This window comes from Comamonas sp. MYb69 (assembly GCF_037479315.1).
Lineage (GTDB): Bacteria > Pseudomonadota > Gammaproteobacteria > Burkholderiales > Burkholderiaceae_C > Comamonas.
On sequence record NZ_JBBGZG010000005.1, the window covers coordinates 231,622 to 289,292 of the forward strand.

Sequence of the window (57,671 nt, forward strand, 5' to 3'; positions counted from 1 at the left end):
GGAGCGGTGGGATTCGAACTCACGACCCTCTGCTCCCAAAGCAGATGCGCTACCAGGCTGCGCTACGCTCCGACTAAGCATCTATTGTAACCCGATTTTTGAGCGCGTTTGGAGAAATCAGAACTGATCTTCTCGTCGCGCTGCACAAGCTGGGTGTCATGCCGTGCGATTTGCGCCACAGGCCCCAGCCGCGCTGCGGCAACGCAGCCCGGCTGCTGGCCGGTGGCGACAGCCGCTTAGCCTGCTGCCTTGGCGCTGGCCGCGCCGTTCGCAGCCAGTGGCGCGCTGTCCCAGCTGCCGCCCAGTGCGCGAATCAGCGCAATGGTGGCCGTGTACTGGGCGGTGCGTACCTGCAGCGCCTGGCGGCGGTTGCGCAGTTCGTTGCGGCGGGCGTCCAGCAGCTCCAGCTGGCTGACCAGGCCGTTGCGGTAGCGCACATCGGAGAGGTGGGTGGCACGCTCGGCCGACTGCACCGCCTGGCCCAGCACGCTGGCCTGGCCTTGCAGCAGGCGCAGGCTGCTCAGCTGGTCTTCCACCTCGCGAAAGGCACCCAGCACCTGGCCGCGTTGGGCGGCCACTGCGGCTTCCAGCCGGGCCTTGGCGCCCTCTTCCTGCGCTTCGCGCTGGCCGCCGTCAAACAGCGGCAGCGACAGCAGTGCGCCCAGGCCCCAGGAGCGGGCCGACCACTTGAACAGGTCGCCCAGGTCGGGCGATGCAAAGCCGCCATTGCCGGTCAGGGTGATGGCCGGGAACCAGGCCGCTTGCGCCACGCCCACGCGGGCCTGGGCCGCCAGCACGCTGGCTTGCGCGGCAGACACATCGGGCCGGCGTGCCAGCACGGTGCCGGGAACGCCAGCCGGGATCACCGGCAGACGCACCTCGCCCTGGGCGGCGGGCAGCTTAAAGCCGGTAGCCACCTCGCCGACCAGCACCGCCAGCGCATTGCTCAAAGTCGCCTGCTGGCGTTCCAGGGCCAGGGCCTCGGATTCGGTCGCGGACACCTCGCTTTGCATGCGCACCACCTCCAGCTCGGCGGCATCGCCGGCGTCAAAGCGGCGCTGGATCAACCGCAAGGTGTCGCGGTAGGCAGACAGGCTTTGCTGCACCAGCTGCTGCTCGGTTTGCAGCGCGCGCAGCTGCAGATAGGTCTGCGCCACATCGGACTGCACCATCAGCCGCGTGCTTTGCAGCAAGGCGGCGCGCGCCTCGGCATCCAGCTGCGCGGCCTGGCTGGCCTGCGACAGGCGGCCAAACAGATCGACCTCGTAGGACAGGTTGAGGCCAGCCGTCACCAAGGTGGCAGGCTGCAGGCCGTTGCTGGTGTTGGCACCGGCCTGGCGCGCCGCTCCGCCAGAGACACCGACCTGCGGCATGCGCTGGGCATCGGCCGAGCGCAGCAGCGCCCGCGCCTCTGCCAGGCGGGCTGCGGCCGTCTGCACATCGGTGTTGGCGTCCGCTGCGCGCTCGACCAGTTGGGTCAGCTCTGCATCGCCAAAGGCGAGCCACCAGGCGCCACGGGGCTGGGCCTCGGCCGGGGCAGCCGTGGTCCAGGAGGCCTGGTCCTGCGGTGTGCTGAAGGCGGCGGGCACCGGCACGCCAGCGTTTTGCACCGCCGGTGGCAGCGCGGTGGCGCAACCGGCCAGCAGCAGGGCCGCTGCCAGCGGCGTAAGCAGTTTCAAGCGCAGCGGGGCCAGTGCGCGGCGCAGGCTTTGGCCCACCGGGCCACGCCCGGCGTTGGCATGGGTAAACATGGTCATTTTTTGCATGTTGTTCTTCTCTTATTCGTCATGTCCGCGCGCCGCGGCCAAGATGGGTTGGCCCGAGCCTGCGCCATGCACGGGGGCTGGCACGGGCGCCGTGATCGGGGCCACATGGGCGCCGTGTTGCTTGAGCGGGCGGTTGCCTGCCAGCTTGCGCAGCAGCACATAGAACACGGGGGTCAGGAAGAGACCAAAGGCGGTCACACCAATCATCCCGGCAAACACCGCCACACCCATGGCGCTGCGCATCTCGGCGCCGGCACCCTTGGACAGAACGAGGGGCAGCACGCCCATGATGAAGGCCATCGAGGTCATCAGGATGGGGCGCAGACGCAGTCGGCTGGCCTCGATCGCCGCTTGGATCGGTGAACGCCCGGCAAACTCCAACTCACGGGCAAACTCCACAATCAAGATGGCGTTCTTCGCCGATAGGCCCACCAGCACCACCAAGCCGATCTGGGTGAACACATTGTTGTCACCATGCGAGAGCCAGACGCCGGTCATTGCAGCGAGCAGCCCCATCGGCACGATCAGCACAATGGCCAATGGCAGGGTCAGGCTTTCATACTGCGCAGCGAGCACCAGGAACACCAGCAAGATCGCCAACGGGAAGACGAGCGCTGCCGAATTGCCTGCCAGGATTTCCTGGTAGGTCAGCTCCGTCCATTCAAAACCAATGCCCTGGGGCAAAGTCTCGCGAGCAATGCGCTCTACCGCTTCGCGCGCCTGGCCCGATGAGAAACCGGGGGCTGGGCCGCCATTGACGTCGGCCGACAGGAAGCCGTTGTAGCGCATCGCACGCTCAGGGCCAAAGCTGGGCTCGAGCTTCATCAGCGCCGACAGCGGCACCATCTCACCGGTGGTCGAGCGCACCTTCAAGGCGCCCACATCTTCGGCACGGGCACGGAAGCCCGCATCCGCCTGCACCCGCACGCTGTAGGTGCGGCCAAACTGGTTGAAGTCATTGGCGTACAGGCTGCCCAGGTAGATCTGCAGCGTCTCGAAGATGTCGGTCACCGGCACACCGAGCTGGCGCGCCTTGGTGCGGTCGATATCGGCATAGAGCTGGGGCACATTGACCTGCCAGCTCGAGAAGATGCCGGTCAGTTCCGGCGTCTGGTAGGCCTTGGCCATGAAAGCCTTGACCGCGCCGTCCATCGCTTCGTAGCCGAGCGAGGCCCGGTCCTCGATCTGCAGCTTGAAGCCGCCCGTGGTGCCCAGGCCCGACACCGGTGGCGGCGGGAACATGGCGATAAAGGCGTCCTGGATCTGGCCAAAGGCCTGGTTCAGCTGGCCGGCCACGGCGCCACCGCTTTGGTCGGCGCGGGTGCGCTCGGCAAAGGGCTTGAGCGAGACAAACACGATGCCGGAGTTCGAGCTGTTGGTGAAACCATTGATCGACAGACCGGGGAAGGCGATGGCGTCCTGCACATTGGGGTTCTCTTTGACGATATCGCCCATGCGCTTGATCACGTCTTCGGTGCGGTCCAGGGTTGCGCCATCGGGCAACTGGGCAAAACCGACCAGGTACTGCTTGTCCTGCGCGGGCACAAAGCCGCCGGGCACCATATGGAACAGGCCCCAGGTGGCACCGACCAGCGCCAGGTAGACCACAAACATGCCAGCCTTGTGGCCAATCACGCGGCGCACGCCGCCACTGTAGGCTTCCGAGCCCCGGTGGAACACGGCATTGAAGCGGCGGAAGAAGCCACCGAGCACGCGGTCCATGCCACGGGTGAGCGCATCCTTGGGCTCGTCATGGCCCTTGAGCAGCAAGGCAGCCAGCGCGGGCGACAGGGTCAGCGAGTTGATGGCCGAGATCACCGTGGAGATGGCAATCGTCACCGCAAACTGCTTGTAGAACTGGCCGGTCAGACCACTGATAAAGGCCAGCGGCACAAACACCGCCACCAGCACCAGCGCAATCGCAATGATGGGGCCCGAGACTTCGCGCATCGCCTGGTAGGTGGCTTCGCGCGGGCTCAGCCCCGCTTCAATGTTGCGCTCCACGTTTTCGACCACGACGATCGCATCATCAACAACGATACCGATGGCCAGCACCAAGCCAAAGAGGCTGAGCGCATTGATCGAGAAGCCCAGCAGATGCAGCACCGCAAACGTACCCACGACCGACACCGGCACGGCCAGCAGCGGAATGATGGACGCGCGCCAGGTTTGCAGGAACACAATCACCACCACCACGACCAGCGCAATGGCTTCGAGCAGGGTGTGGATCACCGAGTCGATGGAGGCGCGCACAAACTGGGTTGGGTCATAGGCAATGCGGAATTCCACGCCTTCAGGCATGTTCTTTTGCAGCTCGGCCATGGTGTTGCGCACGTTTTCCGAGATCTCGAGCGCATTGGAGCCCGGAGCCTGGAACACGCCCATACCGACGGCCGGTTCGTTGTTCAGCAGCGAGCGCAGCGAGTAATCTGCCGCACCCAGCTCCAGGCGGGCAATGTCGCGCAGGCGCGTCACCGCACCGTCCGAGCCGGTCTTGACGATGATGTCGCCAAACTCTTCAGTGCTGGACAGGCGCCCCTGGGCATTGATCGACAGCTGGGTGTCCACGCCAGGCAGGCCGGGCGATGCACCGACGACGCCGGCAGCGGCTTGCACGTTCTGGCCACGGATGGCGGCCACCACATCGCTGGCCGACAGGCCGCGTTGGGCCACCTTTTGTGGGTCCAGCCAGGCACGCATCGAGTAATCGCCACCGCCAAAGATCTGCACCTGGCCTACGCCCTGGATGCGCGCGAGGCGGTCCTTGACGTTGAGCACGGCGTAGTTGCGCAGGTAGTCGATGTCATAGCGGCCATTGGGCGAAACCATATGGACCACCATGGTGATGTCCGGCGAGCTCTTGACCGTGGTCACGCCCAGGCGGCGCACTTCTTCGGGCAGGCGCGGCTCGGCTTGCGAGACGCGGTTTTGCACCAGCTGCTGCGCCTTGTCCGGGTCGGTGCCCAGCTTGAAGGTCACGGTCAGGGTCATCACGCCATCGGTGGTGGCCTGGCTGCCCATGTAGAGCATGCCTTCCACACCGTTGATGGATTCTTCCAGTGGCGTGGCCACGGTTTCGGCGATCACCTTGGGGTTGGCGCCGGGGTACTGGGCGCGCACCACCACCGAGGGCGGCACCACCTCGGGGTACTCCGAGATGGGCAAGGCCCGCATGGCGATCAGCCCTGCCAGAAAGATCAGCAGCGACAGCACACCCGCAAAGATCGGGCGGTCGATGAAAAATCGGGATAAATTCATACGCTTGGTTTTTTTGTTATCGGTTTAGGCGGCGGGCTTGGAGCCATCGTTGGCTGCCTGCTGCGCATCGTTCTTGAGCTCGGACTTGCTGGACATGGGCACATCCTGCGGGGCCACCACGGCGCCGGGCCGCACGCGCTGCAAGCCGTTGACCACAATGCGCTCGCCGGCCTTGAGGCCCGAGGTCACCAGGCGCAGGCCTTCAAACGGCGCGCCCAGCTGCACTTCGCGGTACTCGGCCTTGTTGCCCTCGCCCACCACCAGTACAAACTTCTTGCTCTGGTCCGTGCCCACGGCGCGCTCGTTGATCAGCAGCGCCTGCTGGCTGTGGGGCTGGCCCATGCGCACGCGGGCAAACTGGCCGGCCATCAGCGCGCCATCGGCGTTGTCAAACACCGCACGTACCCGCACGGTGCCGCTGCGCGCATCGACCTGGTTGTCAATCAGCTGCAGGTGGCCGTTGTAAGGGGTGGCGCCGCTGGTGCCCACCCCCATCTGCACGGGAATGCTCTCGATCAGCGCACGGGCGCTCTTGCCCTGGCGCAGGCCTTGCAGCGCATTGGTCACGATCTGCTCGTCGGCATCAAAGCTGGCGTACATGGGGTTGACGGAGACCAAGGTCGTCAGCACTGGCGCGCCGGCACCGGCGCTGACCAGGTTGCCCACGGTCACATCGATGCGGCCCATGCGACCGGCCACCGGCGCGCGCACCTGGGTGTAGCCCAGGTTGAGCTTGGCCGTCTGCAGTGCGGCCTGGGCGGCGCGCAGGTTGGCATCTGCTTCGCGGCGGGCGTTGCTGCGCTCGTCCAGTTCCTTTTGCGCAATCGCGCGCTCTTCCCACAGGCGGGCAGCACGTTCTGCCTCGCTTTGCGAATAGCCCATGCGCGCCTTGGCCGCCACCACCTGGGCTTCGGCGCGATCTACTTCGGCGGCATAAGGGGCTGGGTCCACTGTGAAGAGCAGATCACCTGCCTTGACCAGGGCGCCTTCCTTGAAGTGCACCGCCTGCAGCGCGCCGGCCACACGGGGGCGCACATCGACGCGCTGCACGGCTTCGAGCCGGCCGGAGAATTCATCCCAGAGCTGCACGTCCTGCTGCAGCACCTGGGCGACGGAGACCGGCATTGCGGGCGGCGCTGCGGCCTCTGCCGGGGCGTTGGCGTGCGAGCTTTGCAAGCCCAGCGCGGTGCCGCCTGCTGCCACCACGGCGGCTGCCAGTCCGATGGCCGTCCACCAGCGGCGTTGAGGGGAAGTCGAAGTTTTGTTGTTGCTCATGGCCAAGTCCTGATGTGTGCGTGAATCGTTTTTGAGGTTTCTTGCGGCAACGGCATGCCCCTGCGGCTACAAAAGCCGACAGAAAATCCTTGCCCATCCGGCAATGCGTTGCGAGAAAGCGTTTTTAAGGGTGGTGAAGGCGCAGCCGCCCGCCGCCGCTCCCCGGGCTTTACCGGAGAGTGGCGCAGCTCTTGCTTTGCGCTTCGTTCAGGGGATCAGGCTTGCGCCCGACATCGGGATGTCTCGAAGAAAAGTGCCAGTTGTTCCAGCACGGCCCCGGCACAGGGACAGGGCTCGGGAGCACGGGGCTCGAGCAATGCATCGGGCCACTGTTGCGCGACCTTGAATACATGCTGCTGCACCAGATGACCGGCTGCCTGCAGGCGGCTGGCATAAGCCAGTGCCTCGTCGTGCATCGGGTCTTCATCGCCCACCATGATGAGCGTTGCCGGCAGCCCAGCCAGGCGCTGTGCCATCGCAGGCACGGCGTAGGGATGGATGCCGTCATAGGTGCAGCCCAGGAACTTGCTCCAGCCCTCGGCCCATTTGCATTCCGTCGCATCGCCATTGGCAGCGCGAAGCGATGCCGTGCCGGCGCAGGGATTGAGCATGGGTGAGAGCAGGATCTGCCCTGCCAGCGGCGGATGGCGTTGATCACGCGCCATCAAGCACACGCCGGCAGCCAGGTTGGCGCCCGCCTCCTCACCAGCCACATACATCGGCGCACCTTTGCCGGCAAGGCGTGTGCGATGTTTGTAGCTCCACTGGAGCATTTCATATCCGATCTCCAATGGACGCGGAAATGGATGCTCAGGCGAGAGCGGGTACGCCACCGACACCACACGGGCACCTGCTGAGGCCAGCAGACCCGCCACGGTGCAGCCACTGTCCAGATCGCCTTCGACAAAAGCGCCGCCATGAAAATGCAGCACCAAGGGCGAAGGCTCGCCCGACTTGCCCTTGCTACCGTACAGGCGCACGGCCACCGACTCGCCTGACGCCGTCGGAGCGACGGTGTCGATGAAGTCAGGAGCCGGTGAACGGGTTTTTACGGTGGTGTCAGACATAAGCTAGCCCGGTGGAAAGTAGGCATGGGGTAAATGTAGTTGCGTTGCTGCAACCGATCAATCCGCAAATTATGGCCGCACTATTTCCAAATCAGGAACAATGGCATGATCTTTGGCGTGTGAGAATCCACCTACTTTGTTTGGCGCGCGCGTGCGCGACAGTGCAAGCACAGTGCAAGGAGAGGCAGATGGATCAGATACAGGCAATGCGGGTGTTCGCGCGGGTCGTGGAGTCGGGCACGTTCACGCTTGCGGCCTCGTCGCTGCAGCTGCCCAAGGCCAGTGTGACCAAGCATGTGCAGGCGCTGGAAGACCGGCTGCGGGTGAAACTGCTCAACCGCACCACCCGCCGCGTGACCGTCACCACCGATGGCGCCGCCTACTACGACCGTGCCGTGCGGCTGCTGAGCGATTTTGACGAGCTCGAAGCCAGCATGAGCCAGGTGCGGGCCACACCGCGCGGGCGCCTGCGTGTCGATGTCGGCACCTCGATCGCCCGGCTTTTGATCATTCCGCAGCTGGCGTCCTTCCAGGCGCGCTACCCCGATATCCAGATCGACCTGGGCGTGACCGACCGCACCGTGGACCTGATTGCCGACAATGTGGACTGCGTGATCCGGGGCGGCGAGTTGCGCGACCAGTCACTGGTGGCGCGCCGCGTGGGCAATTTGGAGTTTTCGACGGTGGCCTCGCCCGCCTATCTGCAGCAGCACGGCACGCCCCAGCACCCGCGCGATCTGGAAAGCGGCCACAACAGTGTGATTTATTTCTCGCCAGTGACCCAGCGCCGCTATCCGCTGGAGTTTCAGCACAACGGCGAGGTCATCGAGATGACCAACCCCTCAACCTTGGCCGTGAACGAAGCCAATGCCTATACCACCAGCCTGCTCAGCGGCCAGGGCGTGGGACAGATCACCAGCTACCAGGCGCGTGAATACCTGAAAAGCGGTGAGCTGGTACAGATCCTGCCGGAGTGGACCCAGCCCCTGCTGCCGGTCTATGTGGTCTACCCGCCCAACTCGCACCTGAGCGCCAAGGTCCGTGCCTTTGTCGACTGGGTGGTGGAGATTTTTGCGGCCGATCCGCTGCTGCAGTGCAAATAGCGCACTGCGCTCATTGGTCTGGATCGTTGTCGGGCGGAGGCAGGCGGAGCGTATGCACCCGGTGCGCCGCACAGGCCTCGCTGCCTTCGATATGACTTTTGAGCACCGGCACCAGGCTGTCTTCATCGAGGTTGCCGTACCAGACGCCTTCGGGATAGACAATCATCAGCGGCCCCTGGTTGCAGGGGTACTGGCAACTGGTCTGCAGCAGCTGCAACTGTTGTTTGAGGGGCGCACTGGCCTGCACCGCCTGGCTCAGCCGAGGCCATAACGCTGCAGCCCCTTTGGCCACGCAGCGCGGCCCCATGCACCACAGCACATGGCGCTGGTGCGCGGGCACCGTACTCCAGGCCACCGGGTCGGTTTGCCAGCCCTCTTCGCCCTCCTCGGCCACCACATCGGGCTGTGCGGTGGCGAGCGCCAGGTGGTTCAGCAAGGCAGGCACCAGGCCATCCCACTGCAGCAGCGGCGGCGCAAATACCAGCTGGGGCCGGGCATGCTCAGGCTGGCTGGCCAGCCAGCGCCTGGCGACCTTTTGCAGCCAGCGCCGCAGCGCGGGCTCATCGGGCACCATGGTCGGCTGGATGACGATGGTCTGCTGCGCCAGATCGGCCGGCGCAAGCGCGGCGCGCAGGCTGTCCAGCGCCTCGGGCAAGGCTGGCTGGTTGCGGTCCACAAACGCCAGCTGCATCGGCAGGTCCGGGTCTGCCTGCTGGCAGGCCTGCAGCAAAGCCTGCAATTCGTTCTTGGCGGCCGACCCCAGGCCGCCCCGGCCCAGCAGCAACAAGGCATCGGGTTGGTTAGCCATGGGGTTTGTCCATCCAGTAGCTGACACGGGCTTTGTCCAGGCGCGGATGGCGGTCCACCAGCGCCTCGACCTGGAACACGCGTGCAATGGTTGCAGGCGTCAGCACCTGCTCGGGTGTGCCTTCGGCTTCGATGGCGCCGGCCTGCATCACATAGATGCGGTCGCAGAACTGCGCGGCCAGGTTCAGGTCATGCACCACGATCAGCACGGTGCAGCCCGAGGCGCGCACCAGGCTGAGCAGCTCCAGCTGGAACTGGATGTCCAGGTGGTTGGTGGGCTCGTCCAGAAACAGCAGCTGCGGCTGCTGGGCCAGCGCACGGGCCAGCAGCACCCTTTGGCGCTCGCCGCCCGAGAGCGATGACAGCGGATGGTCAGCCAGGTTGCGGGCCCGCACCTGCGCCAGGCAGGCGCTGACAACGGCCTTGTCCTGGGCGCTGTCCCTCGCCCAGCGCGACTGGTGCGGGTAGCGGCCCATCATCACCAGCTCCTGCACCGTGCAGTCAAAGCCCAGGCCAGTCTCCTGGCCCAGTACGGCAGTCTGCTGCGCAAACTGCCGGGCGCTCATCTGCCAGATGTCGCGGCCTTGCATTTCTATGCGGCCACCGGCCTGGGGCTGCAGCACACGGTAGAGCATGCGCATCAAGGTCGATTTGCCGCAGCCATTGGGGCCCACCAGGCCGACACATTCGCCCTGCGCCACCTGCAGGCTGGCCTGGCGCACGATCTGCGTGGCCTGGGCGCCGTGGCCGGCGGTCCAGGACAGGTTGCTGGCCGTCAGCATCATGCGCTGCCTCCCGGCATCGCACTGGTGCGGCGCCACAGCATCCAGATAAAGAAGGGCCCGCCTATCAGCGAGGTGATGACGCCCACCGGCAGCTCGCTGGGCGAAAACCAGGTGCGTGCGGCCAGATCGACCAGCACCAGAAAGCTCGCACCCATCAATGCGCTGACGGGTAGCACGCGGCGGTGGTCACTGCCCACCAGCATGCGCGTGATATGGGGAATGACCAAGCCGACAAAGCCGATGGCACCGCTCACCGCCACCATGGTGCCCGTCAGCAAGGACACCACCACGAACAATTGCAGGCGCAGGCTGGCGGTGTTTAGCCCCAAGGTGGCAGCGCCCTCGTCGCCGATCAGCAAGGCGTTGAGCTGGCGGGCACAAAGCAAAAGCCACACCAAGCCCAGGCCCAGCACGGCAGCGGGCAGGCCCAGTGCGCTCCACTGGGTGGCGGCCAGGCTGCCCAGGGTCCAGGTCAACAGCGCATTGGCCAGCTCGCGCTGGCCAGCGGTCAAGGTGATCAGGCTGGTCAGCCCCATCAGCATGTAGCCAATGGCCACACCGCTCAGGATCAGCCGGGTCGCATGCAGGCGCCCCTGCTGCTGGGCCAGCGCATAGACCAGGGCCGTGGCCAGCAACGCGCCAATAAAGGCGCCTGCGGTGATCGCATAAATGCCGGCCATGGCCAGGCTGCCATAGGCCAGCACCGAGACGGCGCCCACTGATGCGCCAGAGGACACACCCAACATATAAGGATCGGCCAGCGGGTTGCGCACCATCGCCTGCATCACCACGCCGACTACGGCCAAGCCGGCGCCCACCAGCGCTGCCAGCAGCACCCGGGGCATGCGCACCATCCAGACAATCTGGTAATGCTGCTGGCTGATGCCGCCCTGCCCTGCATCGGCCTGCCAGCCGCCGCCCAGCAATTGCTGGCTGACGACGGACCACACCGTTGACGCGTGCAGCGATACCGAGCCCCAGGTGATGGCGGCCAGCGCGCTGGCCAGCAGCAGCGCCAAGAGCAGCATCAGGCACAGCGCCAAGGACCAGGGCGCGCGCCGCTGGCGTTCATGCAGGCCGTCGCAGCCCGGCGCATGGCTCACGGCTTGGGCTCCGCTGCAGGCAGCCAGGGGACGGGGTCCACGGTGATCAGGCGATCCGGGTGCAAGGCGGCCGCCAGGCGCTGCGCGACGTTCACATTGCGCGGCCCTGGCGTGGCTTCGGCATAGCTGATGACAAAAAAGCGCTGCTCGCGGATCGCAGACACCCCTGCCAGCTCTGGCTTGGCGCGCAGAAAATCGATCTTGCCCTGGGCGCTGGGCCGGCCGTAGTCGATGATGATGATCCACTCGGGGTCGCGGGTGATCACATCCTCCCAGTTGCCCTTGGGCCAGTTGCTGGCGATGTCGGCAAAGATATTGCTGCCGCCGGCCGCATCGATCATGGCCTGGGGCATGCCAAAGCCGCCCACCGTGGTGGGAATCTTCTCGCCACTGTCAAACACAAAGACGCGCGGGTGCTGGGTGTTGCCTTGCATCTGCGCAGCCAGCTGGTCGATTGAGGCCTGCAGCTTGGCGATCTGCGGCTGCGCCTGGGGCTCAATGTCAAAGATGCGCGCCACATTGCGCAGGTCCGCCAAGGTGTCGCCCAGCGCCACACGCTCGCGCTTTTGCACATGGATGCAGGACTCGGACAGCACATAGCTGGCCACGCCATGCTGGGCCAGCAGCTCGGGCGTGACCCCGCCCGGCCGAAAGCCATAGCTCCAGCCGCCAAAGACGAAGTCGGCGCGGGCCTCCAGCATGTTTTCCAGGTTCATGTCCTGCGACGACAGCTTGGGCACCTTGGCCAGCTGGGTCATCAGCTCGGGGCTGATTTCCTTGCGCGACGGTATGCCCGAGTAGCCGACCAGCCTGGGCCCCAGGCCCAGAAACAGGAACATCTCGGTGATGTTCACATCGTGCGTGATGGCGCGCTGGGGCACCCGGTCATAGCGCTGGGGCTGGCCGCAGACATCGATCACGAGAGGGGTGGCCCGCAGGCCTGGATCGGCCGCAGGCGCAGCAGCCACCGTGGCCGGTGCTGTGCCGCCGGTGGCGCCCTGCCCAGCGGGCTGGTCACAACCCAGCAGCGCGACGGCGGCCGCCGCCGCCAACGCATGCTGAAAGTACCTAAACGCGCGTGGTGTCATGCCTGGGCCTTGCTCAGAAACGCAGATGGGCCATCAGCTCAAAGCTGCGGCCGTTACCCATCAGCCATTGCGAGCCGTAGGACGATGCAGCATAGCGCTTGTTGGTCAGGTTACGGCCAACCAGGTTCAAGGTGGTGCTGCGGTTCAGGTTCCAGCCCAGTACCGCATCGGCCACCGTGTAGGCGGGCAGCTGCGCGGTATTGGCATTGCTGGTGTAGCGGCTGGCCACATGGCGCAGGCCCAGCGAGGCGCGCCAATCGCCCGTCTGGTAATGGGCCCAGGCATTGGCCGTGTAGCGCGGTACATTGGCGGGCTGGTTGCCAGCGCGGTCAATGGCCGTGGCGCCTTCGAGCAGCTCGTCGAACTGGGCATCCACATAGGCCAGGTTACCCTCGAAGCGCCAGGCCTTGGTGGCCCGCCAGCTGCCTGCCAGCTCGATCCCCTTGGACGACTGCTTGCCGCCCTGGATCGACAGCGCTGGCCGGTCCGGATCACGCGTGATGATGTCCTTCTTCTGGATATCGAAGACCGCCAGGGTCCATTCGCCCTGGCCATTGGGCAGCTGCTGCTTGATGCCCACTTCCACCTGGCGGCCTTTGCTCAATGTAAAGCCGGTTTGCGACTGGGTCAGCGACAGCAGGCTGTTGACTGGGTCATGGCCGGTGCTGACCTGGGCATAGATGCTGGTGTTCTGGTCCAGCTTGTGCGTGAGGCCCAGGCGCCAGGAGGTGCCGCCCAAGGTCTTGTCAAAGCGGGCCTGGCTCAGCAGGTCCATGCGGTCAAAGTCATACAGGTCACGGCGCAGGCCGGCCATCAGCAGCCACTGCTCGCCCAGCTTCCAGGCGTCTTCCAGGTAGAAGGCGTTTTGGCGGATGCGCGAGGTCATGCGCGGCTTGTAAGGGTCCGGGCTGTCCCAGTAGCCACTGGTGCCGCCAGTCAGCGGCACATCGGATTCACCGGTATAGGGCGAGCTGTTGAGGGCGGTGAACTTGGCCTGCGATACATCCCAGCCCATCGCAATCTCATGCTGGCCGGGCTTGAACACGGTGCCCAGGCGGTTGCCGCTTTGTTCCAGGTCGTGGCCGATCTCCAGGTAGTCGTAGCGGTGAACCATGCGCGTGCTGGCATCGTAGTCATAGCCTTCGATGTTCTTCCAGTGGCGGTCGGCCTTCATGTGGTAGGTCTCGTTGCGCAGCACCAGCGCCTCGCTGACGTTCCACTCGGCCTTCAATTTGTAGCGCTGGTCCTTGTAGTGGATGTCGCTGTCAAGAAAGTTGAAATTGCGGTCGCGCAGCGCCGCCACCGGCTTGCCATCGACCACCGGGGTGCCAAAGTAGCGCTCGGGCCGCTGGTCGCTGACATCGGCCGTCAGGTCCAGGCGCAGATCGCTGCTCGCCTGCCAGCGGATGGCGCTCATGATCTTCTTGCTGTCGCTGTTGCCCAGTTGGCGTTCGCCATCGCTGCGATCACCGTAGACATCCAGGCGGTAGCTCAGGCTGTCGCTCAGCGCGCCGGTGCTGCCCAGGCCTGCACGGGCGGTGCCGTGGGAGCCGGCGCCCAGCAAGACTTCGGACGAGGTAGTGCGGCTGGGTTCCTTGCGCACCGCGTTCACCGTGGCGCCCATGGTGCCGCTGCCGTACATCAGCGATGCGGGGCCGCGCAGCACATCAAAGCGCTCATAGCCCCAGCTGGAATTGGGATAGGCCACGGTGCCGGCTGCAACCCCCAGGCTCAGCCCGTCTTCGGCCACACCCACCGAGTTGACACCGGTAAAGCCCCGGCTGGAGAACGACAGCCCGCCATTGCCAGGGGTGCCATTGGCGCTCAGGCCCACGCTGCGGCCCACGGCATCGACCACCTCATAGTCGGCGCGCTCCTGGATCTGCACGGCCGAGACCGAGCTGACGCTGGCCGGCAGGTCCTGCAGCGGTACGGCCAGCTTGCTGGCCGAGGTGGAAGGCAGCTGGAGCGCATTGGGCTCGCTGCTCTTGTCGGTCACCACCACTTCGGGCAGTGAGGCATCTTGGGCATGGGCCACTGCGATGCCCAAGGCGGGCAGGCACAGAACACAGGAGCTGCCAACGAGGCGCAGGGAGGAAGAGAGCCGCTGGGCAGCCAGGAGCCGGTTTTTCGGAAAAGGAACTGCAGTCATTTGAACAAAAGGCGCTAACTGCCTGATGCGGGGGCTGCACTGCACGCGGTCACCCCCCAAGACGGGGTCGCGCGAAGAACCGCCGTCCACACCCCGCAGACAGTTGAGAGAGCACGTGCTGGCCAGAGGCACAGCGCGCACTGCGACTAGGAACAGGCCGGTCTCCGGGCTTACAGGCGGTGCAGCGCAGGCGCTGACCCGGTAGCCGGTCTTCCCAGGGTGCGGGCGTCTTGTTGCCTGGCAGGCGTGGACACTCTTTCAACCCCAGTGACTGGGCCCGCGTGGGAGCGGGCCGCATCGGCTACGTTTCCTGTCTACCGTTGCGGGGGCAGCCAAGGCTTGGGGGAGCGCACTCCCGACCTTGTTCCCGTTTCACTTGTGCAATACAAGCACCTGTAGATAGGCTTTTTTCAAAGCGCAGCCAGTGTACCAGCCGCAGGCCCGGGCAGCGCCTTTTCGTCCAGGCCGGTGTCAGCTGGGCGATACAGCGCATGCCCCAGTGGCTGTATCAGCCCTGCGGCAGCCGCGTCGCATAGCCGATAAAGTCAGTGCTGCGCAGCTGGCCCAGCAGCCACTGCCGAAAGCTCGCCTGGATCGGGCGCTCTCCCCCACCCCGGCGGGTGTAGAGGTGGAACTTGGGCGTTCTGTCCATCGGCAGCTGGCGCAGCAGCTCGGCCCCAAAGGGAGCCAGCAGCTTGCCGCTGTGGATATAGCTGAGCGCATCGACATAGGACAGCAGGCCCACGCCCTGCCCGCTGAGCACCGCTTGCAGCATCGCATCGTGCGTGTGCAGCAGCATGGGGCTGACATGCTTGCCGCCAGGATCCAGGCCCAGCATCGCATAAATGTCCTGCCACAGGCTGTTGTGCGTCAGCGGCGATATCAGCCGGTGGTGCGGCAAATCCTGCGCGCTCTCCACCGGGTGCTGGGCCAGCAGCTGGGGCGTGGCGACGATGACCTTGAGGTCTTCGAGCAGCGGCGTTTCATCGAGATGGTCCACACCGCCGTAGCCCCAGACAATGGCTGCGTCCAGATCACTGCTATCGAACGAAGGCAGCTCCACACCGATGGAGATGCGCAGGTCGAGCTCCGGGTAATCCTTGGTGAACGAGGGCAGCGAGCGGATCAGGTACTGGGTTGCAAAATACGGGCTGACCTGGATATGGAACTGCGCATCCTTGTGGTGGGAACGCACTGCTTCCAGCCCCTGGCTCAGCGCATCAAGCCCCTGCTCCACATAGTGGTACAAGGTCTGCGCCTCGGCGCTGGCCGCCAGGCCCCGCGCGCCGCGCTCGAACAGCTGCACATCCAGCGCACTCTCCAGTTGCTTGAGTTGCTGGCTGGCGGCCTGCGGCGTCAGGCACAGCTCATCGGCCGCCTTGCGGATGGAGCCATGGCGGTAGACGGACTCGAACACGCGCAGTGGCTGCAGGGGCGGTAGCTTGTATTTCATGGAGGGGCGCCGGGCAGGAGGGAGGAACGCCCGGGCTGCCGATGATTATAGGTCGCAGCCCGGCGGCCAGCGGGCCGGCACGCCAGCGTTCTTGCCCGCTGCGCCCTGCCCCGCTGATGCATAAAAAAAACGCATCCAGAAGGGATGCGTTCGGGCTGGCGCAGCGCTCAGCAGCGCATGGCCTTACTGCACCGGATCACCATGCATCGGCAGACCGGTGCGGTCCCGGCTGCTGACCAGCGCCACGAGGCCGATGATTGCCGCGCCGATCAGGTAGTAGGCGGGCACGACCGGGTTGCCGGTCTGGGCAATCAGCCAGGAGTTGATCATCGGCGCGGTGCCGGCAAACATCGCCACGGCCACGTTGTAGCTCAGCGCCATGCCCTTGAAGCGCACGCTGGTGTGGAACATCGAAGGAATGATCGAGTAGATGCTGCCCAGCAGCATGGCCAGACAGAAGTTCAGCATCATCAAGGACGAGATCTTGGCGGCGGTGCTGCCTTCGAGCAGCAGGTGAAAGCAAGGCACGGCCAGTACCGCAATCGCCAGGCTCGCAGCGATCATCATCGTCTTGCGGCTGAATTTGTCGGCCAGCAGGCCCATGATGGGGATCATCACCACCAAAAAGAGCTGCGGGCCCAGCGAGAGCTTGAGGCCGGTGGCCACATCGACATGCAGGGCGCTGACAAAGTAGGTCGGAATATAGGTGACGACGGTGAACAAGGTGACATTGGTCACGATGATGATGCCGGCCGACTGGAACAGCTCCTTCTTGTGCGTCGCGAACAGCACCTTCCAGCTCGCCTGGGCCAGTGCGTCATGCTGCTGCTTCATGGCCATGAAGGTGGGGGTCTCTTCCAGGTACTTGCGGATATAGAGGCCAATAGCGCCCAGCGGCAGCGCAATCAGAAACGGAATGCGCCAGGCCCAGTCCAGAATCTGGTCGGCGCTGAAAAACACCGTCAGGATGGCCGAGACCGAGGCGCCGAAGAAAAAGCCCGCCATGCAGCCTACCTCCACCCAGCTGGTGAGCAAGGTACGGTTGCGGTCGCGGCAGTACTCGGCCACAAAGATGGCCGCGCCACTGGCCTCGCCCCCGGCCGACAGCCCCTGCATCAGGCGCAGCACGATCAGCAGCAGCGGCGCGGCAATGCCGATGCTCGCATAGCCGGGCAGCACGCCGATCAAAAAGGTGGAGATCGCCATCATGATGATGGTGATGGTCAGCACCCGCTTTCTGCCGTACTTGTCGCCCAGCGAGCCAAAGAAGATGCCGCCAATGGGGCGGGCAAAAAAGGCAATCGCAAAGGCCGCCCAGGATGCCGTGATCTGCATCGTCGGCGAGCTGGTGGCAAAAAACACCTTGCCCAGCACTGCTGCCAGGTAGCCGTAGACCGAGAACTCGAACCACTCGACAAAGCTGCCCACCACCGAGGCCAGCACCACGCGGTTGAGCTCCTTGGACTGCACCGCGCGCGGCGCCACCGCCGCTTGAGGAGACGACCAGTCCGAAAGGCTTGCACTTGGGGCGGCAAAGCCATCTGCCATGGGATTGTGTGTGCGCATCGAGCTACCTTGAAGTCCTGCAGTGAGAGAAAAAGTGGGGAACGGGCCAGCGGCTGGGCCGCTGGCCATCGTCATGCGATCAGGCCGGCGTCAGCCGCTTGGCATGGGCGTAGTCCGCCTCTGCCTGCTCGGCGCTGATGTAACCGTAGTCCACATCGCGCTGCACCAAGGCTGGCGGGCGCTGGGCCGCATCGCCGTTGCCGCCGCCGCCGGGCAAGTCCAGAATCAAACGGCGCCCAGCCGGGATCTGCTGCTTGCCCTTGCCGCGCAAGGCGGTGCCGTCGTCCAGCGACACCTTGCCCAGTGCGCCGCTTTGGCCGCCGTTGTGGCCGCGCGCTGCAAAATGCACGCGGTCGAACATGGCGTTCAGGTCAAACTCAAAGCCCTCGGCCGAGCCCACCTCGATGCGCTGGCCCAGGCCACCCCGCCAGCGGCCGGCGCCGCCCGAGTTGGGGCGCAGCTCCTTGCGCCAGATGATGATGGGGCCGATGCTCTCGGTCACCTCGACCGACATGGCCTGCACGCCGCTGGGGAAGGCGGTGGCGCTGAGGCCATCGCTCGAGGGGCGCGCGCCGGTGCCGCCGGTGTTGAACATCAGGATTTCGTGCTGCTGGTTGCGTGTGGCCTGGGTGATGCCCTTGAAGCGCATCTGGAGGTTCCACAGCGAGCTGGCCCCTTCGGCCGGAATCTCACCCTGGCAAATGGGCTGCAACGCGCCCAGCACCACATCGGGGATCAGATGGCCGATGACATGGCGCACCGAGACCGGGCGCGGGCGGTGGGCATTGAGGATGCAGTCCTCCGGCGCGCTGATCTCAAAAGGCTCCAGCGAGCCCCAGTTGTTGGGGATCTCTGGCGCAATCGCACATTTGAGCGCATAGGAGGCATAGGCCTTGGTGTAGGTCAGTGGCACATTGATGCCGTAGCGGCTGGGGTCCGAGGTGCCGGCAAAGTCGGCGCGCAGCTTGTCGGCCGCAATCTCCACCGCCACCACCAGCTCGATGGGCTTTTCATAGCCATCGACGGTCATCGCATAGCGCTGCGTGCCATCGGGCAAGGCGGCGATGCGCTCGCGGGTGGCGCGCTGGCTGTTCTCAAAGATGAAGCCAGCCAGGTCTTCCAGGTCGCGCAGTTCAAACTCGGCCAGCATGCCCTTGAGGCGGCGCATGCCGGTGGCATTGCAGACGGCCAGCGAATGGAAGTCGCCAATCACTTGGTCGCGTTCGCGCACGTTGTTGCGCAGGATCTCGATCAGGTCCTCATTGAGTGCGCCGGCGCGGAAGAACTTCATCGGCGGAATGCACAGGCCCTCCTCGTAGACATCGCTGCCGTCCGGGCCAAAGCCGCGCCCGCCGATGTCCACCACATGGGCGGTGGCGGCAAAGTAGCCGATATGGTCGCTGTGGCCATCGCGGCCATAAAACACCGGGGTGACGACGGTGATGTCGTGCAGGTGGCCGGTGCCCAGCCAGGGGTCGTTGGTCACCAGCACATCGCCATCTTGCAAGGTGCTGCGCTCAAAGCGCTTGGCGAAATGCGCGACCGACTCAGCCATGGAATTCACATGGCCGGGCGTGCCGGTGACGGCCTGGGCCATCATGCGGCCCTGCTTGTCGAACACGCCGGCCGACAAATCGCCCGCCTCCCGCACGCTGGTACAAAAGGCGGTGCGGATCAAGGTGACCGCCTGCTCTTCGACCACCGAGATCAGGCGGTTCCACATGATTTGGTAATGAACGTCTGTATTGTTTGCCATGATCACACTCCGCTGTCCATGCGCTCGACCAGCATGCAGTCATCTGCCTGCAGCACCACCTTGAAGCCCGGGCTCACATAGGTCGAGGTTTCCTTCTCCACAATCACCACCGGGCCGGGCACGGCCTGCCCCCTTGGCAAGCCCAGGCGCTCATAGATATCGCAGGCGTAAAACTGCCCGAGCTTGCCGTCAAACACCTCGCGGCGGTCCAGCACCGTCCCGGCACCCTTTTGGGGCGTGCCGCCCTGCTGCAGCTCGGCCTTGGCCGGCGGCAAGGTCTTGGAACGCAAGGACAGTGCCCAACTCACCACCTCGATATCGAGCCCGTCGATCGCGTGGCCAAACAAGGCCACATAGTTCTGCACAAAGGCCGCGTTGAGCGCGGGCACGCTGTCCGGGCCAAAGTGCTGCACAGGCACCGACACAGGGATCTCCCAACCCTGGCCGCAGTAGCGCATAAAGGCGCGCAGCTCCTTGACGGTCTCGCCGTCGTAGCCGGTGTCGTGCAAAAAGGCGCTCACCTCGACCTCCATCTCGCGCAGCATGGCATTGACGGCCTCGCCATCAAACTGGCTCATGCGCATCACCGAGCTGCGCAGCGACTCATAGGCAAAGGGCGCGCGCAAAAAGCCAATGGCCGAGCCGACGCCGGCACCCGTCGGGATCAGCAGGCGATGGATGCCCAGCTTTTCACACAGCCGCACCGCATGCAACGGCGCTGCGCCACCGTAGGCGATCATCGTGTAGGCCTCCAGGTCCTGGCCGGACTCCACGGCATGCATGCGCGCGGCATTGGCCATGTTCTCGTCCACCACTTCGGCCACGGCGTAGGCCGCACGCACCGCGTCCAGGCCTTGCGCCTGGCCGACATGGGTGGCCATCGCATCTTGCGCGGCAGGCATGTTCAGCCGCATGCTGCCGCCGGCAAAGCGTGCCGGGTCCAGCTTGTGCAGCAGCAAGTCGGCATCGGTCACCGTGGGGCGCGTGCCGCCCCGGCCGTAACTGGCCGGCCCGGGCTCGGAGCCTGCGCTCTCCGGCCCCACGCGCACCTGGCGCATATCGTCCACATGGGCGATGGAGCCACCACCCGCGCCGATCTCGATCATCTCGATGACGGGGATGGAGATCGGCATGCCGCTGCCCTTTTTGAAGCGGTAGCTGCGCGCCACTTCAAACACCCGAGCGGTCTTGGGCACATGCTGGTCGATGAGGCAGATCTTGGCGGTGGTGCCGCCCATGTCAAAAGACACCACCTTGTCCTGGCCGTACTTGGCCGCAAAATCGCTGGCGTAGATGGCGCCACCGGCCGGGCCGGATTCGAGCAGGCGCACCGGGAACTCGGCCGCATTGGCCAGCGACATCAGCCCGCCGCCCGAGTGGATCAGGTAGAGCGGGCAATGCATGCCCTCTTCCACCAAGGCCTGGGCCAGGCGCTGCAGGTAGGAGGACATCAGCGGCTTCACATAGGCATTGGCGCAGACGGTGTTGAAGCGCTCGAACTCGCGGATCTGCGGCGAGACCTCGCTGGAGATGGACACCGACAGCTGGGGCAGCGCCTCTACAATCAGCGCGCGCACCCGCTTTTCATGGGCCGGGTTCTTGTAGCTGTGCATCAAGCCCACGGCCACGCTTTCATACTCGCCCCGGCGCAGCTGGGCAATCACGTCCTGCACCTCTGCCTCATCGAGCGGCTGCAGCTCCCGGCCCTTGGCATCGAGCCGGCCTTGCACGGTATAGCGGTGGTTGCGGGCAATCAGCGGCGCGGGCAGCTGGATGGCCAGGTCGTACTGCTCAAAGCGGCCTTCGTTGCGCATCTCGATCACATCGCGAAAACCTTCGCTGGTGATGAAGGCGGTCCTGGCGCCGCGCCGCTCAATCAGCGAATTGGTGGCCAAGGTGGTGCCGTGGATCACCGTGCCGATCTGCGATGGCGCAATCCCGGCCTGGGCCGCTGCCTGTTTGAGGCCGGTGACAATGGCGCGCTCGGGTTTTTCATAGTCCGTCAGGACCTTCTCGCTGAACAGGACGCCATCGACCTCGAGCGCGATATCTGTGAAAGTGCCGCCGATGTCTGCCCCGGCGCGTATGACTTGGCTTGTTGCCATCTGGTATCTCCGAATCATGCAAGCTGTGTGGATCAGAAGCTCTGATCTGGCAGCGATGATCAAGTGATCGCCCAGTCGGCGCAAACAAGAAATTCGAGGGCGGGCACAAGCTGTGCTTCGCGGGTAAAAACCATTACGCGCTAACCCGGTGGCTATGCACGGCAGCAGCGCAGCAATGCCTGGTTTTGGGTGGCTGATGCACCAGGCCAGCGCGCTGCTGCACCATGCGGCGGCAGCTTGCACCAATCAGGGCGGACAGGTGCTGTAAAACCGCCAAGAGATGCTTGTGTAAAGCTTGGAAGGACAGCAAAAAATGCGCGGCTATAGGCGCGCCAGGCCTTAGCGATAGACCGCCTTCAGGCACCGGATTCAGCCATAAAAAAAGCCCCAAGCAAAGCTTGGGGCCTGTGCGCAGAACGGCAGCCGACTACAAATCCAGGGCCAGCTGGCTCTTATCGTCAGCGCTGGTTTCCACTTGCCGAAGGCTGCATTCCACCTTGATGGGGGTCTTGACCACGCAGCAGCAGGGAACCACCTCATTGGGCCCGACAAAGGCCAGCGGCTCCTGGGTGTAGACGACTTCGCCCTCCACCAAGGTGAGGCGGCAGCTGCCGCAATAGCCACCACGGCACTGGTACTCCACATCGTGGCCCGTGCGCTCCAGCGCTTCGAGCAGGGTCTCCCCTGGCAGCACGCGTATGAGGGTGTCCGTGGTGCTGACCGTGGTCACAACTCGATTCCGCTCAGGTCATCGAGCGAGACTTCGGCGTTGATCTGGCCCACCAGGTAAGAGCTCAGCTCCACCTCTTGCGGGGCCACCTGCACGGTGTCGGACGACAGCCAGGTGTTGATCCAGGGGATCGGGTTGCTCTTGGCGTTCTCGAACGCGGGCTTGAGGCCGATCGCCGACATGCGGATATTGGTGATGTACTCCACGTACTGGCTCAGGATGTCCTTGTTGAGGCCAATCATCGAGCCGTCGCGGAACAGGTACTCGGCCCACTGCTTTTCCTGCATCGCCGCCGTCTTGAACATCTCAAAGCATTCCTGCTCGGTCTCCTTGGCGATCTTGGCAAAGTCCGGATCGTCCTGGCCCGAGCGCATGATGTTGAGCAAGTGCTGGGTGCCGGTCAGGTGCAGCGCTTCATCACGGGCAATCAGGCGGATGATCTTGGCATTGCCCTCCATCAGCTTGCGCTCGGCAAACGCGAAAGAGCAGGCAAAGCTCACATAAAAGCGGATGGCCTCCAGAATGTTCACATTCATCAGGCACAGGTACATCTTCTTCTTGAGCTGGTACACATCAATCTGGTGCACCACGCCATTGATCGTGTGGCTGCCTGCACCCAACTGGGCGTGCAGCATCGCATCACGGATCAGATCGTCATAGTAGGACGAGATATCGCCCGCGCGCAGCTTGATGCTCTCGTTGCGCATGATGTCGTCAAAGATCACCGAAGGATCGTTGACGATGTTGCGCAGGATGTGCGTGTACGAGCGCGAGTGGATGGTCTCGGAGAACGCCCAGGTCTCGATCCAGGTCTCCAGCTCGGGCAGCGACACCAGCGGCAGGAAGGCCATGTTGGGGCTGCGCCCCTGGATGGAGTCCAAGAGCGTCTGGTACTTCAGGTTGCTGATGAAGATGTGCTTTTCGTGGTCGGGCAGGTTCTGGTAGTCGATCCGGTCCTGCGTGATGTCTACTTCCTCAGGGCGCCAGAAAAACGAGAGCTGCTTTTCGATCAGCTTCTCGAAGATCGGGTACTTCTGCTGGTCGTAGCGGGCGACATTGACCGAATTGCCAAAGAACATCGGTTCCTTGAGCTGGTCATTGTCGACCTTGGAGAAGGTGCTGTATGCCATCGCCTTCTCTCCGCTTAGATCTTGCAGGCGCCGCTGGCGCAGTCGTCTTCTGCCGCTGCGCCCTGCATGTCTTCGGCACCGTCACGGGTGTTGTGGTAGTACAGGGTCTTGACACCAAACTTGTAGGCCTGCAGCAGGTCCTTGAGCAGTTGCTGCATCGGCACCTTGCCATCGGTAAAGCGCTGTGGGTCGTAGTTGGTGTTGGCCGAGATGGATTGGTCGACGAACTTCTGCATCAGGCCCACGAGCTTCAAGTAGCCATCGTTGTTGGGCATTTGCCAGAGCAGCTCGTACTGGCCCTTCAGGCGATCGATCTCCGGCACGACCTGGCGCAGGATGCCATCCTTGGACTGCTTGACCGAGACAAAGCCGCGTGGAGGCTCGATGCCATTGGTCGCGTTGGCGATCTGGCTGGAGGTCTCGGATGGCATCAGCGCCGTCAAGGTCGAGTTGCGCAGGCCGTGGGTCTTGATCTCGGCGCGCAGGGTTTCCCAGTCGAGGTGCAGGGGCTCATCGGTCAGCGCGTCGATGTCCTTCTTGTAGGTGTCGATCGGCAGGATGCCGGCCGCGTAGTTGGTCTCGGCAAAAGCGGTGCAAGGGCCGAACTCGCGCGACAGCTGCACCGAGGCCTTGAGCAGGTAGTACTGGATGGCTTCGAAGGTGCGGTGGGTCAGGCCATTGGCCGAACCGTCGGAGTAGCGCACGCCGTTCTTGGCCAGGTAGTAGGCGTAGTTGATCACGCCCACGCCCAGCGAACGGCGCTTTTCGGTCGCAATGCGGGCAGCGGCCACCGGGTAGTCCTGGTAGTCCAGCAGCGCATCGAGTGCGCGCACGATCAGGTCGGCCAGCTCTTCGAGCTCATCGGTCGATTCGAGCGCGCCCAGGTTGAAGGCGGACAGGGTGCACAGCGCAATTTCGCCGTTCTCGTCTTTGATGTCTTCGAGCGGGCTGGTGGGCAGCAGAATTTCCATGCACAGGTTCGACTGGCGCACAGGAGCGACGGCCGGGTTGAACGGGCTGTGGGTGTTGCAATGGTCCACGTTCTGGATGTAGATACGGCCGGTGCTGGCGCGCTCTTGCATCATCAGCGAGAACAGCTCCACCGCTGGCAGGGTGCGCTTGCGGATGGATTCGTCGGCCTCGTACTTGACGTACAGCTCTTCGAACTTGTTCTGGTCAGCAAAGAAGGCCTCGTACAGACCGGGCACATCATGGGGCGAGAACAGGCTGATGCTCTGGCCCTTGATCAGGCGCTGGTAGAGCATGCGGTTGATCTGGATACCGTAGTCCAGATGGCGGATGCGGTTTTCCTCGACGCCACGGTTGTTCTTGAGCACCAGCAGCGACTCGGCTTCCAGGTGCCACAGCGGGTAGAACAAGGTGGCGGCACCACCGCGCACGCCGCCCTGCGAGCAGGACTTGACGGCCGACTGGAACATCTTGAAGAAAGGCAGGCAGCCGGTGTGCTGCGCCTCGCCGCCCCGGATCTCGCTGCCCAGCGCGCGGATGCGGCCGCCGTTGATGCCGATACCGGCGCGCTGCGAGACGTACTTGACAATCGCGCTGGTGGTGGCATTGATGCTGTCGAGGCTGTCATCGCACTCGATCAGCACGCAGGAGCTGAACTGGCGCAGCGGTGTGCGCACGCCCGACATGATGGGCGTGGGCAGCGAAATCTTGAAGCGCGAGACGGCGTCATAGAAGCGCTTGATGTACTGCAGGCGGCGGTCTGCCGGGTACTTGGCAAACAGGCTCATCGCCACCAGCACATACAGAATCTGCGGGCTCTCGTAGATGCGCTTGGTCACCCGGTTTTGCACCAGGTACTTGCCTTCGAGCTGCTTGACGGCTGCGTACGAGAAGTCCATATCGCGCCAGTGGTCGATGAAACCATTGATCTCGTCGTACTCTTCGCGGCTGTAGTCGGCCAGCAGGTGCGGGTCGTACTTCTTGAGCTCGGTGAGCTTTTGCACGTGGTCGTACAGGTGCGGCGGCTCGAACTGGCCAAAGGCGATCTTGCGCAGGTGGAAGATCGCCAGGCGCGCTGCCACGTACTGGTAGTCCGGTGCGTCTTCGGAGATCAGGTCGGCCGCAGACTTGATGATGGTTTCATGGATCGCATCGGTGCGGATGCCGTCATAAAACTGGATATGCGACTGCAGCTCGATCTGTGAGACCGACACATTGCTCAGGCCTTTGGCCGCCCAGTCAATCACCCGGTGGATTTTGTCGAGGTCGATAGGCTCAACGCGACCGTCACGCTTGGTGACTCTCATAGTGCTTGTCTGGTTCATTTGCGATGTTTCTAATGGGATAAAAAACGCAGGACCACGGGCGCAAGACGCGGCAGTCCCGCGCCAAAACGCACCAGGCATGGCTGGCGCGTTTTGGCTGGCGCGAGACCAGCATCAATAAACCTGTGGGGGAAGCGGTGGACACTACATATGGTGTCTATGGGCTTGAGTGTACGCTACCTGTAGCGTTCTTGGCAGCAGAAAATCAGGCCCGATTTCTGCTAGGCACTGGCTGTTTCAGCGAAGAATGCAGCAAAATCAACGCGCAGGGATCCGGTAAATATATGTATCCGGGTGGGCACATTCCCGGTGATGAAGAGGGCATCATCCCCCCATGTTGATGGCGATCACCATCTGGTTGATCGCCTGGCCCATCAAGCCATAGACCAAGCTGCATGGCGGGGGGTACTTCGCCCTTTTGCAGCAGCGCCCAAACGAAAAACCTGCTGCACTTGCGTGCAACAGGTTTCGATAAGGATGGTCGGAGCGGTGGGATTCGAACTCACGACCCTCTGCTCCCAAAGCAGATGCGCTACCAGGCTGCGCTACGCTCCGACTAAGCCGCTATTGTATATCGAGCCGGAGCCACTTCCGGCGAAAAATGATTACTTTGACAACTTTTCATCTGCTGGGGCGGTTGGCGAGACAGCCGCCCTGCCCGCTGCGCAGCAAAAACGGGAGGGCCGCGCCAAGCGCCGTGCATGAAGCAGAATGTGAAAGATGGTTGCCGGCACTCCATCAGAATAAACCGCGCCATATCGCAAATTGCCAAGCATTGCCAAAACAAAAAACCTGCTGCATTTGCATGCAACAGGTTTTTAAATGGAATGGTCGGAGCGGCGGGATTCGAACTCGCGACCCTCTGCTCCCAAAGCAGATGCGCTACCAGGCTGCGCTACGCTCCGACTAAGCCGTTATTGTAACCAGGGTTTGGGCAGCTGCATTTCGTATTTGACGATTTTTTTACAGCGGCCAGCACCCATGCGGTTAACGTTGTTGGGTCGGCGCCGGGCCACGGCCAGGCAGGTGACGGAAAGTGATGCGGCCCTTGCTCAGATCGTAGGGCGACATCTCCAGCGACACCTTGTCACCGGCCAGAATGCGAATGTGGTGCTTGCGCATTTTGCCGCCTGTGTAGGCAATCAGCTCGTGGCCGTTGTCCAGCTTCACGCGAAAGCGCGAATCGGGCAGCACTTCGGTCACGGAGCCTTGCATCTCAATCAGTTCTTCTTTAGCCATATAAGTCGACGAATCCTTGTCTAGTGGTGCATGTGCGAAACCGGTTCGCCATGCTGTTCTCAGTGCCACCAACAAGCGGTGGCTCTCTCCATGGTTCGGGAGGGCCTTGTCAACTCTCGCCACCCAAGGGGCAAGGGCCTGCAAGGCAACCAAGCGGATATCTGCCAGCCCGACAACGGGGCGCAACAGCCAGCATCCCACACAATATTGACGGCGCAGCTGCCAGGGCAGCCAGCGCCTCCAAGCTATAAAAGCTTGCAAAGCTCTCTATTGTACTATGTTGCCGCCAATTCCGCTGTGGCTTGTCTCGTATAAACGCCGCCGGTGATCCGCAGGCCCGCATGGCTGTGCTGGCAGCAGCAGCGCCGGCGCATCGTTTAGCATGGCGCATGCATGCGCGGCTGGCTCCAGGCCGTGCCACCCAATGGCTCCCACCCCGTCACCAACGAACACCATGAACGCTGCATCCCCCCGCTACTGGCTGATGAAAAACGAGCCGGACGAATATGCGATCGACCATGCGCTCAGCGCCCCTGATGCCACCATTGCCTGGGATGGGGTGCGCAATTACCAGGCGCGCAATTTCATGCGCGATGACATGCAGGTGGGTGACGGTGTGCTGTACTGGCATTCGAGCTGCGCCGAGCCCGGTATTTACGGCATCGCCCGCATTGCAGGCCGGCTGCGGCCCGATACCAGCCAGTTTGACCCGCAGTCCAAATACTATGACCCCAAGTCCAAGCCGGAGGCCCCGCGCTGGTTGATGCGCGATGTGCAGGCACTGCGCAAGATCGTGCCGATCACGGTGGCTGCATTGCGCCAGTACCCAGAGCTGCAAGACATGCGCGTGCTGCAAAAAGGCAATCGCCTGTCGATCACGCCGGTGGATGAGGTGCATTGGCGCTTTATCATGGACCTGGTGAAGGCACAGGGCTAACGACGGCTGAAGGCGGCAGGACGGCCGCCCTGCCCCCGTTGGCGGCAAGCGCTGTTGCATAATACAAAACCCGTGAGCTGCCCATGCAATAAGCACCGGCAGCTATTTTTTTGATATCACTTCTGCGCCCAGGAATCCCCATGGCTTTTGCTGACAACCTCCAGTCCCTGCCCTCCATCGACCATATCGCCGAGCTGCAACTGATCGCTGCCGATGGCCAGGTGGCGGCCACCATTCCCAATGCACCGGGCAAAGCCGGTTCGGTCAAGGTCTACAACGCGCTGGCAGCCAAGCATGGCGGCATCAATGTGGCAGCGGCCGAAGAAGGCCTCACGATCTTTGCCGAGCACACGGACGACGCCAAGGCCCGCCCCGGCGCGCACCCCAATATCGACCGCCTGCTGGAGGTGATCGCCTCTGGCAAGGGCTATACCGTCAAGATCGTCTCGGCCTGAGGCAGCTGGGCCGCTTGCAGTGCCGGCGCAGCTGCTGGCTGGGTGGCATAGGCGGCCACAAAGCGCTGCAGCATCTGTTGGGGCACAGGCGTGTCGCTCAGCTGCTCCAGCATCGCCGCCGGGTCAAAGCCTTCCGATTGCAGCGCCTGCGCGCGCAGTTGGATGCAGGCGGCAGCCACCGCCGGGCTGAACTCCGGATGGAACTGGGTGGATACCGCATGGGGCCCATAGCGCACCACCTGGTGCGGGTCATGGGCCGATCTGGCCAGCACCCGGGCGCCGGGTGGCAACTCCAACACGGTCTGCATATGGGTCAGATTCGCTTTGAACTGCGGGCCTGAGCCTGCGAGCAAGGCCTCGTGCTCTGCGCCGGGCAGCAGCGCAATATCCAGGCAACCCATCTCGCGGCCTTGCGGGTGGTAGTCCACCCGGCCACCGAGCGCATGGGCCATCAGCTGGTGGCCGTAGCAAATGCCAAAGAGCGGCATCTCCCGCGCCATCGCCTCCCGTATCCATTGGGCGGTCGCCTCGCTCCAGGGCAGCAGGTCCGTCACCATCGCCCAGGAGCCGGTGATGATCGCCGCGCTGTGCGCGTCATGCGGCGGCAAGGGTTCACCCTCAAACACCCGCACCACCGTGAAGGCAGGCCCAGCGGCAAGAACGGCGGAGAACCACAGTGGCAAATCGCCGACCTGGGCACGGATGTCGTCGGGCGGTGTGCCGACCTGGATGAGCAGCAGAGATTTTTCAGACACGGTTGAAGGCATAAAGAATGGCTGGCCCATGCACTGTAATGCAGGCCAGCCCCGGATCGCCTTCAAGCCGGTGGATTTAATGGGCGGTTTTGCTTCAGTATCGGAAGCGCAAGGTCGACTGGCGCACCACCTCAGGGAGCTGCTGGGCCTGCGCATAGGCTTCGCGCAGGCGGCTCGCATCGTTGACGCCTTCGTTGACGGTCTTGCGCAACTGCTGCAAGGCCTCCTTGCTGTTCTCCGGCACATAGGACTGGATACGCTGCAAGGTGAGCAAGATATGCTCGCGCAGCCCAAACGATTCGCTGGTCGCCGGGTCCACATAGGCGCCTTCGAGGCCAAAACGGCAGGCCTGGAAGCGGTTGTAGGTGTAGACCAGGTAGTCGTCCTCACTGGGCTCGAACGGCTCCTCGGCCAGGAACCAGGCCCCCAGCGCCTGCACATAGGCAGCAAGCGCCACGGCGCGCTCGATGGACAGCGGTGTGTCAAACACCCGCACCTCCACCGTACCAAACTCAGGCTTGGGCCGGATATCCCAGTAGAAGTCCTTCATGCTGTGGATCACGCCGGTGGCGGTCATCTTGTCGTAGTAGCGCTCAAAGTCCTCCCAGTGCAGCGCAAACGGTGCCCGGCCCGAGAGCGGAAACGCAAACACCGAATTGAGCCGGGCAGAATCAAAGGCCGTGTCCTGCCCCTGCACAAAGGGGCTGGAGGCCGACAGCGCAATAAAGTGCGGGATATAGCGCGAGAGCCGGTGCAGCATCATCAAGGCCGCATCGGCCCCGGGGCAGCCCACATGCACATGCTGGCCAAAGATGGTGAACTGCTTGGTGAGGTAGCCGTAGAGCGCGGTGATCTCCTTGAAGCGCGGCTTGTTGTAGATGCGCTGCTGGTGCCACTGCTGAAACGGGTGCGTGCCGCCGCCGGCCAGCGCAATATTGAGTTTGTCTGCGGCCTTGACCAGCGCGTCGCGCGTGACGCTCAGCTGCTGGTACGCATCCTGGGCGTCGGTGCAGATGCCGGTCGATATCTCGATCATGCTGGTGGTCACCTCGGGCACGATGGAGCCGGGCACCTGCGCGTTTTTCAGCAGGGCCAGCATATCGGGGGCATAGGGCGTCAGGTCATAGTGGTTGGTGTTGACCAGCTGCAGCTCCAGCTCGACGCCGAGCGTCAAGGCCTCGGACTGGTGGAAGGCTTCAAGCGTCATGGCGTTTCTCCTTGCTGGTGAGGGCGGACAGGCCGATGCCGCGGTGCGCCTCGCCACTGCGCCACAAAGCGAGCGAGGCCAGCAGCACGCCGATCACCTCGCACAGCACAATCATCGGCAGCGCGATGGACGACACGCTCACTGCCACTTCGGGGTTGATGGATGCCCATTGCGCCACCTGGGCCGAGGCCAGCAGCAAGGCGAGACCTGAGCTGGGCGACTGCGCGCAGGCCACAGGCCACTGGCGCAACCAGCCAATGCCGGTGCCCGCACCCAAGAGCAGCACGCCGCCCATCTTGCCCACCAGCCGCGCCAGACTGACGGCAGCGACCAGGCTGATCAGCGCCGCGCTGGGTGCAATCTGGCCGGCCATGCTGGCCACCAGCACAAACATCAGCAAGTTGAGCATGGTGTTGCCGGCCATAAAGGCCGAGGGCCAGACCATGGGCTTGGGGCTCAGGTTGCGCAGCATCACCCCGGCCAGCACAAAGCCCAGCGCGGCCGACCCACCCAGGCGCTCGGCCATCAGGCTGGCTGCCACCAAGACCGCAATCATGTAGAGCGCGGTGGAATCGCTGCGCGAGGATTGCCAGCGCAGCACCGGCCACAGCGCGGCGGTGGTCAGCAGTGCCCACAGCAGGGTCAAACCCAGGCTCCACAGCAGATGGCCCATGCCGGCTGCCGTCAGCACCAGGCCCGATTGGGCATCGGTGCCGGCGACGGGCGACCAGGCCACGGTGACCACGAGGCCCAGCACCAGCGCATACATGCAGCCCAAGGTGGCCATCAGCAAGCTGCGGTCGGTCACGGCGCCGCTGGAGCGCAGATCGGCCGAGATGCGCAGCAGCACCGATGGCGAGGCGGCCATGGCCACCACGCCCACCCCCAGCGACACGGCCCAGCCCATGCCCAGCAGTTGCAAGGTGGCGGTGACCAGCACCAGCGCAGCCAGCGATTCGACCAGGCTTTGCAGCAGCAAAAATGGCTGTCGCACCAGCCATTTGAGCGAGATCTGTGACGCGGCAATCAACATGCTGGTACCCACTGCGGTGTGCAGCAGCACCTGGGTATTGCCCTGCAGCGGCCAGGGCAGATCGCCAAAGCCGAGCCAGCCAGCCAGCAGGCCCACGACCGTATAGCCCAGCATGCGCGGAAAACCGCTGAGTCTGAAAACCATGTGCCCGGCCAGCGCTGCCGCCGCGACCAGCACGCACCAACTCATCAAGGGGCCCACACTGTGTTCAAGCCAGCCGCCGATCTGCGGCAGCGGCATGGAAGATGCTGCTTGGGGTGGCATATCTGCACCCTCCTCCAAAAAAGTGTGTCCAGCGCGCAGGCCGCCTGGCACAAAGCTATAGATGGTCTGGCAGTGCCGCTCTGTGGGGGACCAGCTTTGACAGCCAGTTCAGGACGCGCATTGCGAGACGGGGGATGCAGCCGCACGGTGCCCAGGCACCTTGTTGCAGTTATGCATCAGATCGTTAACCAATCTCAACAACTCTACTGGATGATCTACCGATTGCCACCACAGCATGCCGGCGCTGGGCACAAAAAGCCTGCAGTCCTACAATACAGGCCGCGTGAGCCGCTCTTTTTACCAGGCTGGTGCGCCAAGCACCCAGCCCCGCATTGGCGCCCAAGCGTGCTATTTGGAACGTAGCATGCGGTGGGTACAAAAGATGCCAGCATTCCATCGTTCAGCTGCACTGGCAAGCCCGGTGCCTGCACCTGCCCCAGCACCGCCAGGCCTTGCGCACCTATATCCGACTGCGCCGTGATGCCACCGGCCGCTCGCCCCAACCAGTTGCAGCCGTAACCGTATGATCGCGGCTCTGATGCGGCCAGCCACAAGCTCCCAGCGCCTGCCCGCTACCCACCGGTAGCGCCGCGTTCACCGCCCTTTTGCTGCCCCGGACCGCTATCCCCTGCCCGGCCAGCACAGCCGCGGCCACGCATCAACCACTCCCTGCTTTTTGGCCCCTGTGCAACCGGCTTTGTCCCTCTGCGCAGTCTGGGGCCCGTTTTTGGTCTGGATATTTCCGTGCTTGCCTTGTTGACCCGTCTTTTCCCCGTCTGGGCGGCTGTGATGGCGCTGATCGCCTACAGCGCGCCTTCGGCTTTCCTGGGCTTCAAGCCCCACATCGCCCAGCTGCTGATGCTGATCATGTTTGCGATGGGCGTAACCCTGCGCGTGGCCGATTTCAGCCGCGTGCTGCAGCGCCCGGCCCCGATTGCGGCGGGACTGTTCCTGCACTACCTCATCATGCCCCTGGCCGCCTGGCTGATTGCCAAGGCGCTGAACATGCCGCCCGAGCTGACGGCAGGCATGGTGCTGGTGGGCAGCGTGGCGAGCGGCACGTCATCCAATGTGATGATTTTTCTCTCCAAGGGCGATGTGGCGCTGTCGGTCACGATCAGTGCGCTGTCGACCCTGGTGGGGATTGTGGCCACGCCACTGCTCGCGCGCCTCTACATCTCGGCCTCGATCGATGTGCCGGTCAGCGCCCTCCTGATGGAGATTGCGCAGATCGTGCTGCTGCCCATTGGCCTGGGCCTGCTGCTGAACCATTTTTGGCATGCGCAGATCAAGCGCATCGAGCGCCTGCTGCCCCTCGTATCGATGGTGGCGATCTTGTTGGTGCTCTCCACCGTGGTGGCCTTGAGCCGTGACCGCATTGCCACCGTCGGCGGCGTCGTGGTGGCGGGCGTCATTGCGCACAACCTGATCGGCTACCTGGGTGGCTACTGGGGTGGTCGCCTGCTGGGCTTTGACAAATCGGTCTGCCGCACCCTGGCGATCGAGGTGGGTATGCAGAACTCGGGCCTGGCAGCCAGCCTGGGCGCCAAGTTCTTCAGCCCCATGGCCGCGCTGCCGGGTGCCATTTTCTCGGTCTGGCACAACATATCGGGCTCGCTGCTGGCCGGTTACTGGTCCAGCCGCCCCACGGGCACGGCCAATGACCATGTGCGCCGAGAAGACGTCTCGCTGCACTGATCTTGCAGATCCGCAGGCCTGATCAGGCGCGTTCAGCGGCTGGCTGCGCCGCCAGCATCAGCCCGGTGCGGCTGCGCGCACCTGTGACCAGGCCGCTGATCAGCTGCGTCTCGGGCAGGTTCTTCCAGTAGCGGCGCGGCATCTCGCGCAGCATGGCCTGCTCCTTGAGGCGCGCCGGGTTGAAGGTCGATTGGTAATAGGCCAACCACAGCGCTTCGCCCGCATCGGGGCCCGGTGCCTGGGCTTGCGTGGCGCCAGGCCCCCATTGCAGGCATTCCTGGTCCCAGAGCACGCTGCAGTCCGGCGTCAGAATCGCCCAGCGCATATTGCTAAAGCGCTCCCTGAAAAAGCCCGAGGCGGCGCGCACGATGTGGTGCTCGGGCTCGAACCAGGCCACATGCAGCGGCGCGCCCTTCTCGTCCTGCGCGGGCCGAAAGCGAACAAAGGCATGCATCTTGTGGATCTCGCGCCCCACCGCACGGGCCAGGCGCTCAATCTCGCGCCAATCGGCATCCAGCGCATCGCCCGCCAGGCTGGGCATGGCCTGCAGCCGCCACAGCCAGCGGTAGCACAGCATAAAGCGTCCCGGGTTGCGGTGGCAGCAGGCATGGCGCAGCACGGCCAGCTGGGGTTTGCGGATATGCACCGGCTGGCCGGGTGCGATGGCCAAACGGTCCAGCGCATCGGGGGTGATAACGCGGGCTGGGGCATCGGTACTAGCATCGGCAGCAGCATCCGCAAACAAATCACCATCCTCGGCCTGGGTGGCCAACGTATCCGACCAGCGCCAATGCACCAGCTCGGGCGCTGCGCCCAGGGCCAGCAATACCCGCGCCGCTTGGCGGAAGCCGGCAAAGTCATCCGGTGCGTCCAACATCACCGTCAAGCTGTCGTTCTCTGCCTGCATGCCTGGCCTCCTCAAAACAGGGCTATCTGCGCCGCAGCCGCCAACTGCATGCCGCTGTGCCGGCGCTGCACGGCGCCCTGCCCCATCTGGGCCAGCAGCTGTTGGCGCAAGCTCGGGCTGTCGAGCATGGCCAGCGGCGGGTGGTAGTCGTCGAGCTCGACAAAAGGCAGCACCTTGCTGGTAGCCACACGCAGCTGCTGCAGATCGGCCAGCCGCAGCCGGCGCACCTTGCGGGCAGCCAGCAGACGCTCGACACTGCCGACACCCAAGCCCGGCACCCGCAGCAGCCAGGCCTTGGCCGCACGGTTCAAATCCACCGGGAAATGCTGGCGCTGCGACAGCGCCCAGGCGAGCTTGGGGTCTAGCTCCAGATCGAGCATGCCGCCGGCCGCTGGTGCGGTAATTTCTGCCGGGCTGAAACCGTAGAAGCGCATCAGCCAATCGGCCTGGTAGAGCCGGTGTTCGCGGATCAGCGGCGGCGCCTGCAGCGGCAGATCGGACGAGGCATCGGGGATGGGGCTGAAGGCCGAGTAGTAGACCCGGCGCAGGCGCTGGCCGGTGTAGAGCGCGCTGCTGGTGAGCAGAATGGTCGCATCATTGGCACTGTCGGCGCCGACAATCATCTGCGTGCTTTGGCCGGCCGGCGCATAGCTGGGCGCTGCGGCCCGGGCGGCCTGGCGCTGGCGGGGCAGCGATACCAGCTTGCTGCCCTGCTGATCCTGCCTCTGCTGCCGCGCGACCTCGATATGTTCTGCCACCTGGTGCATGGCCGAGGCAATGCCAACGGCATCCTTCTCGGGCGCCAATTGCTGCAGACCCTGCTGCGTGGGCAGCTCGATATTGATGCTGAGCCGGTCTGCATAGCGGCCCGCGAGGGCCAGCAACTCGGGGGAAGCATCCGGAATCGTCTTCAGATGGATATAGCCGCGAAAATCATGGTCCTCGCGCAGGCTGCGCGCCACCTCCACCAGCTGCTCCATGGTGTAGTCCGACGACTGGATGATGCCGCTCGACAAAAACAGGCCCTCTATACAGTTGCGGCGGTAAAAGTCCAAGGTCAGGCCCACCACCTCGGCCGCGCTAAAGCGCGCACGCTGCACATTGGAGCTTTTGCGGTTGATGCAGTAGCGGCAGTCGTAGATGCAGAAGTTCGTCAGCAGAATCTTGAGCAGCGAGACGCAGCGGCCATCGGGCGTATAGCTGTGGCAGATGCCCATGCCCTCGGTCGAGCCCATCCCCTTGCCGCCCAGGGAGTTGCGGGGCTTGCTGCCGCTCGATGCGCAGCTGGCATCGTATTTGGCGGCATCGGCCAGGATCTGAAGTTTGGCGAGGGTTTGCATAGATACTGTGTATATGTACAGTATTCTAGCAAAACCCCCACAGCTTCGCCAGTGCGGGCGCGGTCCCGCTTGGGGAAGCGCCCCCTCTGGGATGGCTGGAGGCGTGGGCCGGTTGAAGGTAGATTCTTGCAAATACTGTATATAAATACAGTTATCTCCAAAACCAATACCGTCTCAACGCCATTCGGCCATCAATGCTGGATCAAGCCTGCGGCCCCAGCTTGGCCAGCACGGCCTTTTCCTTGACGGTGGACTCGGCGGCAAACTTTTTGTAATCAGCGCTGTTCATGTAGATCGGCAGCATCTCAAAGCGCTGCAGCATGGCCTGGTAGCTTTCCATCTCCATCGCTTGCTTGAAGGCTTTGTGCAAGGCAGCTTGCACATCAACCGGCATGCCCTTGGGGCCCACCAGGCCAAAGGGCGAATACTGCGTGGTCGGCAGGCCCAGTTCGATCAAGGTGGGGGTGTTGGGCAAGGTCGGCAGGCGCTTTTCGGTCCAGACATTCAAGGCGACCATGCGGCCCTGGTCCACATAGGGGATGACGGCGCTGGTGTCTGCCGCGACCATCACCTCGCCCGCCATCGTGGCGCGCATCAGCTCGGACGAGCCCTTGTAGGGCACATGCACCACATCCAGGCCCAGCTGCTGCGCAATGATGGCCGAGGTGACGTGGGGGGACGTGTAGGTGCCGGTATTGCCCAAGGTCAGCTTGCCAGGATTGGCCTTGGCCCAGGCCACCACATCCTGCCAGCTCTTGAGGCCGGACTGGGTGCTGGCCACCATGCAGAACGCATAGCCGGTGACATTGATGATGTAGCTCAGGTCCTCCACCGGGTTCCATTTGAGGCCGGTGGTAAAGGGCAGGCGCATCACGCTCATCGGCAGCTGGGCGATGGTGTAGCCATCCGCTGCCGTGTTCTGCAGCTGGGTTGCGGGCAGCGAGCCAGCAGCGCCGGGGCGGTTCTCCACCACAATCGGCTGGCCCAGCACCTTGGCGGCGTTCTCGGCCAGTTGGCGCATCGTCAGATCGGTCGGCCCACCGGCCGGAAAAGCCACTACCAGCTTGATCGCCCGGGTGGGAAAGGTCTTGCTGGCATGGGCCAGCGATGCGCCCGCCCCCATCCATGCACCGGCTGCCGTGGCAGCCCCCGCTTGCAGCATGCTTCTGCGCGTCAACACCATATCTTTGTCTCCATTTCGGTCTATAGGCGACAAAGAGTGTAGAAAAGCGCAGCCAGGCGCCGCGACGCCTGGGCGACATGGTCGGTGGCGCGTAAGGACTCTGGCTGCGAGCCCCGGTGGTAGCCCTATTCCACCGTCGCGCCCGACTGCTTGACTGCCTTGCCCCACTCGGCGATTTCGCTGGCCACAAAGCGGTCCATCTCCGGGCCACTGGTCGGCGCGGGCTCGGAGCCCCGGTCGCGGATGAACTTCTGCATCTCGGGGCTGCTGAGGATGGCCACCGTCTCTTGGTTCAGCTTGTCGACGATGGCTTTGGGCGTGCCCTTGGGAGCCATCAGGCCCAGCCAGCCCACGGCCTCAAAGCCCTTGAACTCCGGCAGGCCCGATTCAGCAATCGTGGGCACCTGAGGCAGCTGGCTGGAGCGCGTGGCAGACGTCACCCCCAGCGGCACGGCCTTGCCGGCCTGGATATTGGCCAATGCGGCGGTGACCGAATCGACCATCAGCGGCACCTGGTTGCCCAGAAAATCCGCCTGGGCCGGGCCGCTGCCTTTGTAGGGAATATGTTCGATCTGCAGCGCCGCGCGGGCCTTGACCATCTCCGCGCTCAAATGCTGGGTGCCGCCAATGCCGGCGCTGGCATAGCTCAGTTTGCCCGGCTCTGCGCGGGCCTTGGCGACCAGGTCGTTCATGCTTTTGATGCCACTGGCCGGGTTGGCCAGAAAGACCAGGGGCACCTTGGCGATCAAGCTGATGCCGACCAGGTCCACTCGGGGATCGAAGTTCACCTTTTTGTACAGGGTCTGGTTCACCGCCATCGCGCTGCCCGCGACCAGCAAGGTGTAGCCGTCGGCCGCGCTGCGCGCCACCTGCTCGGAGCCGATATTGCTGCCCGCGCCGGCTTTGTTCTCTACCACCAGCGGCTGGCCGAGCTTCTGCCCCAGCATGTCGGCCAGCGCACGGGCAAAGATATCGGTGGCCTGGCCGGGCGGGAACGGCACGATCAGCTTGATGGGCTTGTCCGGATAGGCAGCAAGGGCCGGGCTGGCTGCAACGGCCAAACTAGCGGCCATCGCCAATGCGGCAGCAGAAGTGAGCGCGTGGGGGGTCATGGGTTGGGTCTCCTGATGGGCTGCAGCGGCATTGGCGAGAAGTGCCGATGCGCTGCGCAAGCTTTGTTTAGCCGGGATCTTCGCCCATCCAGAGGCGAATGGGCAGCCTGGGCTGTCTCCAAGACAACTGCCAGTGGCTCTGCCAGAAATGACATCCATGATCAGTTCTGATCAAAGCACTGCCCGGGCGGCTATCATCGGCGCTGTTATTTTTATCCCCGCATGCCATGTTTTTCGGAATCAGCCACCTTGTCCTTCCCTGCAGCGATCTGGAAAAGGCCACGCATCTCTGGCGTGATGTGATCGGCTTTGCCGCTGCGCGCAGCGGCGAGGGCTATGTTGATATCGACACCGGCAGCGCCTTGCTGCGGCTGCTGCAGGTGCCCAAGGTGGAGTCGCAGACAAGCCTGCGCCTGCAGGTGGCCGATGTGGCCCAGGCCTACCAAGCCCTGTTGGCGGCAGGCAGCAGCTCTCGCTATGCGCCGATGCGCACCCCCGAGCTGGAAGAAATGGCCTGTGTGAGCGATGCCGATGGCCATGCCATCGTGCTCTGGCGCGCCTTGACCGAAGACGAATGGGGCTTTGTGCCCGAGCTGCCCAAGCAAGGCGAATGGACCGCCGATGCCGAGGACCTGCTGCAACGCCTGCTCGCCCATGTGCCGGCGTTCTTTCGCATGCTGGCCCGGCGCAAGACCACCCGCGTCATCGAGCAACTGGCGCAAGAGGCGCGCAGCCCCGTCACCCGCGATTGGGTCATCAAAGGCTATATCACCGCATCGGCCAAGGTCACACGCTTTCGCCTGGTGGAGCCGCTGCGCGCTGAAGGTATCGACCTGGATGACTACCGGGCGGAGTTTGACTATGAGTAAACCCATGCCGTGGTCTGCACGGCATTGAACGCTGGGCGCACAGGCAAAAAAAGACAGCTCGTAGGCTGTCTTTTGCAGAGCGGCTCAAGACCGGCTGGTCTTACTTGCGCACAGGCGGCACATCGGTGCAGGTGCCATGGGCCACTTCTGCGGCCATGCCAATGCTCTCGCCCAAGGTGGGGTGCGGGTGGATGGTCTTGCCGATGTCCACGGTGTCTGCACCCATCTCGATGGCCAGGGCGATCTCGCCGATCATGTCGCCGGCGTGCGTGCCAACCATGCCGCCGCCGAGGATCTTGCCGTGGCCATGGGCTTCGGGCGAGTCGTCAAACAGCAGCTTGGTAAAGCCTTCGTCGCGGCCATTGGCAATGGCGCGGCCCGACGCAGCCCAGGGGAACAGGCCCTTCTTGACCTTGATGCCTTGGGCCTTGGCCTGGTCTTCGGTGAGACCCACCCATGCCACTTCGGGATCGGTGTAGGCCACCGATGGGATCACGCGGGCATTGAAAGCGGCAGCGGCCAGCTCCTTGTTGCCTTGCAGCTCACCAGCGATCACTTCAGCGGCCACATGCGCTTCGTGCACGGCCTTGTGTGCCAGCATGGGCTGGCCCACGATGTCGCCGATCGCGAAGATGTTGGGCACATTGGTGCGCATCTGGATGTCGACATTGATAAAGCCACGGTCCGTCACGGACACGCCTGCAGCCTCTGCGCCGATCTTCTTGCCATTGGGCGTGCGGCCCACGGCTTGCAGCACCAGGTCGTAGACCTGGGGTTCGGGCACGGTCACGCCGTCCTTGGCAGGCTCGAACGAGACCTTGATGCCTTCGGGCGTCGCTTCGGCAGCCACGGTCTTGGTGTTGACCATGATGTTGTCAAAGCGCGGCGCGTTCATCTTTTGCCAGACCTTGACCAGATCGCGGTCAGCGCCTTGCATCAGGCCATCCATCATCTCGACCACATCCAGGCGTGCGCCCAGCGTGCTGTAGACGGTGCCCATTTCCAGGCCGATGATGCCGCCGCCCAGGATCAGCATGCGCTTGGGCACCGCCTTCAGATCGAGTGCACCGGTGGAATCGACCACGCGCTCGTCCTTGGGCATGAAGGGAAGATGCACCGCCTGCGAGCCCGCAGCGATGATGGCCTTCTTGAACTGCACCACCTTCTTGGCGCCGGTCTTGTCCTGGCCGTCGCCCGAGGTTTCCTGCACTTCGATGTGGTTGGCGCTGACGAAATTGCCATAGCCGCGCACGATCGTGACCTTGCGCATCTTGGCCATCTGGCCCAGACCGCCGGTCAGCTTGCCGATGACCTTTTCCTTGTGGGCGCGCAGCTGGTCGATATTGACCTCGGGCGCGGCGAACTTGACGCCGGCGACTTCCAGGTGCTTGACCTCGTCCATCACGGCAGCCACATGCAGCAGTGCCTTCGATGGGATGCAACCCACGTTGAGGCAGACGCCGCCCAGGGTCTTGTAGCGCTCGATCAGCACCACCTTGAGGCCCAGATCGGCCGCGCGGAAGGCCGCAGAGTAGCCGCCTGGGCCGCCGCCCAGCACGACCACGTCACAGTCTTCATCGACCTGGCCGCTGTAGTTGCTGGCCACCGGTGCCGGCGCTGCAGCTTGCGCTGCCGCAGCAGGCGCCGCTGCTGCAGGGGCCGGAGCGGGCGACGAGGCTGCAGGTGCAGCAGCAGCTGCGGGGGCAGCGGCTGCGCCTTCTGCGGCTTCCAGCGACAGGATCACCGAGCCTTCAGCGACCTTGTCACCGATCTTGATCTTGAGCTCCTTGACCACGCCAGCATGGCTCGACGGGATCTCCATCGAGGCCTTGTCCGATTCGACGGTGATCAGCGACTGGTCCTTGGCGACGGTGTCGCCAGGCTGCACCAGCAGCTCGATCACGCCCACTTCAGCGAAATCACCAATGTCGGGGACTTTGATATCTACGATTGCCATAGTGTGCGTCTCCGATTACAGGATGATGCGGCGGTAGTCCGCCAGCACCTGGCCCAGGTAGGCATTGAAGCGTGCGGCCGAGGCGCCGTCGATGACGCGGTGGTCGTACGACAGGCTCAGCGGCAGCATCAGACGTGGCACAAACTGCTTGCCGTCCCAGACCGGCTTGATCGCCGATTTGGACAGGCCCAGGATGGCCACTTCAGGGGCATTCACGATAGGCGTGAAGTGCGTGCCACCAATGCCGCCCAGCGACGAGATGGAGATGCAGCCGCCTTGCATGTCGGCTGCGCCCAGCTTGCCGTCGCGTGCCTTCTTGGCCAGCTCGCCCATTTCTGCGCTGATCTGGATGATGCCCTTCTTGTCGGCATCCTTGAGCACCGGCACGACCAGGCCATTGGGCGTGTCCGCCGCAAAGCCGATGTTGAAGTACTGCTTGTAGACCAGGGTGTCGCCATCGAGGCTGGTGTTGAACTCAGGGAACTTCTTGAGTGCAGAGACCAGGGCCTTGATCACGAAGGCCAGCATGGTGACCTTGACGCCGCTCTTCTCGTTTTCCTTGTTCGTGGAGACGCGGAAGGCTTCGAGCTCGGTGATGTCGGCCTCGTCATTGTTGGTGACGTGCGGGATCATCACCCAGTTGCGGTGCAGGTTGGCGCCCGAGATCTTCTTGATGCGCGAGAGGTCCTTGCGCTCGACGGTGCCGAACTTGCTGAAATCAACCTTGGGCCATGGCAGCAGATCCAGACCTGCGCCAGAGCCGCCACCAGCGGGCGCCTTGGCCGCCTGTGCCTTCGTCTGCACGGCACCGGCCATCACCTGCTTGGTGAAGGCTTGCACGTCATCGGCGGTGATACGGCCCTTGTTGCCCGAGCCCTTGACCTCGTCCAGCGGCACGCCCAGCTCACGCGCAAACTTGCGCACCGATGGCGATGCATAAGGCATCGCGCCCGAGGGCGGCACGGTGGGGTTGTGGGCGGGCACGGCTGCAGCCGGTGCAGCGGCAGGTGCTGCAGCAGGGGCCGGTGCGCTGGCAGCGGGGGCCGGCGCAGCAGCTGCGGGGGCTTGCGCAGCAGCTGCGGGGGCTTGCGCTGCGGGTGCGGACGCTGGTGCAGCAGCGGCGCTGCCCTCCAAAATGGCGACCAGATCACCGACATTGATGGTGTCGCCAATCTTGACCTTGAGCTCCTTGACCACGCCAGCGGCAGGCGATGGGATTTCCATCGAGGCCTTGTCGGACTCGACGGTGAACAGCGACTGCTCTTCGGTGACGGTATCGCCCACCTTGACCAGCAGCTCGATCACGGCCACGTCCTTGAAGTCACCGATATCGGGGACCTTCACTTCGACCGGGCCCGAGGCCGCAGGCGCAGCAGCAGCCTGGGGTGCAGGCGTAGGTGCAGCCGCAGCAGCGGTTGCCGCAGCGGCGGGAGCCGGTGCCGGCGCAGCGGGTGCGGCAGCAGCTGCATCGGCCGCTTCGAGCTTGATGATGACCGAGCCTTCGGCCACCTTGTCGCCAATCTTGACGACGATTTCCTTGACCACGCCAGCGTGGCTGGACGGAATCTCCATCGAGGCCTTGTCGGACTCGACGGTGATCAGCGACTGGTCCTTGGCGACGGTGTCACCGGGCTTGACGAGCAACTCGATCACGCCCACTTCTGCGAAGTCGCCAATATCGGGGACTTGAATGTCAATCAATGCCATTGTGGTGTCTCCTGGTGCAATTTAGGCGTACAGCGGGTTGATCTTGTCGGCGTTGATGCCGTACTTGGCAATCGCATCGGCGACCTTTTGCGCGGGCAGCTTGCCGTCTTCGGCCAGCGCCTTCAAGGCGGCAACCACGATGTAGTGGCGGTCGATCTCGAAGTGCTCGCGCAGCTTGCGGCGGAAGTCCGAGCGGCCAAAGCCGTCCGTGCCCAGCACCTTGTAGGTACGGCCAGCGGGGATGAAGGGGCGAATCTGCTCGGCGTAGGACTTCATGTAATCGGTCGAGGCGATCACCGGGCCGGTGCTGCCCGCCAGCTCGGCGGTCACAAACGGCACCTTGGCGGTTTCCAGCGGGTGCAGCAGGTTCCAGCGGTCTGCGTCCTGGCCGTCGCGGGTCAGTTCGTTGAACGATGGGCAGCTCCAGACGTCGGCAGTCACGCCCCAGTCGGCAGCCAGCAGCTCTTGCGCAAAGAAGGATTCGCGCAGGATGGTGCCCGAGCCCAGCAGCTGCACGCGCAAGTCACCGGCGCCACCGGCCTTGCACAGGTACATGCCCTTGAGGATCTTTTCCTCGGTGCCGGGCGTGAGGCCTGGCATCGCATAATTTTCGTTCAGCAGGGTCAGGTAGTAGAAGATGTTTTCCTGGTTCTGCACCATGCGGCGCAGTCCTTCGTGCATGATCACCGCCACTTCGTGCGAGAAGGTCGGATCGTAGCTGATGCAATTGGGGATCGTGCCCGCCAGGATATGGCTGTGGCCGTCTTCGTGCTGCAGACCTTCACCGTTCAAGGTGGTACGGCCCGAGGTGCCGCCCAGCAAGAAGCCGCGCGCCTGCAGGTCGCCTGCGGCCCAGGCCAGGTCGCCAATGCGCTGGAATCCGAACATCGAGTAGTAGATGTAGAACGGAATCATGATGCGGTTGCTATGGCTGTAGCTGGTTGCCGCTGCAATCCAGCTGGACATGCCGCCCGCTTCGTTGATGCCTTCCTGCAGGATCTGACCCTTGGTGTCTTCCTTGTAGTACATCACCTGGTCTTTGTCGACCGGGGTGTACTGCTGGCCATGCGGGTTGTAGATGCCGATCTGGCGGAACAGGCCTTCCATACCAAAGGTACGGGCCTCGTCCACCAGGATCGGGACCACGCGGGGGCCGATTTCCTTGTCGCGCAGCAGCTGGGTCAAGAAACGCACATAGGCCTGCGTGGTCGAGATCTCACGGCCTTCTGGCGTGGCTTCAAGCACGGCCTTGAAGGTGTCCAGCGCAGGCACGGTGAACTGCTCGTCGGCCTTTTCGCGGCGCTTGGGCAGGTAGCCACCCAAGGCCTTGCGGCGCTCGTGCAGGTACTTCATCTCCGGGGTGTCGTCGGCTGGCTTGTAGAAAGGCAGGTCGGCGATCTGGCTGTCGGGGATCGGGATATTGAAACGGTCGCGGAAGGCCTTGATGTCCTCATCGGCCAGCTTCTTGGTCTGGTGGACGTTGTTCTTGCCCTCACCGACCTTGCCCATGCCAAAGCCCTTGACGGTCTTGACCAGCAAGACGGTGGGCTGACCCTGGTGGTTTTGCGCAGCGTGGAAAGCGGCATAGACCTTTTGCGAATCGTGGCCACCGCGCTGCAGGTTCCAGATCTCGTCGTCGCTCATGTGCTCGACCATCTTCAGGGTGCGTGGATCGCGGCCGAAGAAGTTCTTGCGCACATAAGCGCCGTCGTTGGCCTTGAACGCCTGGTAGTCGCCGTCGTTGCATTCCATCATGATCTTGCGCAGCGCGCCGTCATGGTCCTTGGCCAGCAAGGCATCCCAGCCCTTGCCCCAGATCAGCTTGATCACGTTCCAGCCGGAACCGCGGAACTCGCCTTCGAGTTCCTGGATGATCTTGCCGTTGCCGCGCACCGGGCCGTCCAGGCGCTGCAGGTTGCAGTTGATCACGAAGATCAGGTTGTCGAGGTTTTCACGCGCGGCCAGGCCGATCGCGCCCAAGGATTCGACTTCGTCCATTTCGCCGTCGCCGCAGAACACCCAGACCTTGCGGTTTTCGGTGTTGGCAATGCCGCGGGCGTGCAGGTACTTCAAAAAGCGCGCCTGGTAGATCGCCATGATGGGGCCCAGGCCCATGGACACGGTGGGGAACTGCCAGAAATCGGGCATCAGCTTGGGGTGGGGGTAGCTCGACAGACCCTTGCCATCCACTTCCTGGCGGAAGTTGAGCAGTTGCTCTTCGCTGATACGGCCTTCGAGGTAGGCGCGGGCATAGATGCCGGGCGATACGTGGCCTTGGATGTAGAGGCAGTCACCGCCGTGGTTGTCGCTCTCGGCATGCCAGAAATGGTTGAAGCCGGCACCAAACATGCTGGCCAGCGACGCGAAGGAGCCGATGTGGCCACCCAGGTCGCCACCTTCTGGCGGGTGAATGCGGTTGGCCTTGACCACCATGGCCATGGCGTTCCAGCGCATGTAGGCGCGCAGGCGTTGTTCGATCTCGAGGTTGCCGGGGCTGCGCGCTTCCTGCTCGGTCTCGATGGTGTTGACGTAACCGGTCTTGGCGGAGAAAGGCAGATCGACGCTGTTCTGGCGCGCGTGCTCGAGCAATTGCTCGATCAGCGAGTGGGCGTAATCTGCGCCTTCACGGTCGATCACAGCGGACAGCGCGTCCATCCATTCTCGGGTTTCTTGGTCGTCGGTGCGGGTGGGGCCGTTGACGGCTTTTTGTTCGGATGGTTCGGACATGCTCGCGTCTCCTTCAAGTGATCTGCTATGAATGACTGTGCCAGAGTTTCTCACATTTTTTGAAGATTTCAAATAGCGGTCTTCATTTTCATATTATGGGAAATTGCTGCAAACGCACAATGCATGGGCGCTACAGAAGGACACATCGGGGACAAGATCAGCGATTTGTCCAGCATCAGGGTATGGCCGCCCCGCCCTGGTCTACACTCAGCCACCATGAATTCGACCGAGCGCCCCGCCACCCCGCCCCCGAACAGCCGACCCCGTTTGGTGCAGATGTGGCAGACTTGGTGGCGCGGGCTGTCACCTTCGAGACAAGACCGCTATGCGGCCATTGCGCCGTTGGTGGCCGTGGTGATGTTTTTCATCGCCATCGTGGCCGCTTTTTGGTACCTGCGCAGCGAAGAGCTTGAGCGTGAACGCGAGGCCATGCGCCGCGATGTGGAATATGCCCAGCAGCGCATCCGGCTGCGCCTATCGGAGCGCCAGGAGCAGCTGATGCGCCTGGCCCGCGACGTGGGCAACCAGGACGTCGACAAGAACGGCTTCAATGACCGGGCCGACACCTTGATCAGCCAGTACGCCGAGCTGCAGGCGCTGACCTGGATTGATACCGGCCGCCAGGTGCGTGCCACCCAGTTTGGCCCGAGCGTCGCGGCCGAGAACCTGCTCACCCTGGACGAAGTGATCCAGAAAAAGGAGCTGCTCGAGCTCTTTGAGATGGCGCGCGACCTGCAGCAACCGGTCTTCTCGCAGCCTTTGGCCACCAGCGAGACGGCGCCCATGCTGCTGCTGGAGGTGCCCATCAGCCAGAAGGGCCGCTTTGGCGGCGTGCTGCTGGCCGAGTTCTCGATCGACAACCTGCTGCGCTACGGCACACCCACCGAGATCCTGGCCCGCTATGCGGTGACCTTGCAGGACGGCAAGGGCACGACGCTGGCCGGCACACCGCTGACCCCGCGTGTCGCGGCCCAGCGGCTGCTGCCCTGGCGCGCAGCGCCCAATGAATTCGAGATGCCGGTCGCGCCCGTAGGCAACAGTCTGAAGCTGCGTGCCCAGGGCTACCACACCTCGCTCGGCCTGGTCAGCAACGGCCTGTTCTGGCTGGTCTGTGTGCTGAGCTTTATGACCGCCTGGCTGCTGGTGGCGACCTGGCGCCACACCCGCAAGCGCATACGCGCGCAAGAAGCGCTGCAGGGCGAGACCAATTTCCGCCGGGCGATGGAAAACAGTGTGCTCACGGGCATGCGTGCGCTCGATCTGCAAGGCCGTATCTCCTATGTGAACGCCGCCTTTTGCCAGATGACCGGCTGGAGCGAAGAAGAGCTGGTGGGCAAGCTCCCGCCCTACCCTTATTGGCCCGAGGGCGACCAGAGCACCTACCACGACATGCTGATCGACGAGATGAGCGGCAAGGTGTTTCCCGGTGGTTTCCAGATGCGGGTCAAGCGCAAGAACGGCACGATGTTCGAGGCGCGGCTCTATGTCTCGCCGCTGATCGACGGCCACGGCCGCCAGACCGGCTGGATGACCTCGATGACCGACATCACCGAGCCCAACCGCATCCGCGAGCAACTCTCGGCGTCCTATGAGCGCTTCACCATCGTGCTCGAGGCGCTGGACGCCTCGGTGTCGGTCGCGCCGCTGGGCAGTGCCGAGCTGCTGTTTGCCAACAAGCTCTACCGCCAATGGTTTGGCTCGCAAACGGTGGGCCATCTGCAACTGGTGGCCCAGGCCGGTGTGCTGCCCAGCAACAGCAATGCCAGCACCAGCATGGACGACGAAGACGGGCTGATGGGCCTGCCCAGTGACGAGATCACCACTGCCGTCAGCGGCAATGCCGAGATCTATATCGCCGAGCTGGGCAAATGGTTGGAAGTGCGCTCGCGCTACCTCAACTGGGTGGACGGGCGCCTGGCACAGATGGTGATTGCCACTGACATCACGCCACGCCGCCAGGCTGAGGAGCAATCGGCCCGCCAGGCGGAGAAGGCCGCCACCGTGAGCCGCCTGGTGACCATGGGCGAGATGGCGTCCAGCGTGGCGCACGAGCTAAACCAGCCGCTCTCAGCGATCAGCAACTACTGCTCGGGCATGATCACCCGCGTCAAGAACGGGAGCCTGAGCGAAGAAGCGCTGCTCGGGGCCCTGGAGAAAACCGCGCACCAGGCGCAACGCGCCGGCCAGGTGATCCACCGCATCCGCTCCTTTGTCAAACGCAGCGAGCCCAACCGGGCACTGGCCGATGTCAGCGACATCGTCAGCGAAGCGGTGGAGCTGGGCTCGATCGAGCTCAAGCGCCACAATGTGCGGCTTTCGCACCACGTTGCCGCACGCCTGCCCAAGGTCAAGGTCGACAGCATCCTGATCGAGCAGGTGCTCATCAACCTGATGAAGAACGGCGCCGAATCCATTGCCAACGCCGAGCGCCCGGCCCACCAGCGCATGGTGGAACTGCGCGTCGTGCCTCGCAAGATCGACGCCACGGATGTGATAGAGTTTTCCGTTCAAGATACGGGGCGCGGCCTGTCACCTGAAGCACTGGAGCGCCTGTTCCAGGCCTTCTTCTCTACCAAGAGCGAAGGCATGGGAATCGGTCTCAATCTCTGCCGCAGCATTGTCGAATCTCACCATGGCCGGATGCAGGCCGAGAACCTCTACAATGGTCCGGAGGTGACAGGTTGTAATTTCAGCTTTTGGATTCCGGTGGCCAGCCCCGCGGAGTCGGCTGAATAGCCAGCGCTATACCCATACTGATAGAAGGAATTGTGCATGAGCTTGATCCCCAAAAAGGGCACGGTCTACGTAGTCGATGACGATGAGGCGGTGCGTGACTCGCTTCAATGGTTGCTGGAGGGCAAGGATTACCGGGTGCGCTGCTTTGATTCGGCCGAATCCTTCTTGGCACGCTACGATGCCCGCGAGGTCGCCTGCCTGATTGTCGATATCCGCATGGGTGGCATGAGTGGTCTGGAACTGCAGGACCGCCTGATCGAGAACAAGTCGCCGCTGCCCATCGTCTTCATCACCGGCCACGGCGACGTGCCGATGGCCGTGGACACGATGAAAAAAGGCGCCATGGATTTCATCCAGAAGCCTTTTGACGAAGCCCAGCTCGATGCCTTGGTCGAGCGCATGCTCGACCAGGCGCGCGATGCCTTCGCTGGCCACCAGCAAGCGGCCAGCCGCGATGCACTGCTGGCCAAGCTCACCGGACGCGAGTCGCAGGTGCTCGAGCGCATTGTGGCCGGCCGCCTGAACAAGCAGATCGCCGATGACCTGGGCATCAGCATCAAGACCGTCGAGGCGCACCGCGCCAACATCATGGAAAAGCTGGGCGCCAATACCGTCGCTGATCTGCTCAAGATTGCGCTGGGCTCGAATGCAGCGGCCAAGGCAACGTGATAAATTAGCGGCCTTCGCGCCCTAGGGACAACGTTCCAACAACGCTTCTCCAAGCGCAATGCGCCGGTACCGGCTTCGGTACGGCGCATTTTTCAATTCCGCGCGCCATGCTGGGGGCTCGCCCGGCTGCTGGACCACGCGCAACCCTTTTTGGATGACCACATGACTGCTCAATTGATCGATGGCAAGGCCCTCTCCCAGCAACTGCGTGCCGATGTCAAGGCGCGAGCCGACCAGCTCAAGGCCAAGGGCATCGTTCCGGGTCTGGCCGTGATCCTGGTCGGTGACAACCAGGCCAGCCAGGTCTATGTGCGCAACAAGGTCAAGTCCTGCGAAGAATGCGGCTTCCATTCGGTGCTGGAGAAGTACGACGCAAGCATGACCGAGGCCGAGTTGCTGGCCCGGGTCGAGGCGCTCAACAACGACCCGAGCATCCACGGCATCCTGGTGCAGCTGCCGCTGCCCAAGCACATCGACGACCACAAGGTCATCGAAGCCATCTCGCCCACGAAGGACGTGGACGGCTTCCATGTGGCCAGCGCCGGCGCGCTGATGGTGGGCGAAGTGGGCTTCAAGGCCTGCACGCCCTACGGCTGCATGAAGATGCTCGAATCGATCGGCATGAAGGACCTGCGCGGCAAGCACGCGGTGGTGATTGGCCGCTCCAACATCGTGGGCAAGCCCATGGCGATGATGCTGCTGGCGGCCAACGCCACCGTCACCATCACCCACAGCGGCACGGCCGACCTGGCTGCGATGACGCGCCAGGCCGACATCGTTGTGGCAGCGGTGGGCAAGCTCAATGTGCTGACCGCCGACATGGTCAAGCCCGGCGCGGTGGTGATCGATGTGGGCATGAACCGCAATGCCGAAGGCAAGCTCTGCGGCGATGTGGATTTTGACGGCGTCAAGGAAGTCGCAGGCTACATCACCCCCGTGCCCGGCGGTGTGGGCCCGATGACCATCACCATGCTGATGGTCAATACGCTGGAGTCGGCCGAGCGCGCCTGATCTCCGCAAAATCGCCTCAATTCCGAGGCGATTTATCGCTGCGGTAAAACTATGAAAACGATAGCTGTTGGCATCCGCCTTGCCGGTGCCAGCAGCTTTTTTTGTGCTTAAATGACAGGCAATGATCTCCGGATCGTGATTACGTTCCAAGTGCCAACATGGCATTGATTGCAGGGCGCCAGGCCCCATATACAGCACCATGACCAATCCATTGCTCGACTTCAGCGGCCTGCCCCGCTTTGACCAGGTCCAACCTGAACATATCGCCCCCGCCATCGACCAGCTTCTGGCCGACAGTGAAGCGGCCCTCAAGACGGTCACGGCGCCCGGGTTCCCGGCGCAATGGAACGAAATCGCCAAGGTGCTCGATGTCAGCACTGAAAAGCTCGGCCGGGCCTGGGGCATGGTCGGCCACCTCAACTCGGTGGCCGACACGCCTGCGCTGCGCGCCGCCTACAACGCCGAGATGCCCAAGGTCACCGCCTTCTGGACGCAGCTGGGCGCCGACGAGGCGCTGTATGCCAAGTACAAGGCCATCGACCCGGCCAGCCTGAACAGCGAACAAAAGCAGGCCTGGGACAACGCGATGCGCAACTTTGTGCTCGGCGGCGCCGAGCTGCAAGGCCAGGCGCGCGAGACCTATGCGCAGCTGCAAGAAAAAAGCGCCATCGCCTGCCAAAAGTACAGCGAAAACGCGATGGATGCGACCGACCAGTTTGCCTACTACGCAGAGCTCGATGAGCTCGCTGGCGTGCCGCAGGACGTCATCCAGGCCGCCCGCGCTGCGGCCGAGGCCGAAGGCAAGCCCGGCTACAAGCTGACCTTGAAGATCCCCAGCTACCTGCCGGTGATGCAGTTTGCCAAGAGCAGCGCCTTGCGCGAGAAGCTCTACCGCGCCTACACCACGCGGGCCAGCGAGTTTGGCGATACCAAGCTCGACAACACGCCCTTGATGGTCGAGATTTTGAAGATGCGCGAGCAAGAAGCGCATCTGCTGGGCTATCCCAGCTTTGGCGAGTTGTCGGTGGCGCCCAAGATGGCCCAGTCGTCGGCCCAGGTGCTCGAATTTTTGCAGGAGCTCGCCAGCAAGGCCAAGCCCTATGGCCAAAAGGATGTGCAAGACCTGCGCGACTATGCCCGCACCGAGTTGGGCCTGGACAACCCGCAGGCCTGGGACTGGGGCTACATTGGCGAGCACCTCAAAGAGGCGCGCTACGCCTTCAGCGAGCAGGAGCTCAAGCAGTATTTCCCGGCGCCTAAGGTGCTGGCTGGGCTCTTCCGCATTGTCGAGACCTTGTTTGGTGTGCAGATCAAGGGCGACCTCGCTCCGGTCTGGAACCAGGACGTGGCCTTCTACCGCATCGAGCGCGACGGCGTGCTGGTCGGCCAGTTCTACCTCGATCCGCCTGCCCGCAATGGCAAGCGCGGCGGCGCCTGGATGGACGATGTGCGCACCCGCTGGCTGCGCCCGGACAACGGCGAGCTGCAAACCCCGATCGCGCACCTGGTCTGCAATTTTGCCGCCGGCGTCGATGGCAAGCCGCCGCTGCTGACCCATGACGACGTGATCACCCTCTTCCACGAAACCGGCCACGGCCTGCACCATATGCTCACCCAGGTCAACGAGCGCGATGTCTCCGGCATCGGTGGTGTGGAATGGGATGCTGTCGAGCTGCCCAGCCAGTTCATGGAAAACTTCTGCTGGGAGTGGGAAGTGCTGCGCCATATGACGGCCCATGTCGACACCGGCGAGCCGCTGCCCCGCGCGCTCTACGACAAGATGATTGCGGCCAAGAACTTCCAATCGGGCATGCAGACCTTGCGCCAGATCGAGTTCTCGCTGTTTGACATGCGCATCCACACCGAGCTGTCGGGCGATGGCATCAATGCAGACGCCATCTACGGCGTGATGCGCGATGTGCGCCGCCAGGTGGCGGTGCTCGACCAGCCAGACTTCAACCGCATGCCCAACACCTTCACCCACATCTTTGCGGGTGGCTATGCAGCCGGTTACTACAGCTACAAATGGGCGGAGGTGCTGTCGGCCGACGCCTTTGCCAGCTTTGAAGAAGCAGCGCAAAAGCGCGGCAGCAGCGATGTGGTGGACCGCGAGGTGGGCCAGCGCTACCTGCATGCGATTTTGGAAGCCGGTGGCAGCCGCCCAGCGATGGAATCGTTCAAGGCCTTCCGGGGCCGAGAGCCCCAGCTCGATGCGCTGCTGCGCCACCAGGGCATGGCCGAGCCGCTGACGGCCTGAGCGGGTCCGTCTGCCGGCCGCCCCCTGCCGGTCACTCCTGCAGTGCCCGGCAGACCGCAGCCCACCGCCTGTTGGGGTGCTGCGCAGGCATAATGGCGCTACAACAGCTATAGAGAGGGATAGGCATGAAGACAAAGGCTTTGGGCAGCATGCTCGTCGGCACCGCAATCGCTTGCGCTGCAGGCTGGGCAAGCGCACAAACGGTGTACCGCATTGTGGGCCCCGATGGCCGGGTCACGTTCTCGGACCGCGCGCCCACGTCCGACACACCGAGCCAATCGGTATCGACGGGTGCTGTCACCGAGCCTGCGGGTACCCGGATCAATGACCTGCCGCTGGAAGTCAAACAAGCGGCCACCAAGTACCCGCTGACCTTCTACACCAGCAAGGACTGCGGTGCCTGTGATGTGGCCCGCCGCTACCTGCAGACCCGGGGCGTGCCTTTTGCAGAAAAGACGGTGACCTCCAATGCCGAAATCCAGGCGCTGCGCAAGCTCAACACCGATGGCACCATTCCCTTCGCCACGCTGGGAAGCCAGCATCTGAGTGGCTTTAATGAAAACGACTGGAGCGCTTATCTGGACGCAGCCGGCTACCCAGCCCAGTCCAAGCTGCCCTCCAGCTACCGCCCCACCCCCGCGCAACCGCTGATTCCCAAGGTGATTGCACCGGCGGCCCCAGCAGCGGCGCAGCCGGCAGAACCCGGCAGCGCACCGGCACCGGGCAGCCAGAACGTGGAGCCCGATCGCGTCACGCCCAACAATCCAACAGGGATTGTGTTCTAGAGACAAGCACGCGCCGCACAAAAAATGGCCCGACCCGGCAGCGCCAGGGTCGGGCCATTACTTTTGTGCTTGGCTGCTTAGAACTCGATCGTCTCTACACCTTGCTCGGTGCCCAGTAGGCAGACAGCCGCTTTCTGGTGCGCAAATACGCCGACGGTGATGACGCCTGGCCACTGGTTCACTTCCGACTCAAAGGCGGCAGGGTCGGCAATCGCCAGACCGGTGACATCGAGGATGTGCTGGCCGTTGTCGGTGACCAGGGGCTGGCCATCCTTGAGGCGGATGGTCGCATGGCCGCCCTTGGCAGCAAAGCGGCGGGCGATCTGGGCCGCAGCCATGGGGATGACTTCCACCGGCAGCGGGAAAGCGCCCAAGGTCTGCACCTGCTTGGAGGCGTCCGCAATGCAGATAAAGCGGTCGGCGAGCGCCGCCACGATCTTCTCGCGCGTCAAGGCCGCGCCGCCGCCCTTGACCATGAAACCCTGGTGGTCGATTTCATCGGCACCATCGATATAGACCGCGAGGCGCTCGACCTCGTTGGCATCCAGCACCTGGATGCCCAGCGCGCGCAGGCGCTCGGTGCTGGCCACGGAGCTGGAGACAGCGCCCGGGATCTGGTCCTTGATGGTGGCCAGTGCATCAATGAACTTGTTCACGGTGGAGCCAGTGCCCACGCCTACGATTTCTCCGGCAACCACATACTGCAGGGCTGCGCGGCCAACCTCGGCCTTTAATTCGTCTTGTGTCATGGTAGTGCGATCAGATCAGCGAAAATACAGATAACGCCTTGATTATCCCATCCCATGTCCCTGATCCCCTATTCCCTCTCCCGCGCCGTTCTGTTTGGCATGCAGCCCGAAGCTGCCCACGACTTCACGATGGACATGCTGGCCAAGGGCCAGAACACGCCGCTGGCCTGCGCCTGGCGCCAAAGCCGGGTGAGCGACCCCATCACCTTGGCGGGGCTGCAGTTCCCCAACCGGGTGGGCATGGCAGCGGGCCTGGACAAGAACGCCCGCGCCATCGATGGCCTGGGCGCCATGGGTTTTGGCTTTGTCGAGGTGGGCACGGTCACGCCGCTGGCCCAGCCCGGCAACCCCAAGCCACGCATGTTCCGCATCCCTGAGCGCGATGCGCTGATCAACCGCCTGGGCTTCAACAACGAAGGCCTGGCAGCCTTTGTGGCCAATGTGAAAAAGGCGCAGTTTCGCAAGCAGGCATCGCCTTTGCTGCTGGGCCTCAATATTGGCAAGAATGCGGCCACGCCGATCGAAAACGCCACCAGCGACTACCTGCAGTGCCTCGATGCGGTCTACCCCCATGCCGACTACATCACGGTCAACATCAGCTCGCCCAATACCAAGAACCTGCGCGCACTGCAAAGCGATGAGGCGCTCGATGCACTGCTGAGCGCGCTGGTGCAGCGCCGCGAGCAGCTGGCACGCGAGCACGGCAAGCACAAGCCGGTGTTCTTGAAGATTGCCCCCGATCTGAGCGAAGAGCAGGTCATCGTGATTGCCAACAGCCTCAAGGCCCATGGCATGGATGGCGTGATTGCCACCAACACCACCATCAGCCGCGATGCGGTGCAAGGCCTGCAGCATGCAGAAGAAACCGGTGGCCTCTCGGGCCGCCCGGTGTTCGAGGCCAGCAATGCCGTGGTGCGCCAGTTGCGCGCGGCGCTGGGCCCGCAGTTCCCGATCATTGGCGTGGGCGGCATCCTGAGCGGAGCCGACGCGGTCGAGAAGATCAAGGCCGGCGCCGATGTGGTGCAGATCTACACGGGCCTGATCTACCGGGGCCCCGGCCTCGTCACCGAGATTGCGCAGGCGCTGAAAGCGCAAGGCGGCCGGCGCTGATCCCGTCATCGCAACCCGCACCAGGCCAGCATGCGCTGGCCTTTTTTGTGCTCACCTGCTGCGCCGATGTGTCCAAGCGCCTCGCTCAGGCCGCAGTTTTCAAGCTCGCCAGGCCCAGCTTGGCCAGCAGCTTGGCGTCGCAGTCGGCCTCCGGGTTGCCGGTGACCAGCAGCTTGTCACCATAGAAAATCGAATTGGCGCCCGCCATAAAGCACAGCGTCTGCACCGCCTCGCCCAGTTGCTGGCGGCCGGCGGACAGGCGGATGCGGGCCTTGGGCATAACGATGCGGGCAACGGCGATCACCCGCACAAAATCCAGCGGGTCCACCGGTTCGCTATCGGCCAGCGGCGTGCCGGGCACGCGCACCAGGCTGTTGATGGGCACGGACTCCGGGTAAGGCTGCATATTGGCCAGCTGGGCCAGCAGCGCGGCACGGTCCACCGGCGTCTCGCCCATGCCGACAATACCGCCGCAGCATACGCTGATGCCTGCAGCGCGGACATGGGCCAGCGTATCGAGCCGCTCCTGGTACTGCCGCGTGCTGACCACATCGCGGTAGTAGTCCGGCCCGGTATCCAGGTTGTGGTTGTAGTAATCCAGCCCAGCATCGCGCAGCGCCTGCGCTTGGTGGGGTGCCAACATGCCCAAGGTTGCGCAGCTCTCCAGGCCCAGCGCCTTCACCGCCGCGATCATCGCGCTGACCTGGGCGATATCCCTGTCCTTGGGTGCACGCCAGGCTGCACCCATGCAAAAGCGGCTGGCACCCGCCGCCTTGGCCGCTTGCGCCGCGCGCACCACCTCCGCCACATCCATCAGCTTGTCGGCCTTGACCCCCGTGTCATAGGCCGCTGACTGCGGGCAATAACCGCAGTTTTCCGGGCATCCCCCTGTTTTGACGGAAAGCAACGTGGCCAGCTCGATATCACCGGCTGGCCAGTGCGCATGGTGGACCGTTTGCGCGTGGAACATCAAGGCCATGAAGGGCATCTCCAACAGGGCTTGCACTTGGGCCACCGGCCAGGGCTCTTTGGCTGCCGGCTGGGTTGCGGCAGCTCTGGGATGCCAATGCACCGCTGACAGGGCGGTATCCGGGGTATGGGGGCTGGACATGGGAAATCTCCTCAATCGCTACCCGGTGCGGTATGCCTGGGTATGGCAGTTATTGTGTCCATTACCAGGCCGCATCGGCCCCTTGCGTCACCGGCTCTTCCGGCCCTGTCTGGCAGCTTTTCTGGGCCGTCAACTTAAGGCGCTGTTGCAGGTGCATTGCAGGCATGAAGAAGACAGATTGCTGCAATGTCTGCCAATATGCAGCCAACCACCTGCTTTGTGCATTGAGCAGAAGGCTCCGCCGCGGTAACAAGGCATACAGATAGCTGCAGATAAGGTGCCGGGAACGCGGGCAGATGCCCATCGGGGCCATGGCCGTCCACCTTTGGCCCCATTCGCCAAATACCACTGGCAGAATTTGGGAGTTTATTGACACGGGCGCCGTGTTTTAGCCCCAGTGCCGTTGAGGGTCTTTGCAAAAATCGCGCATAAAAAAGCCGCAACGGCGTGCGGCGGTTGTGGGACTCAGCGCAGTGTCTCAGGCAGCCGCACCTTCTGGTCCCGGTGGCAGCTCCTCAAAGAACACCAGGTGGTTGCCAAAGGGATCGGCAATGCGCATCTCCAGCATGCCCCAGGGCATGCGCTCCAGCCCGGGCTTGGCATGGCGGTAGTTTTTGGCCAGCAAGCTTTGCTGGAAGGCCTGCAGCTGCGGCCAGGCAATGCGCACCGTGCTGCCGGGGCAGGCATCACCATGGTGTTCGCTCAGATGCAGCAAGCAGGCCAGGCCCGCAGCGCTGCGCAGGCTCAGCTGCTGGTAGAGCGGAAAGTCGTCACCAAAGCGGTGGGTCCAGTCCTGTACAAAGCCCAGAAACTCCTGGTAGAACTCTGCAGCCCGCTGGGCGTCGAAGCTGCGCAGCACCGGGATGACACAGGCTTGAAAAGTGGGGGTATCCGCCATGCTGAAGACCGCCTCAACCCAGCGCCGCAATCACATCGGCGGGTGCCTGCACCAGCTCGATCAGCACGCCCTCGCCGGCGATGGGGAACTCGTCATTGCTCTTAGGATGCAAAAAGCAGATGTCATGGCCTGCAGCGCCGGGACGAATGCCGCCTGGCGCAAAACGCACGCCCCGGGCGGTGAGCCATGCCACGGCCTGGGGCAGGTCGTCGATCCACAGACCAATGTGGTTGAGGGGCGTGGCGTGTACGGCAGGCTTTTTGTCGATGTCCAGCGGCTGCATGATGTCGACCTCGACAGCGAAGGCCCCTTGGCCCATCGCCAGGATATCCTCGTCGACATTCTCGCGCTCGCTGCGGAAGCTGCCCGTTTGTGCCAGGCCCAGCATGTCGACCCAGAGTTTTTTCATGCGCTCCTTATCGGTACCGCCTATCGCTACTTGCTGGATTCCCAAAACCTTGAACGGACGCTGTGCTGACATGCTGTGTGGCTCCTTGTATAGATGGTGAGGCTTGTGCCGCAGCAGCCATTGTGCCAAGGCTTGGCCTCCATCGCGGTAGAGCGTGCGACGCAAAGAATGCCATGATGGTGCTTGCGCATCTCTGCGAAATGGTCAACATTGCTTACATATTGCCGTCTCCCCCACCCGTGAAAAATTCCCCGTATTTACCCCAAATAACTACAATTTAAAGGACTCAGTCATCAAATAGCATATTACTATGCTTGAATGATTTTTTTGGGACCGTCTTTGTCTCACCGTCCTCGCACCGCGCCCACCATGTTTGCTGACCTGCCCTGCCCGCCCTCCAGATCGCGTCTCCAGCCGGAAGCGGGGTTGGCCTATCTCGGATCCCTAGCGGGGCAGCCATGCCGCGTCTGACTCCGCCGATGCCGACAACGGTGCATAGCGACGCCAAGCCTGTGCGAGGCTATGCCCTGCCCAAGGGCAAGCGCAGCTTGCTGCTGAGCATCTGGCCCTTTGTGGCGTTGGCGATCGTGCAGACCGTGCTGGCCATTTCCAGCCTGCATATTCTGGGGGCGATGCGAGCATTCAGCTCTGGCGAGAGCCAGTGGAGCAAGGGCCAGAAAGATGCGACCTATGCCTTGGCACGCTATGCGGTGAGCGGTGACCCTGCCGCCTATGAGCAGTTCCACCAAGGCCTGCATATCCCAATGAGCGACATGCAGGCGCGCCTGATGCTCGAAGAGCGTGGCTATGCGGCCAGACCCCAGGCGGCCCTGCTGCTGCTGCAAGGCCACAATGAGCCCGAAGAGATCAATGCCCTGATCTGGCTGACGGTGTATTTCAAGCACACCGCATCCATCGGCCAGCTGCTGGGCCGTTGGCAAGACGCCGATGAACCTTTGCAGGAGCTGCAGAATCTGGCGGGCGATATCTATGCCAGCATGCAGCTGGCTCCCCCTACCCCGGAGCAAAAGCAAAGCTGGCTGGCCCAGATCAATGCACTGCAGATACAGCTGTCCGAGGCCGAGCGGGCCTTCAACAAGGTGTTGGG

43 protein-coding genes, 3 tRNA genes and 1 riboswitch (1 of these 47 running past the window's edge) are annotated in these 57,671 nt (G+C 63.5%); of the genes, 12 read left to right on the forward strand and 34 right to left on the reverse strand.

Going from position 1 to position 57,671, the window contains the following annotated elements:
• From WH303_RS09320 to WH303_RS09340, 5 genes are all read right to left on the reverse strand, one after another.
• Positions 1-72 (reverse strand) — tRNA-Pro (locus tag WH303_RS09320).
• Between the two features lie 164 nt (positions 73-236).
• Positions 237-1,757 carry an efflux transporter outer membrane subunit gene (locus WH303_RS09325; protein ID WP_445228271.1) on the reverse strand — a complete coding sequence of 507 codons (1,521 nt, stop codon included), beginning with the start codon at positions 1,755-1,757 and terminating at the stop codon, positions 237-239.
• A gap of 21 nt (positions 1,758-1,778) precedes the next feature.
• Positions 1,779-5,024, reverse strand: coding sequence for an efflux RND transporter permease subunit (locus WH303_RS09330; RefSeq protein WP_339518116.1), 3,246 nt, complete (start codon positions 5,022-5,024; stop codon positions 1,779-1,781).
• A 24-nt stretch (positions 5,025-5,048) separates the two neighbouring features.
• Entirely contained in the window at positions 5,049-6,299 is a 1,251-nt protein-coding gene (locus tag WH303_RS09335; RefSeq protein ID WP_339518117.1) for an efflux RND transporter periplasmic adaptor subunit, read from the reverse strand.
• Between the two features lie 215 nt (positions 6,300-6,514).
• Positions 6,515-7,366, reverse strand: a complete 852-nt coding sequence (locus WH303_RS09340; protein ID WP_021028037.1) for an alpha/beta hydrolase — start codon at positions 7,364-7,366, stop codon at positions 6,515-6,517.
• Positions 7,367-7,554: 188 nt separating this feature from the next.
• On the opposite strand from WH303_RS09340, the gene WH303_RS09345 reads away from it, so the two are divergent.
• Positions 7,555-8,469 (forward strand): LysR family transcriptional regulator, encoded by a 915-nt coding sequence (locus WH303_RS09345; RefSeq protein ID WP_339518118.1) that lies wholly within the window; start codon positions 7,555-7,557, stop codon positions 8,467-8,469.
• A 10-nt stretch (positions 8,470-8,479) separates the two neighbouring features.
• On the opposite strand, the gene WH303_RS09350 is transcribed toward WH303_RS09345, so the two are convergent.
• From WH303_RS09350 to infA, 15 genes are all read right to left on the reverse strand, one after another.
• Positions 8,480-9,277: a (2Fe-2S) ferredoxin domain-containing protein gene (locus WH303_RS09350; RefSeq protein WP_339518119.1), complete on the reverse strand. Its 798-nt coding sequence runs from the start codon at positions 9,275-9,277 to the stop codon at positions 8,480-8,482.
• Positions 9,270-10,061 (reverse strand): ABC transporter ATP-binding protein, encoded by a 792-nt coding sequence (locus tag WH303_RS09355; RefSeq protein ID WP_339518120.1) that lies wholly within the window; start codon positions 10,059-10,061, stop codon positions 9,270-9,272. The genes WH303_RS09350 and WH303_RS09355 overlap by 8 nt, the downstream gene beginning before the upstream one ends.
• Complete coding sequence (locus tag WH303_RS09360) at positions 10,058-11,164, reverse strand: FecCD family ABC transporter permease (RefSeq protein ID WP_339518121.1); 1,107 nt, start codon at positions 11,162-11,164, stop codon at positions 10,058-10,060. The genes WH303_RS09355 and WH303_RS09360 overlap by 4 nt, the downstream gene beginning before the upstream one ends.
• Positions 11,161-12,252 carry an ABC transporter substrate-binding protein gene (locus tag WH303_RS09365; protein WP_339518122.1) on the reverse strand — a complete coding sequence of 364 codons (1,092 nt, stop codon included), beginning with the start codon at positions 12,250-12,252 and terminating at the stop codon, positions 11,161-11,163. Before WH303_RS09365 ends, WH303_RS09360 begins: the two co-directional genes overlap by 4 nt.
• A gap of 13 nt (positions 12,253-12,265) precedes the next feature.
• Positions 12,266-14,290, reverse strand: coding sequence for a TonB-dependent receptor (locus WH303_RS09370; RefSeq protein ID WP_339518123.1), 2,025 nt, complete (start codon positions 14,288-14,290; stop codon positions 12,266-12,268).
• Positions 14,291-14,542: 252 nt separating this feature from the next.
• A riboswitch (cobalamin riboswitch) is annotated at positions 14,543-14,816 on the reverse strand.
• A 96-nt stretch (positions 14,817-14,912) separates the two neighbouring features.
• A complete protein-coding gene (locus tag WH303_RS09375) occupies positions 14,913-15,857 on the reverse strand; it encodes a LysR substrate-binding domain-containing protein (protein ID WP_021028043.1) in 945 nt (314 codons plus the stop codon).
• 183 nt (positions 15,858-16,040) lie between these two features.
• On the reverse strand, positions 16,041-17,423 hold the full coding sequence (locus tag WH303_RS09380; protein WP_339518124.1) for an MFS transporter: 1,383 nt from the start codon (positions 17,421-17,423) through the stop codon (positions 16,041-16,043).
• A gap of 79 nt (positions 17,424-17,502) precedes the next feature.
• Positions 17,503-19,179: a hydantoinase B/oxoprolinase family protein gene (locus WH303_RS09385; protein ID WP_339518125.1), complete on the reverse strand. Its 1,677-nt coding sequence runs from the start codon at positions 19,177-19,179 to the stop codon at positions 17,503-17,505.
• A 2-nt stretch (positions 19,180-19,181) separates the two neighbouring features.
• Complete coding sequence (locus tag WH303_RS09390) at positions 19,182-21,284, reverse strand: hydantoinase/oxoprolinase family protein (protein ID WP_339518126.1); 2,103 nt, start codon at positions 21,282-21,284, stop codon at positions 19,182-19,184.
• Positions 21,285-21,711: 427 nt separating this feature from the next.
• Complete coding sequence (gene yfaE, locus WH303_RS09395; protein WP_312988550.1) at positions 21,712-22,014, reverse strand: class I ribonucleotide reductase maintenance protein YfaE; 303 nt, start codon at positions 22,012-22,014, stop codon at positions 21,712-21,714.
• Positions 22,011-23,144: a class Ia ribonucleoside-diphosphate reductase subunit beta gene (nrdB, locus tag WH303_RS09400; RefSeq protein WP_339518127.1), complete on the reverse strand. Its 1,134-nt coding sequence runs from the start codon at positions 23,142-23,144 to the stop codon at positions 22,011-22,013. Before nrdB ends, yfaE begins: the two co-directional genes overlap by 4 nt.
• Before the next feature lie 14 nt (positions 23,145-23,158).
• Positions 23,159-25,420 carry a class 1a ribonucleoside-diphosphate reductase subunit alpha gene (gene nrdA, locus WH303_RS09405; protein ID WP_445228268.1) on the reverse strand — a complete coding sequence of 754 codons (2,262 nt, stop codon included), beginning with the start codon at positions 25,418-25,420 and terminating at the stop codon, positions 23,159-23,161.
• Between the two features lie 496 nt (positions 25,421-25,916).
• Positions 25,917-25,993 (reverse strand) — tRNA-Pro (locus WH303_RS09410).
• A gap of 273 nt (positions 25,994-26,266) precedes the next feature.
• Positions 26,267-26,343: transfer RNA gene (locus WH303_RS09415), tRNA-Pro, on the reverse strand.
• An 82-nt stretch (positions 26,344-26,425) separates the two neighbouring features.
• Complete coding sequence (gene infA, locus WH303_RS09420; protein WP_021028051.1) at positions 26,426-26,677, reverse strand: translation initiation factor IF-1; 252 nt, start codon at positions 26,675-26,677, stop codon at positions 26,426-26,428.
• Positions 26,678-27,131: 454 nt separating this feature from the next.
• On the opposite strand from infA, the gene WH303_RS09425 reads away from it, so the two are divergent.
• Both WH303_RS09425 and WH303_RS09430 read left to right on the forward strand, forming a co-directional pair.
• Positions 27,132-27,614 (forward strand): EVE domain-containing protein, encoded by a 483-nt coding sequence (locus tag WH303_RS09425; RefSeq protein ID WP_339518129.1) that lies wholly within the window; start codon positions 27,132-27,134, stop codon positions 27,612-27,614.
• Positions 27,615-27,754: 140 nt separating this feature from the next.
• Entirely contained in the window at positions 27,755-28,069 is a 315-nt protein-coding gene (locus WH303_RS09430) for a DUF2322 family protein (protein WP_339518130.1), read from the forward strand.
• On the opposite strand, the gene WH303_RS09435 is transcribed toward WH303_RS09430, so the two are convergent.
• From WH303_RS09435 to WH303_RS09445, 3 genes are all read right to left on the reverse strand, one after another.
• Positions 28,042-28,824: a glutamine amidotransferase gene (locus tag WH303_RS09435; RefSeq protein WP_339518132.1), complete on the reverse strand. Its 783-nt coding sequence runs from the start codon at positions 28,822-28,824 to the stop codon at positions 28,042-28,044. The two genes, WH303_RS09430 and WH303_RS09435, sit on opposite strands and share 28 nt — an antisense overlap.
• Before the next feature lie 94 nt (positions 28,825-28,918).
• Positions 28,919-30,031 carry a YbdK family carboxylate-amine ligase gene (locus WH303_RS09440; RefSeq protein WP_021028055.1) on the reverse strand — a complete coding sequence of 371 codons (1,113 nt, stop codon included), beginning with the start codon at positions 30,029-30,031 and terminating at the stop codon, positions 28,919-28,921.
• A complete protein-coding gene (locus WH303_RS09445; RefSeq protein WP_339518133.1) occupies positions 30,021-31,328 on the reverse strand; it encodes a cation:proton antiporter in 1,308 nt (435 codons plus the stop codon). The genes WH303_RS09440 and WH303_RS09445 overlap by 11 nt, the downstream gene beginning before the upstream one ends.
• 744 nt (positions 31,329-32,072) lie before the next feature.
• On the opposite strand from WH303_RS09445, the gene panS reads away from it, so the two are divergent.
• On the forward strand, positions 32,073-33,026 hold the full coding sequence (gene panS / locus WH303_RS09450) for a ketopantoate/pantoate/pantothenate transporter PanS (protein WP_339518134.1): 954 nt from the start codon (positions 32,073-32,075) through the stop codon (positions 33,024-33,026).
• Between the two features lie 22 nt (positions 33,027-33,048).
• Here panS and WH303_RS09455 read toward each other — a convergent pair whose 3' ends face one another.
• The 4 genes from WH303_RS09455 to WH303_RS09470 form a co-directional block, all read right to left on the reverse strand.
• Positions 33,049-33,933 (reverse strand): TIGR03915 family putative DNA repair protein, encoded by an 885-nt coding sequence (locus tag WH303_RS09455; protein WP_339518135.1) that lies wholly within the window; start codon positions 33,931-33,933, stop codon positions 33,049-33,051.
• A gap of 11 nt (positions 33,934-33,944) precedes the next feature.
• Complete coding sequence (locus WH303_RS09460; RefSeq protein ID WP_339518136.1) at positions 33,945-35,273, reverse strand: putative DNA modification/repair radical SAM protein; 1,329 nt, start codon at positions 35,271-35,273, stop codon at positions 33,945-33,947.
• Positions 35,274-35,475: 202 nt separating this feature from the next.
• The gene (locus WH303_RS09465; RefSeq protein ID WP_445228272.1) at positions 35,476-36,450 is read right to left on the reverse strand and encodes a tripartite tricarboxylate transporter substrate binding protein; all 975 of its coding nucleotides are present in this window, start codon (positions 36,448-36,450) and stop codon (positions 35,476-35,478) included.
• 131 nt (positions 36,451-36,581) lie between these two features.
• Complete coding sequence (locus WH303_RS09470; RefSeq protein ID WP_339518224.1) at positions 36,582-37,529, reverse strand: tripartite tricarboxylate transporter substrate binding protein; 948 nt, start codon at positions 37,527-37,529, stop codon at positions 36,582-36,584.
• A 266-nt stretch (positions 37,530-37,795) separates the two neighbouring features.
• On the opposite strand from WH303_RS09470, the gene WH303_RS09475 reads away from it, so the two are divergent.
• Positions 37,796-38,437 carry a DUF2621 family protein gene (locus WH303_RS09475; RefSeq protein ID WP_021028062.1) on the forward strand — a complete coding sequence of 214 codons (642 nt, stop codon included), beginning with the start codon at positions 37,796-37,798 and terminating at the stop codon, positions 38,435-38,437.
• Positions 38,438-38,537: 100 nt separating this feature from the next.
• On the opposite strand, the gene lpdA is transcribed toward WH303_RS09475, so the two are convergent.
• Genes lpdA through aceE form a run of 3 tightly spaced genes read right to left on the reverse strand, consistent with a single transcriptional unit; the run spans position 38,538 to position 44,828 of the window.
• Entirely contained in the window at positions 38,538-40,394 is a 1,857-nt protein-coding gene (gene lpdA, locus WH303_RS09480) for a dihydrolipoyl dehydrogenase (RefSeq protein ID WP_339518140.1), read from the reverse strand.
• Positions 40,395-40,409: 15 nt separating this feature from the next.
• Complete coding sequence (aceF, locus tag WH303_RS09485; RefSeq protein ID WP_339518142.1) at positions 40,410-42,101, reverse strand: dihydrolipoyllysine-residue acetyltransferase; 1,692 nt, start codon at positions 42,099-42,101, stop codon at positions 40,410-40,412.
• 21 nt (positions 42,102-42,122) lie between these two features.
• On the reverse strand, positions 42,123-44,828 hold the full coding sequence (gene aceE / locus WH303_RS09490; RefSeq protein WP_339518143.1) for a pyruvate dehydrogenase (acetyl-transferring), homodimeric type: 2,706 nt from the start codon (positions 44,826-44,828) through the stop codon (positions 42,123-42,125).
• Between the two features lie 216 nt (positions 44,829-45,044).
• Here aceE and WH303_RS09495 point away from each other — a divergent pair, with 216 nt between their 5' ends.
• The 5 genes from WH303_RS09495 to WH303_RS09515 all read left to right on the forward strand — a co-directional run bounded on the left by WH303_RS09495 (position 45,045) and on the right by WH303_RS09515 (position 52,286).
• On the forward strand, positions 45,045-47,564 hold the full coding sequence (locus WH303_RS09495; RefSeq protein WP_052330143.1) for a PAS domain S-box protein: 2,520 nt from the start codon (positions 45,045-45,047) through the stop codon (positions 47,562-47,564).
• 36 nt (positions 47,565-47,600) lie between these two features.
• Positions 47,601-48,233 (forward strand): response regulator transcription factor, encoded by a 633-nt coding sequence (locus tag WH303_RS09500; RefSeq protein WP_021028067.1) that lies wholly within the window; start codon positions 47,601-47,603, stop codon positions 48,231-48,233.
• Between the two features lie 162 nt (positions 48,234-48,395).
• Entirely contained in the window at positions 48,396-49,244 is an 849-nt protein-coding gene (gene folD, locus WH303_RS09505) for a bifunctional methylenetetrahydrofolate dehydrogenase/methenyltetrahydrofolate cyclohydrolase FolD (RefSeq protein WP_021028068.1), read from the forward strand.
• Between the two features lie 199 nt (positions 49,245-49,443).
• Complete coding sequence (locus tag WH303_RS09510) at positions 49,444-51,501, forward strand: M3 family metallopeptidase (protein ID WP_339518145.1); 2,058 nt, start codon at positions 49,444-49,446, stop codon at positions 51,499-51,501.
• 125 nt (positions 51,502-51,626) lie between these two features.
• Positions 51,627-52,286 (forward strand): glutaredoxin domain-containing protein, encoded by a 660-nt coding sequence (locus WH303_RS09515; protein ID WP_339518147.1) that lies wholly within the window; start codon positions 51,627-51,629, stop codon positions 52,284-52,286.
• 77 nt (positions 52,287-52,363) lie between these two features.
• Here WH303_RS09515 and rpiA read toward each other — a convergent pair whose 3' ends face one another.
• Positions 52,364-53,035, reverse strand: coding sequence for a ribose-5-phosphate isomerase RpiA (gene rpiA / locus WH303_RS09520; RefSeq protein WP_339518148.1), 672 nt, complete (start codon positions 53,033-53,035; stop codon positions 52,364-52,366).
• 54 nt (positions 53,036-53,089) lie between these two features.
• Here rpiA and WH303_RS09525 point away from each other — a divergent pair, with 54 nt between their 5' ends.
• The gene (locus WH303_RS09525; protein ID WP_339518150.1) at positions 53,090-54,145 is read left to right on the forward strand and encodes a quinone-dependent dihydroorotate dehydrogenase; all 1,056 of its coding nucleotides are present in this window, start codon (positions 53,090-53,092) and stop codon (positions 54,143-54,145) included.
• 85 nt (positions 54,146-54,230) lie between these two features.
• Here WH303_RS09525 and bioB read toward each other — a convergent pair whose 3' ends face one another.
• From bioB to WH303_RS09540, 3 genes are all read right to left on the reverse strand, one after another.
• Positions 54,231-55,256: a biotin synthase BioB gene (gene bioB, locus WH303_RS09530; protein ID WP_339518152.1), complete on the reverse strand. Its 1,026-nt coding sequence runs from the start codon at positions 55,254-55,256 to the stop codon at positions 54,231-54,233.
• A 478-nt stretch (positions 55,257-55,734) separates the two neighbouring features.
• Positions 55,735-56,154: a glyoxalase superfamily protein gene (locus tag WH303_RS09535; RefSeq protein ID WP_339518153.1), complete on the reverse strand. Its 420-nt coding sequence runs from the start codon at positions 56,152-56,154 to the stop codon at positions 55,735-55,737.
• Positions 56,155-56,167: 13 nt separating this feature from the next.
• A complete protein-coding gene (locus tag WH303_RS09540) occupies positions 56,168-56,635 on the reverse strand; it encodes a VOC family protein (protein WP_339518154.1) in 468 nt (155 codons plus the stop codon).
• A 386-nt stretch (positions 56,636-57,021) separates the two neighbouring features.
• Here WH303_RS09540 and WH303_RS09545 point away from each other — a divergent pair, with 386 nt between their 5' ends.
• Positions 57,022-57,671, forward strand: the 5' end (the start) of a protein-coding gene (locus tag WH303_RS09545) for an EAL domain-containing protein (protein WP_339518155.1). It continues 1,891 nt past the right edge of the window; 650 of the gene's 2,541 nt are visible here — the first part of the coding sequence; the start codon lies at positions 57,022-57,024; its stop codon lies beyond the right edge, outside the window.

Bases quoted from the DNA above. Each gene is read 5' to 3' on its own strand.
- WH303_RS09325 (WP_445228271.1), bottom strand. From the start codon at position 1,757: ATGACCATGTTTACCCATGCCAACGCCGGGCGTGGCCCGGTGGGCCAA.
- WH303_RS09330 (WP_339518116.1), bottom strand. From the start codon at position 5,024: ATGAATTTATCCCGATTTTTCATCGACCGCCCGATCTTTGCGGGTGTG.
- WH303_RS09335 (WP_339518117.1), bottom strand. From the start codon at position 6,299: ATGAGCAACAACAAAACTTCGACTTCCCCTCAACGCCGCTGGTGGACG.
- WH303_RS09340 (WP_021028037.1), bottom strand. From the start codon at position 7,366: ATGTCTGACACCACCGTAAAAACCCGTTCACCGGCTCCTGACTTCATC.
- WH303_RS09345 (WP_339518118.1), top strand. From the start codon at position 7,555: ATGGATCAGATACAGGCAATGCGGGTGTTCGCGCGGGTCGTGGAGTCG.
- WH303_RS09350 (WP_339518119.1), bottom strand. From the start codon at position 9,277: ATGGCTAACCAACCCGATGCCTTGTTGCTGCTGGGCCGGGGCGGCCTG.
- WH303_RS09355 (WP_339518120.1), bottom strand. From the start codon at position 10,061: ATGATGCTGACGGCCAGCAACCTGTCCTGGACCGCCGGCCACGGCGCC.
- WH303_RS09365 (WP_339518122.1), bottom strand. From the start codon at position 12,252: ATGACACCACGCGCGTTTAGGTACTTTCAGCATGCGTTGGCGGCGGCG.
- WH303_RS09375 (WP_021028043.1), bottom strand. From the start codon at position 15,857: ATGAAATACAAGCTACCGCCCCTGCAGCCACTGCGCGTGTTCGAGTCC.
- WH303_RS09380 (WP_339518124.1), bottom strand. From the start codon at position 17,423: ATGCGCACACACAATCCCATGGCAGATGGCTTTGCCGCCCCAAGTGCA.
- WH303_RS09385 (WP_339518125.1), bottom strand. From the start codon at position 19,179: ATGGCAAACAATACAGACGTTCATTACCAAATCATGTGGAACCGCCTG.
- WH303_RS09390 (WP_339518126.1), bottom strand. From the start codon at position 21,284: ATGGCAACAAGCCAAGTCATACGCGCCGGGGCAGACATCGGCGGCACT.
- nrdB (WP_339518127.1), bottom strand. From the start codon at position 23,144: ATGGCATACAGCACCTTCTCCAAGGTCGACAATGACCAGCTCAAGGAA.
- nrdA (WP_445228268.1), bottom strand. From the start codon at position 25,420: ATGAGAGTCACCAAGCGTGACGGTCGCGTTGAGCCTATCGACCTCGAC.
- infA (WP_021028051.1), bottom strand. From the start codon at position 26,677: ATGGCTAAAGAAGAACTGATTGAGATGCAAGGCTCCGTGACCGAAGTG.
- WH303_RS09425 (WP_339518129.1), top strand. From the start codon at position 27,132: ATGAACGCTGCATCCCCCCGCTACTGGCTGATGAAAAACGAGCCGGAC.
- WH303_RS09430 (WP_339518130.1), top strand. From the start codon at position 27,755: ATGGCTTTTGCTGACAACCTCCAGTCCCTGCCCTCCATCGACCATATC.
- WH303_RS09440 (WP_021028055.1), bottom strand. From the start codon at position 30,031: ATGACGCTTGAAGCCTTCCACCAGTCCGAGGCCTTGACGCTCGGCGTC.
- WH303_RS09445 (WP_339518133.1), bottom strand. From the start codon at position 31,328: ATGCCACCCCAAGCAGCATCTTCCATGCCGCTGCCGCAGATCGGCGGC.
- WH303_RS09455 (WP_339518135.1), bottom strand. From the start codon at position 33,933: ATGCAGGCAGAGAACGACAGCTTGACGGTGATGTTGGACGCACCGGAT.
- WH303_RS09460 (WP_339518136.1), bottom strand. From the start codon at position 35,273: ATGCAAACCCTCGCCAAACTTCAGATCCTGGCCGATGCCGCCAAATAC.
- WH303_RS09470 (WP_339518224.1), bottom strand. From the start codon at position 37,529: ATGGCCGCTAGTTTGGCCGTTGCAGCCAGCCCGGCCCTTGCTGCCTAT.
- WH303_RS09475 (WP_021028062.1), top strand. From the start codon at position 37,796: ATGTTTTTCGGAATCAGCCACCTTGTCCTTCCCTGCAGCGATCTGGAA.
- lpdA (WP_339518140.1), bottom strand. From the start codon at position 40,394: ATGGCAATCGTAGATATCAAAGTCCCCGACATTGGTGATTTCGCTGAA.
- aceF (WP_339518142.1), bottom strand. From the start codon at position 42,101: ATGGCATTGATTGACATTCAAGTCCCCGATATTGGCGACTTCGCAGAA.
- aceE (WP_339518143.1), bottom strand. From the start codon at position 44,828: ATGTCCGAACCATCCGAACAAAAAGCCGTCAACGGCCCCACCCGCACC.
- WH303_RS09495 (WP_052330143.1), top strand. From the start codon at position 45,045: ATGAATTCGACCGAGCGCCCCGCCACCCCGCCCCCGAACAGCCGACCC.
- WH303_RS09500 (WP_021028067.1), top strand. From the start codon at position 47,601: ATGAGCTTGATCCCCAAAAAGGGCACGGTCTACGTAGTCGATGACGAT.
- folD (WP_021028068.1), top strand. From the start codon at position 48,396: ATGACTGCTCAATTGATCGATGGCAAGGCCCTCTCCCAGCAACTGCGT.
- WH303_RS09510 (WP_339518145.1), top strand. From the start codon at position 49,444: ATGACCAATCCATTGCTCGACTTCAGCGGCCTGCCCCGCTTTGACCAG.
- WH303_RS09515 (WP_339518147.1), top strand. From the start codon at position 51,627: ATGAAGACAAAGGCTTTGGGCAGCATGCTCGTCGGCACCGCAATCGCT.
- rpiA (WP_339518148.1), bottom strand. From the start codon at position 53,035: ATGACACAAGACGAATTAAAGGCCGAGGTTGGCCGCGCAGCCCTGCAG.
- WH303_RS09525 (WP_339518150.1), top strand. From the start codon at position 53,090: ATGTCCCTGATCCCCTATTCCCTCTCCCGCGCCGTTCTGTTTGGCATG.
- bioB (WP_339518152.1), bottom strand. From the start codon at position 55,256: ATGTCCAGCCCCCATACCCCGGATACCGCCCTGTCAGCGGTGCATTGG.
- WH303_RS09535 (WP_339518153.1), bottom strand. From the start codon at position 56,154: ATGGCGGATACCCCCACTTTTCAAGCCTGTGTCATCCCGGTGCTGCGC.
- WH303_RS09540 (WP_339518154.1), bottom strand. From the start codon at position 56,635: ATGTCAGCACAGCGTCCGTTCAAGGTTTTGGGAATCCAGCAAGTAGCG.